Origin of the sequence: Tepidicaulis sp., assembly GCF_965222285.1 — a bacterium.
Lineage (GTDB): Bacteria > Pseudomonadota > Alphaproteobacteria > Parvibaculales > Parvibaculaceae > Tepidicaulis.
On record NZ_OZ244942.1, the window covers coordinates 2,803,583 to 2,859,127 of the forward strand.

The 55,545-nt window shown below is 59.1% G+C and carries 58 protein-coding genes and 2 pseudogenes (2 of these 60 only partly in view); 18 read left to right on the plus strand and 42 right to left on the minus strand.

Going from position 1 to position 55,545, the window contains the following annotated elements; genetic code table 11:
- The 6 genes from ACOQOT_RS13385 to ACOQOT_RS13410 form a co-directional block, all read right to left on the minus strand.
- Window positions 1-248, minus strand: partial view of a ParB/RepB/Spo0J family partition protein gene (locus tag ACOQOT_RS13385; protein WP_420559733.1) — the beginning only. 1,267 nt of this gene lie to the left of the window's left edge; 248 of the gene's 1,515 nt are visible here — the first part of the coding sequence; the start codon lies at window positions 246-248; its stop codon lies beyond the left edge, outside the window.
- Window positions 220-738 (minus strand): hypothetical protein, encoded by a 519-nt coding sequence (locus ACOQOT_RS13390; RefSeq protein WP_290891738.1) that lies wholly within the window; start codon window positions 736-738, stop codon window positions 220-222. Before ACOQOT_RS13390 ends, ACOQOT_RS13385 begins: the two co-directional genes overlap by 29 nt.
- Window positions 739-749: 11 nt before the next feature.
- Entirely contained in the window at window positions 750-947 is a 198-nt protein-coding gene (locus ACOQOT_RS13395; protein ID WP_290891737.1) for a hypothetical protein, read from the minus strand.
- Entirely contained in the window at window positions 944-1,879 is a 936-nt protein-coding gene (locus tag ACOQOT_RS13400; RefSeq protein ID WP_420559734.1) for an ArdC family protein, read from the minus strand. Before ACOQOT_RS13400 ends, ACOQOT_RS13395 begins: the two co-directional genes overlap by 4 nt.
- A gap of 236 nt (window positions 1,880-2,115) precedes the next feature.
- Window positions 2,116-2,358, minus strand: a complete 243-nt coding sequence (locus ACOQOT_RS13405) for a helix-turn-helix domain-containing protein (RefSeq protein ID WP_012110723.1) — start codon at window positions 2,356-2,358, stop codon at window positions 2,116-2,118.
- 147 nt (window positions 2,359-2,505) lie between these two features.
- Window positions 2,506-2,724, minus strand: a complete 219-nt coding sequence (locus ACOQOT_RS13410; RefSeq protein WP_290891735.1) for a helix-turn-helix domain-containing protein — start codon at window positions 2,722-2,724, stop codon at window positions 2,506-2,508.
- Between the two features lie 86 nt (window positions 2,725-2,810).
- Here ACOQOT_RS13410 and ACOQOT_RS13415 point away from each other — a divergent pair, with 86 nt between their 5' ends.
- Window positions 2,811-3,086, plus strand: coding sequence for a DNA -binding domain-containing protein (locus ACOQOT_RS13415; RefSeq protein WP_290891734.1), 276 nt, complete (start codon window positions 2,811-2,813; stop codon window positions 3,084-3,086).
- A gap of 6 nt (window positions 3,087-3,092) precedes the next feature.
- Here ACOQOT_RS13415 and ACOQOT_RS13420 read toward each other — a convergent pair whose 3' ends face one another.
- From ACOQOT_RS13420 to ACOQOT_RS13460, 9 genes are all read right to left on the minus strand, one after another.
- Window positions 3,093-3,878 (minus strand): DUF2285 domain-containing protein, encoded by a 786-nt coding sequence (locus ACOQOT_RS13420; RefSeq protein ID WP_293325860.1) that lies wholly within the window; start codon window positions 3,876-3,878, stop codon window positions 3,093-3,095.
- A 38-nt stretch (window positions 3,879-3,916) separates the two neighbouring features.
- Window positions 3,917-4,279, minus strand: a complete 363-nt coding sequence (locus ACOQOT_RS13425; RefSeq protein WP_012110719.1) for an ExbD/TolR family protein — start codon at window positions 4,277-4,279, stop codon at window positions 3,917-3,919.
- A gap of 4 nt (window positions 4,280-4,283) precedes the next feature.
- Window positions 4,284-4,481, minus strand: a complete 198-nt coding sequence (locus ACOQOT_RS13430) for an ExbD/TolR family protein (protein ID WP_420559735.1) — start codon at window positions 4,479-4,481, stop codon at window positions 4,284-4,286.
- A gap of 206 nt (window positions 4,482-4,687) precedes the next feature.
- The gene (locus ACOQOT_RS13435; protein WP_167091721.1) at window positions 4,688-5,887 is read right to left on the minus strand and encodes an acyl-CoA dehydrogenase family protein; all 1,200 of its coding nucleotides are present in this window, start codon (window positions 5,885-5,887) and stop codon (window positions 4,688-4,690) included.
- A gap of 234 nt (window positions 5,888-6,121) precedes the next feature.
- Window positions 6,122-7,207, minus strand: coding sequence for an acyl-CoA dehydrogenase family protein (locus ACOQOT_RS13440; protein ID WP_420559736.1), 1,086 nt, complete (start codon window positions 7,205-7,207; stop codon window positions 6,122-6,124).
- An 11-nt stretch (window positions 7,208-7,218) separates the two neighbouring features.
- Window positions 7,219-8,412: an acyl-CoA dehydrogenase family protein gene (locus tag ACOQOT_RS13445; RefSeq protein ID WP_293217662.1), complete on the minus strand. Its 1,194-nt coding sequence runs from the start codon at window positions 8,410-8,412 to the stop codon at window positions 7,219-7,221.
- Between the two features lie 38 nt (window positions 8,413-8,450).
- Entirely contained in the window at window positions 8,451-8,873 is a 423-nt protein-coding gene (locus tag ACOQOT_RS13450; RefSeq protein ID WP_293323277.1) for a Zn-ribbon domain-containing OB-fold protein, read from the minus strand.
- 2 nt (window positions 8,874-8,875) lie between these two features.
- The gene (locus ACOQOT_RS13455; RefSeq protein WP_244444463.1) at window positions 8,876-10,102 is read right to left on the minus strand and encodes a thiolase C-terminal domain-containing protein; all 1,227 of its coding nucleotides are present in this window, start codon (window positions 10,100-10,102) and stop codon (window positions 8,876-8,878) included.
- 30 nt (window positions 10,103-10,132) lie between these two features.
- Window positions 10,133-11,227, minus strand: a complete 1,095-nt coding sequence (locus tag ACOQOT_RS13460) for a zinc-dependent alcohol dehydrogenase (RefSeq protein WP_293323270.1) — start codon at window positions 11,225-11,227, stop codon at window positions 10,133-10,135.
- Window positions 11,228-11,375: 148 nt separating this feature from the next.
- On the opposite strand from ACOQOT_RS13460, the gene ACOQOT_RS13465 reads away from it, so the two are divergent.
- Genes ACOQOT_RS13465 through ACOQOT_RS13480 form a run of 4 tightly spaced genes read left to right on the plus strand, consistent with a single transcriptional unit; the run spans window position 11,376 to window position 15,793 of the window.
- The gene (locus tag ACOQOT_RS13465; RefSeq protein WP_293323267.1) at window positions 11,376-11,945 is read left to right on the plus strand and encodes a carboxymuconolactone decarboxylase family protein; all 570 of its coding nucleotides are present in this window, start codon (window positions 11,376-11,378) and stop codon (window positions 11,943-11,945) included.
- A 39-nt stretch (window positions 11,946-11,984) separates the two neighbouring features.
- Window positions 11,985-12,833, plus strand: coding sequence for a MaoC/PaaZ C-terminal domain-containing protein (locus tag ACOQOT_RS13470; RefSeq protein ID WP_293323264.1), 849 nt, complete (start codon window positions 11,985-11,987; stop codon window positions 12,831-12,833).
- Window positions 12,834-12,852: 19 nt separating this feature from the next.
- Complete coding sequence (locus tag ACOQOT_RS13475) at window positions 12,853-14,898, plus strand: NADPH-dependent 2,4-dienoyl-CoA reductase (RefSeq protein WP_293323283.1); 2,046 nt, start codon at window positions 12,853-12,855, stop codon at window positions 14,896-14,898.
- A gap of 55 nt (window positions 14,899-14,953) precedes the next feature.
- Window positions 14,954-15,793, plus strand: coding sequence for an IclR family transcriptional regulator (locus ACOQOT_RS13480; protein ID WP_420559737.1), 840 nt, complete (start codon window positions 14,954-14,956; stop codon window positions 15,791-15,793).
- Here ACOQOT_RS13480 and ACOQOT_RS13485 read toward each other — a convergent pair whose 3' ends face one another.
- The 3 genes from ACOQOT_RS13485 to ACOQOT_RS13495 are packed head-to-tail and all read right to left on the minus strand — an operon-like array spanning window position 15,794 to window position 19,546.
- On the minus strand, window positions 15,794-16,687 hold the full coding sequence (locus ACOQOT_RS13485) for an alpha/beta hydrolase (RefSeq protein ID WP_293217689.1): 894 nt from the start codon (window positions 16,685-16,687) through the stop codon (window positions 15,794-15,796). It lies immediately after the preceding gene.
- 14 nt (window positions 16,688-16,701) lie between these two features.
- Window positions 16,702-18,384, minus strand: a complete 1,683-nt coding sequence (locus ACOQOT_RS13490) for an N-acyl-D-amino-acid deacylase family protein (RefSeq protein ID WP_420559738.1) — start codon at window positions 18,382-18,384, stop codon at window positions 16,702-16,704.
- A 58-nt stretch (window positions 18,385-18,442) separates the two neighbouring features.
- Window positions 18,443-19,546: an amidohydrolase family protein gene (locus ACOQOT_RS13495; RefSeq protein WP_293217696.1), complete on the minus strand. Its 1,104-nt coding sequence runs from the start codon at window positions 19,544-19,546 to the stop codon at window positions 18,443-18,445.
- 157 nt (window positions 19,547-19,703) lie between these two features.
- Here ACOQOT_RS13495 and ACOQOT_RS13500 point away from each other — a divergent pair, with 157 nt between their 5' ends.
- From ACOQOT_RS13500 to ACOQOT_RS13510, 3 genes and pseudogenes are all read left to right on the plus strand, one after another.
- On the plus strand, window positions 19,704-20,516 hold the full coding sequence (locus ACOQOT_RS13500; protein WP_293217699.1) for an enoyl-CoA hydratase-related protein: 813 nt from the start codon (window positions 19,704-19,706) through the stop codon (window positions 20,514-20,516).
- Between the two features lie 39 nt (window positions 20,517-20,555).
- Window positions 20,556-21,644: an LLM class flavin-dependent oxidoreductase gene (locus tag ACOQOT_RS13505; protein ID WP_045448710.1), complete on the plus strand. Its 1,089-nt coding sequence runs from the start codon at window positions 20,556-20,558 to the stop codon at window positions 21,642-21,644.
- A gap of 49 nt (window positions 21,645-21,693) precedes the next feature.
- Window positions 21,694-21,896: pseudogene (locus ACOQOT_RS13510) on the plus strand (IS3 family transposase); the annotation flags it as partial.
- 241 nt (window positions 21,897-22,137) lie between these two features.
- On the opposite strand, the gene ACOQOT_RS13515 reads toward ACOQOT_RS13510, so the two are convergent.
- From ACOQOT_RS13515 to ACOQOT_RS13540, 6 genes are all read right to left on the minus strand, one after another.
- The gene (locus ACOQOT_RS13515; RefSeq protein ID WP_045448706.1) at window positions 22,138-22,464 is read right to left on the minus strand and encodes a 2Fe-2S iron-sulfur cluster-binding protein; all 327 of its coding nucleotides are present in this window, start codon (window positions 22,462-22,464) and stop codon (window positions 22,138-22,140) included.
- A gap of 86 nt (window positions 22,465-22,550) precedes the next feature.
- The gene (locus tag ACOQOT_RS13520; RefSeq protein ID WP_293217708.1) at window positions 22,551-23,804 is read right to left on the minus strand and encodes a cytochrome P450; all 1,254 of its coding nucleotides are present in this window, start codon (window positions 23,802-23,804) and stop codon (window positions 22,551-22,553) included.
- A 161-nt stretch (window positions 23,805-23,965) separates the two neighbouring features.
- The gene (locus ACOQOT_RS13525; protein ID WP_420559739.1) at window positions 23,966-25,600 is read right to left on the minus strand and encodes a flavin-containing monooxygenase; all 1,635 of its coding nucleotides are present in this window, start codon (window positions 25,598-25,600) and stop codon (window positions 23,966-23,968) included.
- 125 nt (window positions 25,601-25,725) lie between these two features.
- Window positions 25,726-26,172, minus strand: coding sequence for a PaaI family thioesterase (locus tag ACOQOT_RS13530; RefSeq protein ID WP_167090833.1), 447 nt, complete (start codon window positions 26,170-26,172; stop codon window positions 25,726-25,728).
- A gap of 52 nt (window positions 26,173-26,224) precedes the next feature.
- Window positions 26,225-27,358 (minus strand): NAD(P)H-dependent flavin oxidoreductase, encoded by a 1,134-nt coding sequence (locus ACOQOT_RS13535; protein WP_420559740.1) that lies wholly within the window; start codon window positions 27,356-27,358, stop codon window positions 26,225-26,227.
- A 115-nt stretch (window positions 27,359-27,473) separates the two neighbouring features.
- Window positions 27,474-28,304 carry a FadR/GntR family transcriptional regulator gene (locus tag ACOQOT_RS13540; protein ID WP_420559741.1) on the minus strand — a complete coding sequence of 277 codons (831 nt, stop codon included), beginning with the start codon at window positions 28,302-28,304 and terminating at the stop codon, window positions 27,474-27,476.
- 141 nt (window positions 28,305-28,445) lie between these two features.
- Between ACOQOT_RS13540 and ACOQOT_RS13545 the strand changes: the two genes are divergently transcribed.
- Both ACOQOT_RS13545 and ACOQOT_RS13550 read left to right on the plus strand, forming a co-directional pair.
- Window positions 28,446-29,321 (plus strand): alpha/beta fold hydrolase, encoded by an 876-nt coding sequence (locus ACOQOT_RS13545; protein WP_420559742.1) that lies wholly within the window; start codon window positions 28,446-28,448, stop codon window positions 29,319-29,321.
- A 95-nt stretch (window positions 29,322-29,416) separates the two neighbouring features.
- Entirely contained in the window at window positions 29,417-30,157 is a 741-nt protein-coding gene (locus ACOQOT_RS13550; RefSeq protein ID WP_293217725.1) for an enoyl-CoA hydratase/isomerase family protein, read from the plus strand.
- An 82-nt stretch (window positions 30,158-30,239) separates the two neighbouring features.
- On the opposite strand, the gene ACOQOT_RS13555 is transcribed toward ACOQOT_RS13550, so the two are convergent.
- Genes ACOQOT_RS13555 through ACOQOT_RS13585 form a run of 7 tightly spaced genes read right to left on the minus strand, consistent with a single transcriptional unit; the run spans window position 30,240 to window position 36,498 of the window.
- Entirely contained in the window at window positions 30,240-31,505 is a 1,266-nt protein-coding gene (locus tag ACOQOT_RS13555; RefSeq protein ID WP_420559743.1) for a cytochrome P450, read from the minus strand.
- On the minus strand, window positions 31,502-31,750 hold the full coding sequence (locus ACOQOT_RS13560; protein ID WP_293325497.1) for an LLM class flavin-dependent oxidoreductase: 249 nt from the start codon (window positions 31,748-31,750) through the stop codon (window positions 31,502-31,504). Before ACOQOT_RS13560 ends, ACOQOT_RS13555 begins: the two co-directional genes overlap by 4 nt.
- A gap of 28 nt (window positions 31,751-31,778) precedes the next feature.
- Entirely contained in the window at window positions 31,779-32,930 is a 1,152-nt protein-coding gene (locus tag ACOQOT_RS13565) for an aromatic ring-hydroxylating oxygenase subunit alpha (RefSeq protein ID WP_293325494.1), read from the minus strand.
- 37 nt (window positions 32,931-32,967) lie between these two features.
- Complete coding sequence (locus ACOQOT_RS13570; protein ID WP_348326485.1) at window positions 32,968-33,756, minus strand: enoyl-CoA hydratase/isomerase family protein; 789 nt, start codon at window positions 33,754-33,756, stop codon at window positions 32,968-32,970.
- Between the two features lie 10 nt (window positions 33,757-33,766).
- A complete protein-coding gene (locus ACOQOT_RS13575) occupies window positions 33,767-34,924 on the minus strand; it encodes an acyl-CoA dehydrogenase family protein (RefSeq protein ID WP_420559744.1) in 1,158 nt (385 codons plus the stop codon).
- Between the two features lie 8 nt (window positions 34,925-34,932).
- Window positions 34,933-35,724: an enoyl-CoA hydratase-related protein gene (locus ACOQOT_RS13580; RefSeq protein WP_012110682.1), complete on the minus strand. Its 792-nt coding sequence runs from the start codon at window positions 35,722-35,724 to the stop codon at window positions 34,933-34,935.
- 12 nt (window positions 35,725-35,736) lie between these two features.
- Window positions 35,737-36,498 carry an SDR family NAD(P)-dependent oxidoreductase gene (locus ACOQOT_RS13585; protein WP_339834733.1) on the minus strand — a complete coding sequence of 254 codons (762 nt, stop codon included), beginning with the start codon at window positions 36,496-36,498 and terminating at the stop codon, window positions 35,737-35,739.
- Window positions 36,499-36,667: 169 nt separating this feature from the next.
- Between ACOQOT_RS13585 and ACOQOT_RS13590 the strand changes: the two genes are divergently transcribed.
- From ACOQOT_RS13590 to ACOQOT_RS13610, 5 genes are all read left to right on the plus strand, one after another.
- The gene (locus tag ACOQOT_RS13590; RefSeq protein WP_339614440.1) at window positions 36,668-37,303 is read left to right on the plus strand and encodes a TetR/AcrR family transcriptional regulator; all 636 of its coding nucleotides are present in this window, start codon (window positions 36,668-36,670) and stop codon (window positions 37,301-37,303) included.
- Window positions 37,304-37,473: 170 nt separating this feature from the next.
- The gene (locus ACOQOT_RS13595; protein ID WP_420561954.1) at window positions 37,474-38,196 is read left to right on the plus strand and encodes an SDR family oxidoreductase; all 723 of its coding nucleotides are present in this window, start codon (window positions 37,474-37,476) and stop codon (window positions 38,194-38,196) included.
- A gap of 33 nt (window positions 38,197-38,229) precedes the next feature.
- Entirely contained in the window at window positions 38,230-39,870 is a 1,641-nt protein-coding gene (aliA, locus tag ACOQOT_RS13600) for a cyclohexanecarboxylate-CoA ligase (protein ID WP_293217755.1), read from the plus strand.
- A 209-nt stretch (window positions 39,871-40,079) separates the two neighbouring features.
- Window positions 40,080-41,345 carry a cytochrome P450 gene (locus ACOQOT_RS13605; protein ID WP_420559745.1) on the plus strand — a complete coding sequence of 422 codons (1,266 nt, stop codon included), beginning with the start codon at window positions 40,080-40,082 and terminating at the stop codon, window positions 41,343-41,345.
- Window positions 41,346-41,433: 88 nt separating this feature from the next.
- Complete coding sequence (locus ACOQOT_RS13610; protein ID WP_167090817.1) at window positions 41,434-41,901, plus strand: MaoC family dehydratase; 468 nt, start codon at window positions 41,434-41,436, stop codon at window positions 41,899-41,901.
- Between the two features lie 118 nt (window positions 41,902-42,019).
- Here the strand turns inward: ACOQOT_RS13610 and ACOQOT_RS13615 are convergent.
- The 6 genes and pseudogenes from ACOQOT_RS13615 to ACOQOT_RS13640 form a co-directional block, all read right to left on the minus strand.
- Window positions 42,020-42,133 (minus strand): annotated as a pseudogene (locus tag ACOQOT_RS13615) (4-hydroxythreonine-4-phosphate dehydrogenase PdxA); the annotation flags it as partial.
- Window positions 42,134-42,166: 33 nt separating this feature from the next.
- Window positions 42,167-42,442, minus strand: a complete 276-nt coding sequence (locus ACOQOT_RS13620; protein ID WP_293217761.1) for a hypothetical protein — start codon at window positions 42,440-42,442, stop codon at window positions 42,167-42,169.
- Between the two features lie 117 nt (window positions 42,443-42,559).
- Window positions 42,560-43,312, minus strand: a complete 753-nt coding sequence (locus ACOQOT_RS13625) for a glucose 1-dehydrogenase (RefSeq protein ID WP_339614559.1) — start codon at window positions 43,310-43,312, stop codon at window positions 42,560-42,562.
- A gap of 58 nt (window positions 43,313-43,370) precedes the next feature.
- Window positions 43,371-44,981, minus strand: coding sequence for an acyl-CoA synthetase (locus ACOQOT_RS13630; protein WP_348326490.1), 1,611 nt, complete (start codon window positions 44,979-44,981; stop codon window positions 43,371-43,373).
- A 154-nt stretch (window positions 44,982-45,135) separates the two neighbouring features.
- Window positions 45,136-45,525: a Zn-ribbon domain-containing OB-fold protein gene (locus ACOQOT_RS13635; RefSeq protein ID WP_293217777.1), complete on the minus strand. Its 390-nt coding sequence runs from the start codon at window positions 45,523-45,525 to the stop codon at window positions 45,136-45,138.
- Complete coding sequence (locus ACOQOT_RS13640) at window positions 45,522-46,697, minus strand: thiolase domain-containing protein (protein WP_348326492.1); 1,176 nt, start codon at window positions 46,695-46,697, stop codon at window positions 45,522-45,524. Before ACOQOT_RS13640 ends, ACOQOT_RS13635 begins: the two co-directional genes overlap by 4 nt.
- Before the next feature lie 1,013 nt (window positions 46,698-47,710).
- Between ACOQOT_RS13640 and ACOQOT_RS13645 the strand changes: the two genes are divergently transcribed.
- A complete protein-coding gene (locus tag ACOQOT_RS13645) occupies window positions 47,711-49,363 on the plus strand; it encodes a recombinase family protein (protein ID WP_420559746.1) in 1,653 nt (550 codons plus the stop codon).
- Between the two features lie 103 nt (window positions 49,364-49,466).
- Here ACOQOT_RS13645 and ACOQOT_RS13650 read toward each other — a convergent pair whose 3' ends face one another.
- From ACOQOT_RS13650 to ACOQOT_RS13670, 5 genes are all read right to left on the minus strand, one after another.
- Window positions 49,467-50,510, minus strand: coding sequence for a CBASS cGAMP-activated phospholipase (locus ACOQOT_RS13650; RefSeq protein WP_420559747.1), 1,044 nt, complete (start codon window positions 50,508-50,510; stop codon window positions 49,467-49,469).
- Window positions 50,500-50,997: a hypothetical protein gene (locus tag ACOQOT_RS13655; RefSeq protein WP_420559748.1), complete on the minus strand. Its 498-nt coding sequence runs from the start codon at window positions 50,995-50,997 to the stop codon at window positions 50,500-50,502. Before ACOQOT_RS13655 ends, ACOQOT_RS13650 begins: the two co-directional genes overlap by 11 nt.
- On the minus strand, window positions 50,990-52,276 hold the full coding sequence (locus ACOQOT_RS13660; protein WP_420559749.1) for a nucleotidyltransferase: 1,287 nt from the start codon (window positions 52,274-52,276) through the stop codon (window positions 50,990-50,992). The genes ACOQOT_RS13655 and ACOQOT_RS13660 overlap by 8 nt, the downstream gene beginning before the upstream one ends.
- Before the next feature lie 108 nt (window positions 52,277-52,384).
- Window positions 52,385-52,801, minus strand: a complete 417-nt coding sequence (locus tag ACOQOT_RS13665) for an HNH endonuclease (RefSeq protein ID WP_420559750.1) — start codon at window positions 52,799-52,801, stop codon at window positions 52,385-52,387.
- A gap of 15 nt (window positions 52,802-52,816) precedes the next feature.
- Window positions 52,817-53,059, minus strand: a complete 243-nt coding sequence (locus ACOQOT_RS13670; RefSeq protein WP_420559751.1) for a DUF2188 domain-containing protein — start codon at window positions 53,057-53,059, stop codon at window positions 52,817-52,819.
- Window positions 53,060-53,161: 102 nt separating this feature from the next.
- Here ACOQOT_RS13670 and ACOQOT_RS13675 point away from each other — a divergent pair, with 102 nt between their 5' ends.
- Together ACOQOT_RS13675 and ACOQOT_RS13680 are read left to right on the plus strand one after the other, a co-directional pair.
- Entirely contained in the window at window positions 53,162-54,040 is an 879-nt protein-coding gene (locus ACOQOT_RS13675) for a WYL domain-containing protein (RefSeq protein WP_420559752.1), read from the plus strand.
- Between the two features lie 31 nt (window positions 54,041-54,071).
- On the plus strand, window positions 54,072-55,545 hold the 5' portion of the coding sequence (locus ACOQOT_RS13680; protein ID WP_420559753.1) for a type I restriction-modification system subunit M. It continues 65 nt past the right edge of the window; 1,474 of the gene's 1,539 nt are visible here — the first part of the coding sequence; it begins with the start codon at window positions 54,072-54,074; its stop codon lies off the right edge, out of view.

Below are 55,545 nucleotides of genomic sequence, written 5' to 3' on the forward strand. Positions count from 1 at the left end.
GCGCAGGGCAAGGGCTCGACTTCGCCCTGCTCTTCCTTCACCGCCTTGGCCGAGAAATAGCGCCGCCGTCCGGCGACGATTTCATAGGCGTTGGGCTCCGCCTCGACGGGGCGCACGAGAAGCGGCTGCAGGATGCCGCGCGCCCGGATCGAGGGCAGGATGTCGTCGATATCGGGCGGGCGCTTGCCATGCCGCATATTGATCGCGGCGGGGCGCAGTTCATCGATCGGGATGTGACGCAGTTCCATTGGTGTCTCCTTTCGTGTTTTCGGGGGTGGGGCTCGGGCTCTCCGCCGCTTCAAGCGGCAGAGAGAAATTCGACCAGTCGGCGAGCGCGTAAGTGCCGCCCGCCGCATCGATATGAAGGCCGGGCGTGCCGGGCGCGGCGCCCTCGGTGTCGTGGTCATGGACATGGACGCGGGCGCGTCCGCCCTCGATCTCGACCTGTTGCACGACGCCGCCGGAAACCGTGACGGTCACGGCGACGGGCTCACCGCGCTCCGAGAAGCGCGGCGGCACAGGGAGCGAGGAGGCAAACTCCCGCCATGGATCGGCATCGTCGCCTTCGGCAACGGCATCGATGAAGGTCGGGCCGCAATCGTCGAGTGGCTTCCAGCCGTCGCTCTCATTGGCGGTGACGATGGCCCTCTCCAGTGCCTCCGCGAGCGTGTCGGCCTCGACCGCCACGATATTGGCGTAATAGGCGGCAAAGCCGCATTGCACCGTCCATTTCTTCATGGGTGTCTCCTTCAGAACAGACTCAGCTGGTTGCGGGCGTCCTCGTCGAAGAGGCCGATGTTCAAGGGCTTCTGGGCTTTGCGCGGGCGCAGCGGCGCGGCCATGAAGGCCGCCAGCCGGTCGCGCTCGCGGATCGGCGCGACGCCCGGCATGAGGCACTGCTCGCCTTCGGGCGTCTTTTCGGAGTCGAGAGGCGGGTGCTCGCTCATGCCGCCCTCCCCGCGCCCGTCTCTGTGCCCTCCGCGCGGAAGGCCAGCAGGAAATCCGCCGCCTTGGAGGCGAGGCTCGCGGCGCGGAAGATGGCACGCTCATCGTCGCGCAACAGGTCGAGCCATGAGGCGATATAGTCCGCATGGCGCACCGTCGGCACGATGCCGAGCGCGGCGCAGACAAAGGCGCTCGCCATTTCGGCGACGAGTTCCTCCGCCGCATAGGCGCGCGAGCCAAAACGCCCGGAAAGATCGCGCGCCAGCCGCGAGGGGTGGCCGGTCCAGTGGCCGAGTTCATGGAAACAGGTGCGGTAATAATTGACCGGCTCGTGAAAGGCCGTTTGCGGCGGCACCTCGATGCGGTCGAGGCTCGGCACATAAAGGGCCATCGCGCCGCCCACATGGAATGCCGCGCCGGTCGCGGCGATCAGCGCCTCGGCGGCGGGCACGGTCTCGCATTCCGGCAGTATGGCGGGCGGTGCAAGCAGCTCGCCCGGCAGGCCATCGCATTGCGCGACATTGAAAACGGTGAAGCGCTTGAGAAAGGGAACGCTCCGGGCCTCCTCACCCTCCGCCGCCGCGCGTTCCCGTTCCGCCTTGGGCGTGAAGCGGTCGGCATAAACGAGGGCCACGCCCTTCTCGCCCTTGCGGACATGGCCGCCAAGCGAAAGCGCTTGCCGGAAGGTGAGCCAGTTCTGGGCGGCGAAACCCCGTTCGATGACGGCGCTCCAGAGGATCAGAATATTGATCCCCGAATAGGCATTCCCCGTCGCCGCATTGCGCGGCAGACCGAGCCCCGCTTTCGCTTCGTCCCAGGGCTGCACCCAAGGCACCCGGCCCGCTTCCAGTTCCGCGACGATTTTTGCCGTCACATCGGCATAAAGCTGCGGCCCCGCCTGCTTCCCGGTCTGACGATTATGTTCTCCGCGCATCGGCCAGCTCCCGTCAAATCCCGCCGCGTCTCTCCCGGAAGCGGGATGGGCGGCGAAAAGCGACCGGAAGGCCCGCCGTCAGAGGCGGGACGCACCGAAGGCCGGAACGAAGTGGAGGACCCGGAGCGCAAGCGGAGGGTTGCGGCCTGCCGCGGCGGGCCTAGAAGGGAGCGCCGCCCATCCCGCGTGACGGGGAGACGCTTCAAATAAAGACGCCGCGCGAAAGCGCGGCGGCCTTAACCCTTGGGCTTGTAGAGTTCCTTGAGAACGTCACCGGGATCGTCGCCAAGCGCCTGCACGACGTCGACGAATTCGATGATGTCGAGACGGCGTTCGCCGCCTTCATATTTGGCGACAAAGGATTGGGTACGCTTGAGCCGCGCGGCGACATCCGCCTGCGTCAGGCCCTTCGCCTTGCGAAGCTTGATCAGCAACGCCAGCAGCTTGCGTTGACGCGGCGTGCGAAGGGTCTTGGACATTCGGCCGAACCGGCTTGAGACAAAACGGTTCGACCAAATAATCCCAGTTTCGGATTATCCCATTTTAGGATATTTTGATGCGGTGCGAACTTGACTGATGGGACGAGATCGCCCTTCGCCACATCCGAAAAACAAGGTGATCGAGTCTCAGCCCGATCTGTCCGGACGCAGGAGATCGAGATGACTGACACCCAACGCGGTCGCGAGTTCATAAAGCGTCACGACGGTTGGATTGCGGCGGCCTTGTTCGAGCCCGCTGATGTATTGCTGGCTGAAACCGGAAATCTCGGCGAACTGTTCTTGGGTCAGACCCTTTTTGAGCCTGATCCGCCTGACATTGTCGCCGACCGTCTTGCGCATATCCATGCGCCAAGGTCAGCGGATTACATACTTTAAGTTTATCAACTATAGTATGTTATTCGGATGGCACGGAACCATGAGCGGAGCGGGACATGCCTAAGCCGGAACTCAATCCAGAGATCGTCGAGGACGTCCCTTGGTCGGAGACAATCACCGACTATGACGAGCGTCATCTGATCGTTTATCTGCGGTTGCTCGACGCCGTCGCAGCCGGCGCGTCGGATGAGGCGATGTCGAGGATCGTTCTGGGTATCGACCCCGCGCGAGAGGCCGAGCGATCCCGCAACGCCCTGGCGAGCCACTTGCGCCGTGCCAGATGGATGTCGGATAATGGTTACCGTCATCTTCTCACTACCGGGGCGCACTGAGCTCCCTCATCGCAACAATTTTAGATAACCGCCATTCATCAGGTCGCGGCCGCGTCTAATGGCGCGGCGCACTTGGTCGCAGAGATGGTTCCGCGGATCGCGCCAGTCAGCCTCGACACGCTCCGCACCGAACAGCGCAACCGCGACCTCGCGCTGGGATGCTCCAGCGAGATAGCCGTCCAGCGCCTGCAGAACTCGGGAGAGGCGTCGAGCGCCAAGGTCCGGCGGATAAAATTTCGTTCGTAGCGTCTCGGTGCACACAAGGTCGTTCAGCCGCCTGAAGCCGCGCCATCTTGTCTCCGAATAGGGCGTCATGGGCAAGACGTTCGCAAGCACCTGCACCGGGCGCGTAAGGCATTCGCCAGTAACAGACAGTTGCAGGAACCGGCCCTGGTCGGCGCACAGAAGATGTTGAATGTCTTCTCCGGGGATGAGGACATTGCGGCATCGCAGGCGGCTTAAATTCAGAAACCGGCCCGACACGTGACCGACATTCTGGCTCGCAACGACCGGAAGAACACTCGGGCAGAACTCCGGCATCCAGAAAATATTCGCCTCGCGCGCGTCGCGATCGGGCGTTTCGAAAAGGAGCAAGCCCCATTCCCGTGCCTCGGACATTTGGTCGCCGGCGGACCAGGTCTCATCGGGCGGGCTGCCATCCGGCGGCCACGTCACGCCAAGATTTGCAGCCGCGCTCCTGTAGGCGCGATTGCGGCGCAAAAATTCCCACGCAAGCCCATGCGCCGACAAGGCCTGAAGCCACTCATATTGCTCTGTGTTTTGCCATTTCATGGGACCGGTTCGAAAAGGAGATAAGTCGCCGGAGCCTTCTATTCCGGTTCGGATATGGTCAATGGACCGCTCATCTGGTGAGGACGATCCATATCTGCGCGAGTGACATGGGGTTCGGGTCTTTGACCGTCGCGAAGGCATTGCGCGCCGGGGTCCGGGACGGGGACACCGTTCCAGAACACCGTGCCGTCGAAGTCGAGTTCGAGATCGACGACCTGCGGCTCCGTCTCGGGCGGCGGGGCTGACAGGTTCTGCGGCATGTCGAGCTTCACCGCATGGGTCTGGATCGGGATGGTGATGATCAGCATGATCAGCAGCACCAGCATGACGTCGATCAGGGGCGTCGTGTTGACCTCCATCATCACGTCGTCTTCCTTGCCGTCGCCGACATTCATGGCCATGGGTTCACTCCTGCTGCGCCGCGCCGGAGACGGGCTCGGTGATGAAGGCGACCTTCTGGATGCCGTCGCGCTGACAGGTGACAGTCACCCGGCCGATGAACTCGAAGCCCGTATTCCGGTCGCCCCGGACATGGACTTCCGGTTGCGGCTCCAGCACCGCCACTTCCTTGATCCGGTCCAAAAGTTCGCGATTGTCCGCCATCTTCTCTTTGTTCCAGAAGACGGCGCCTTCGCCGTCGACCGCCGCACGATGTTCTCCGGCCACGCCTGGGGGACGACAAGCACCTCACCATGATCGAAACCCAGTTCGGCAATATCGATCAACAGCTCAAGCGCTATTCGCGGGCGGCTTGAGCCTGAAGGGTTGGTGGACTGACATAAAAAAAGGGACGCATCCTAGATGGTCCGTCAAAGTCCCAGAACGGCCTTTGCGATGACATTGCGCTGGATTTCGTTCGAGCCGCCATAAATCGAAGCGGCGCGACCGAAATTATAGGCACTTGTCACGCTCACCGCATAGGCGGGCCCGACGGGCGCTTCATTGGCGATTCCCATCAAATGTTCCCTCTGGAACGGCATGGCGTAGAAGGCGGCTGCTTCGACGGCAAGCTCCGACAACGCCTGCTGAACTTCGGTCCCGACAATCTTCAAGGTCGAAGAAGAGGGGCCCGCAGGGCGGCCCGCCACCTCATCCGCGACGATCCGCAGATTGGTATATTCGAGCCCCGTAAGCTTTACCTCGATTTCGGAGAGCTTCGTCATGAATGCCAGATCGTCCGCCAGCGCCGTGCCATCGCCAAGCCTTTCCTGTCTGGCGATTTTTCTGAGGTGCGCGATCTTGCGCTTGGACTCGGGAACACCCGCAATGCCGGTGCGCTCATTGACGAGCAGGAACTTGGCGTAGGTCCAGCCCTTGTTTTCATCGCCGATGCGGTTCGTCACCGGCACCTTGACGTCAGTGAAAAAAACTTCGTTCAAGTGATGCAGGCCATCGATGGAAATGATGGGCTTCACCTCGATGCCGGGCGTCTTCATGTCGATCAGAAGGAACGAGATACCTTCCTGCGGTTTAGCGGTCTCATCCGTTCGCACGAGACAGAATATCCAATCGGCTTCGTGGGCGTACGACGTCCAGATTTTCTGGCCGTTGACGATGTAATGGTCGCCCTGACGCACGGCCCTGGTCCTCAGCGAGGCGAGGTCCGATCCGGATCCTGGCTCCGAATAGCCTTGGCACCACCAAACATCTCCCGACAATATACCCGGCAAATGCTGCTTCTTTTGTTCTTCGTTGCCGAAAGTGTAAATCACCGGCCCGACCATCGACAGACCGAAAGGCGACAGACGCGGCGCGTTAGCGGCGGCCATCTCCTCGTTGAAAATATGCTTCTGCATCGGCGTCCATCCAGTGCCGCCATACTGCCTGGGCCAATTGACCGCTACCCAGCCTTTCTCGTGGAGGTCCTTCTGCCAGCGCCTGAGCGCCCCGCGCTCGCCAGACGCGCCCACTGTCTCTCTCTCCGCGAGCTCCCTGGGGAGTTTTTCCGAAATGAACCGGCGGACTTCCGCGCGAAAGGCATCGTCCTCTTTCGTAAGCTCGATATCCATCTGCTGACCTTTCGCGGCGACGATCCGGGTGATTGTATTTTTATTATAATGAATTTCTCCGGGCGGGCAAAAGACCGAATTGTCCGCCTCTTTCAAAAAATTCCGTCGAAAGGTTGGCCGCGATAAATCCGCCTCTCTCCCCATTGCCGGGCCGATGCGAATATTACCGCGCCGTGAGTCGCGGCAACACACATCGACAACCGTATCCATGCTTCCCGATACCCGGGTCGGGGTCTAGGCAGCCCAGCCCTGCAAGTGCGCCGCTTCGAGACGAACCAGCTCCGGCCCGCCCAACAGCTGCCGATCGAAACCAATACGCTTGAACCAGTAATGCAGGCCAAGCAGATCGGTGAAGCCCATGCCGCCATGAACCTCGGTCGCGGTGCGCGCGACGAAGCGGCCCACTTCCGACAAATGGCTCTTGGCATGACATGCCATGAGGCGCGCGTCGCCCGGCACCTCGTCCAGCGCATGGGCCGCATACCACACCAGCGAACGCGATGGTTCGAGAGCGGCCGCCATCTCGGCGCAGAGGTGTTTCACGGCCTGAAACGACCCGATCACACGACCGAACTGCTTGCGCTCTCCCGCATAAGCAACTGCTTTCTCGATCATCATCTGACCCGCGCCGAGGGTGTCGGAAGCAAGCATGACCCTACCTGCATCTATCACCCGCGCAACCGCGTCGGCGCTGGATCGAGGCAAGGGCTCAGCCGAGACCTGGTCGAAAACAAGTTCGCCAACCGATCGGGTCTTGTCGATGGTGTCGAACGCCCGCCGCGACAAACCCTTCGCGCCGGGCAAAACGAGATGAAGTCCATGGTCGCTGTCGGCCACGATGTAGAGATCGGCCTCAGCCCAGTCGATTACGAAGAGGGCCTTGCCCGTGAGCGTTCCCTTCCCGGCTTTCACGCCGGCATCTTCGCGGACGCCGATGCTTTCCGTGACGGCCACGCCTGCGATAATCTCGCCTGCGGCGATCTTCGGCAGCCACTTTTCCTGCTGGGCCTCGCTGCCTGCAAGCATCAGCGCGAGCGGCGCCATGACGGCGGTCCCAAGGAAAGGCAGCGGCGCCACATACCGACCGAACATCTCGTAAACGATCGCCGCGTCGAGAAACCCAAGACCCATGCCGCCAAAATCTTCCGGAATCAGCATTCCAGGGATACCCAGTTCGCTGGCGCCCGCCCACAGGGACCGCTGAACAGTATGCGTGTTCCCGGCGGCAAGGCGCACCTTGTCAAGCGGCGAATTCTGTTCAAGAAAACGGCGGACGCTGTCCTGCAACAGGCGCTGCTCTTCCGACAATGCAAATTCCATCGGATAAATTCCTATTTTGCCAGCTTCGGTTCGCGCGGCATTCCAAGCCCACGTTCCGAAATAATGTTTTTCTGAATCTGCGCCGTGCCGCCGCCGATGATGAGCCCAAGCTGAAACATGTATCCCCACTGCCACGAGCCGTGGCTACGCAGATAGGGGCTGTCGTCGTAGAGAACGCCAAGCTCTCCCATGACGTCGATCGCGAGCGCCGATATTTGATGGGTAAGTTCGCAGGACTGAAGCTTCACGATCAGACGCGCCAAGCCGGGATCCTCACCCTTGCTGGCGCTGGTCAGCAGCCGGAGCCCATTGAACTTCATGGCAGCAAGTTCTGCCTGAAGCCTTACCAGGCGGTCCCGGAAAATTGGATTGTCGATGGCCCGCTGCCCGTCGACAGTCTCCTCGTGCATCAGATCGACAAGGGCCTGGAACCTGGTTTCCATAGCGGCCGGATCGCCCAGCATTCCGCGTTCGTGTTTCAGCGTTGCGTTGGCGACGAACCACCCCTGCCCGCGCTGGCCGACGATCTGCGTCTTCGGCACGCGCACATCGGTGAAGAAGACTTCGTTGAATTCGGCATGGCCCGTCATGGTGGTGAGCGGACGGACTTCGATGCCGGGCGTCTTCATCGAGAAAATCAGATAGGAAATGCCTTCATGCTTCGGCTTGTCGGGCTCGGTGCGCACCAGGCAGAAGATCATGTCTGCCTCATGCGCGGTGCTGGTCCAGATCTTCTGGCCGTTGATGACGAAATCGTCGCCATCGACAGTCGCCCTTGTCTGAAGGCTGGCGAGGTCCGAACCGGAACCAGGCTCGGAATATCCCTGGCACCAGACCACCTCGCCGCGAAGCGTCGGCTTCACCCATTTTTTCTTCTGCTCCTCGGTGCCAAGCTCGAGAAGCGTCGGCACCAGCATGGAGATACCCTGGTTCTGCAACGCCGAAGGAACACGAGCAGCGGAAAATTCCTCCGCGATGATGCGCGATTCGAGAATATCCGGCTTTGCACCATAGCCTCCGTAGTCTTTCGGAATCGTCCGCGCGGCATAGCCGTGCTGGATCAGCAGTTGCTGCCAGGAACAGGCTTCGGGAGACGGGCGCCCGGCAGCACCGAGACCCTTAGGCGCCTGACTCTTGTATTTCGTCAGGAACGCCCTGACCTCTTCCCGGAAGGCCTCGTATTTGGGGCCATATGCCAGATCCATTTTCGATCTCCGATGCGTAGATGCGATTGGCTTTGCTTTTATTTCGGCGCAGGTTTGAAACACGGAAGCATGAATCCGTCGCCGATATCCCTGAAGACAAGGACCACAGGCATGTCCAGTTCAACTGCCTCCGGGTCGCAGTCGAGCAAGCGCGTCGCCATGCGGACGCCTTCTTCCAATTCCGCGACCGCAGCTATGTAGGGCACGTCGCGTGCGAAAGCCGGATGAAAGGGCTGGTAGGTCACCGTCCAGGAAAAAATGCGCCCGCGCCCGCTGCTCGGCATCCACTCGTAATCCGGCGAACCGCATTTTGCGCACATGTAGCGCGGAAGGAACCGCCAGGTATCACAATGGCTGCACTGCTGAAACCGCAGGACGCTGTCCTGGCAAAGCTTCCAGAACTCCGCGTCGACCGGATCGACGGTCGCGGGCTGAGGATATTTCGGTTGCTCAATTTCCATTTTTACCTCCTCAAAATCGCGAGGCTGCCATCGCCGAGATCGCCCCATCCGGTCACGAGTCCGATTTCGGCATCCGGAATTTGCCGCTTGCCCGCATCGCCGCGCAATTGGCGGGTCGCCTCAAGCACATGATTGAGGCCCCACACATGCGCCTCGCTCAAAAGCCCGCCATGCGTATTGAGCGGGAACTTGCCGCCGAGCTCGATCTGTCCATCCTTGACGAAATCGAGTGCGCCACCCGGCTCGAAATAACCCAGGGCTTCGAGCTGGAGCAGCACGACATAGGTGAAACAGTCGTAGACCTGCAGAAAGTCCATGTCCTTCGGTGTCACGCCGGCCATGGCGAAAGCGCGTGGCGCGGCGTAGCTCAAACCGATCTTGAAAGGATCCGGCCGTGACGGAATATCGTCGGCAGGATAAGGATGGCCCTCGGCCGCGCCGGAGATATAGACCGGCCTGTGAGGCAAGTCCTTCGCCCGCTCGGCGCTCGTCACCACGACGGCGCAGGCCCCATCCGTCTCGAGACAGCAATCGAATAAACGGAACGGCGAGGACACCATGCGCGACCGCATGTAATCGTCCATCGTCATCGGTTGACCGCAGGTCAGGGCGCGGTCGTTGAGTTGGGCATGCTTGCGGCACGCCATCGCAATCCAACCCGTCGCCTCGGGGCCAACATTGTAAAGTTTCGAGTGCCGCGTCGCGAGCCAAGCATACATCTGCACCGGCAACAGAACGCCATAGGGGAGATAGTAACCCCGGATGGTCGAGGTCAGCGTGTTCATGTTCATTGGCCGGCTTGGCGGCACCCCCGCTTTTGGACGCAGCGCCGAGTAGCCATTCCAGCCGAGCGTGACCAGCACGTTGTCGCAGATACCGGAGGCCACGGCCATGGCGGCATTCTGCAACGCCGTAGTCGGGCTCGCGCCTCCCATGTTGACCGTCGATGCATATCGCAGCACATCGACGCCAAGGTTGGCGGCCAGTTCCTCCGAGGTTGTATAGACGGGCGGCGGCACCATGCCGTCGATGTCCCCAGGCTTCAGCCCCGCATCCGCGATGGCCCGCCTGGCGGCGTCTAGCATCATGGCCACGGCCGTCTGGTCCGACCCTTTTACATAGCCGGTCTCGCCGATCCCGACGATCGCAGCCTTGTCGCTGAAATTCTTCACGAAACTGCCCTCATCATCATTGCCCAGGCACGCAGCCTTTTCGTTGATCCGCCGCACACCTTCCGTAGAAAATATTCTGTAGACAGATCAAGTCGCCGGAATGAGACAGGAATGGACGGATTCCCGCCCCTCGATCTGGCGCGCCAGCGTCTTGATCGCCAGTTCAGCTTCCTCAAGCTCGAAATTATGAGTGTGCATGAGCTCAAGAGGATATTTGCGGCGCTCGATCATCTCGATCGCCTTCTTGTATCCCGACGACGTAACGCCGATCGCGCCCTTGATGGTGATTTCCTTCATGACGATAAGGTCGGACACAAAATCGGAGACAGGCTTGAATCCCTTGACGCCGGCAAGGACGACCGTTCCGCCCATACGGACACAATCCAGGGCTTCACGGACCGGCTGAGTCGCGTAGGACGTAACCTCAACTATGACGTCCGCGCCCTTTCCGTTTGTCAACGCCCGCACGCGATCGACAACATTTTCGTTCTGCACGTCGATGATGTGATCGGCGCCCAGAGCAAGCGCCATCTGGAGCTTTTTTGAATCGGCCGCAAGCCCCGTGACTATGATCTTTCCCGCGCCGGCTTCACGTGCGGCAACGACGCTCGCAAGCCCGCGCTGTCCGGGTCCAAAAATCAAAACGGTATCGCCAACCTGCGTCTGCGGAATCTCGACCGCCCAGCGGAAGCCCGCACCCAGCGGATTGAACATGACCGCCAGTTCCGCCGGAAGGTTCTTGTCCATCTTGTGAAGGATCGTGTTGGGCGCGAGGTACATATATTGCGAATAGGCGCCCCAGAGGCCCGGTGACTCCGTGAGCGGAATATATGAGTAGATCTGGCGGCGGTCGCAGAGGTGATAATGCCCGCCGACACAGGTGTCGCAGCAATGGCACGACAACATCGTCTCGATGGCGACCCGATCACCAACATCGACGCCCCAGCGCCTGGCGGCCTTGTCGCCAATTGCCTCGATAATCCCGAGAGGTTCGTGGCCCGGAATCACCGGCATCGGAGTCTGCAAGACCCCTTCGTATTGTTCGTAGTCGCTGCCGCAAATGCCGCAGGCTTCGATGCGAAGGATGGCGCTGTCGTCGGCGATCTGGGGGATCGGCAAATCTCGGGCTTCGAGTTTGCGCGGAGCCGTCTGCACCATCGCCATCGATTTTTTCGGCAACATTTTCAACTCCCTGCTTGGTGTCGGCACCGACGACGCGTCGATAACACATATATATTTTTTTATCCTTGTATGTGTTATAAAGATTCAAACGTAGAATGCGAAGCCCTAAACTTCCGCTTCGCAAAATTTCGGGGAGGACAAAATAATAATGACCGATGAAACGCCCAGGGTTCCCCTGCTGTCGATAGCGGAAGCGGCGACCGCAGCCGCGAAAGCCGGCATATCCGAACAAATGGCGCCACTCAGCGTATTCAGGGTCTTGCTCCGCCATCCCGATGTAGCGCGCGAGCTTGCCTCGACGCTGAACACCCTGCTTTTCCAGGGCAACAAGCTCGATGCAAGACTGCGCGAACTCATCATCATGCGTATCGGCTGGAAGACGAAATCGCTCTATGAATGGACACAGCATTGGCGGGTCGCCCGCATGCTGGACATTCCGGAGGCGGATCTGGTCGCCACGCGGGACTGGAAAAACGCTTCCTGCCTGTCCGACGCCGACCGTGCCATTCTCGCCGCGACCGACGAGACGCTCGACGGCGGCATGATTTCGGACGCCACCTGGACTGCCTGTGCGGCACACCTGAAAACGGTAGAAGAACGGATCGAACTGGTTGTTGCCATCGGAAACTGGACGCTTTTCTCGCAACTACTCAAAAGCCTGAAGATTCCGCTTGAGGATGGCGTCGTCGCCTGGCCACCGGACGGCAAGAAACCTTGAGCGGACGAGAAATGACAATTGCGGAACAGGATTACGATAATGAGCGGGAAAAAGGCGATTTCGAAGGATCTGGTCGGCATGACGTTTCCGGCCGTCGATGTGGAATGGTCCGACAAGGACACGATGCTCTATGCACTCGGCGTCGGCGCTCGACCCGCCGATGGGCTTGATTTCATTTATGAAGGCAGAGGACCGAAAGTTCTGCCGACCTACGCCGTCATCCCCGGCGGGCGAGGGCTCGCAGGGCTGATGAGCGGCGTCGAGATGAAGTTGGAAATGCTGCTGCATGGCGAGCAATCCGTCGAGTTGCTGCGTCCCCTGCCCTCATCGGCCAAGGTCAAGATAACGGCGCGCGTTTCCGAGGTTTGGGACAAAGGCAAGGCGGCCGTTATCGGAGTTGAGAGTACAGGTTCCGACGAGAAGGGCCCCCTCTTCAAAACTCACGCGACGCTATTTGTACGCGGCGCCGGTGGATTCGGCGGAGAGCGCGGCCCTGCGAGCGTCGACTCGACGCCGCCAGAGCGGACGCCTGACGCAGTGGTCGAGGATATGACGCGTCCCGAGCAAGGGGCAATCTACCGCCTCTCGGGCGACCGCAATCCGATCCACATCGATCCGGACTTCGCCAAACTGGGCGGCTTTGAAAAGCCCTTCGTTCACGGGCTTTGCACATATGGCTTTGTCGGTCGCGCGGTCCTGCGCGAGCTTTGCGGCAACGATCCCGCCCGTTTCAAATCTCTCAGCGGACGCTTTGCCGCTCAGGTCTATTTCGGCGACACCATTATAACGAAGATGTGGAAAACGGGCGACGGAGTCGCGATCGTGCAGGCCGAGACGCAAAACGGCAATGTCGTACTGTCTCAGGCCAAAGCAGAATTCAAGCCCTGACGGACGGAAATTGGTCGAAGTGAAAAAAACGCCAGATACATTTGTTCATCTGCTTGCCCCGCTCGATCTCGGGTTTACTGCGCTCAGAAACCGCGTGTTGATGGGATCGATGCACACCGGCCTCGAGGAGATGCAGGACGGTTTCGAGCGACAGGCCAAATTCTTCGCACGACGCGCAAAGGGCGGCGTCGGAATTCTTGTTACCGGCGGCATCTCGCCGAACAGGGCGGGAAGGCTTGCAGAGCGCGCGTCGGTCATGACCGAGGACCTCGTTGAGAGTCATCGTGTGATCACACGCGCTGTCCACGATGAGGGCGGAAAGATCGTTCTCCAGCTCCTGCATGCGGGGCGCTACGGTCGGCATGCCGAACTGGTGGCTCCCTCCGCAGTCAGGTCCCGCATCAATCCGCTTACGCCCCGCGCCCTGGGCGAAGATGAAATCCTCCAGACCATCGAGGATTTTGGCACCGCTGCGGCACTCGCACGCGAAGCCGGATATGACGGCGTTGAAGTCATGGGTTCGGAGGGCTATTTTCTCAATCAGTTCACCGCAGCGCGTACAAATCAGCGTACAGATGGCTGGGGCGGTTCGGCGGAGAACCGGCGTCGCTTACCGGTTGAGGTCGTCGGGCGTGTCCGCAAGCGTTGCGGACCGGACTTCATTATCGCTTACCGGATATCCGTTCTCGATCTTGTCGAGGGGGGCAATTCCTGGCCGGACGTCGCCGCCCTCGCAAAAGATGTCGAGGCAAGCGGAGCAAACATCCTCAATACCGGCATAGGCTGGCATGAATCGCGTGTGCCGACGATCGCTCATATGGTGCCGCGCGGAGCTTTCACCTGGGCGATCAAGCGGCTCAAGGCGGAAGTCGCGATACCCGTGGTCGCGTCCAACCGGATCAATACGCCGGAGCAAGCGGAGCAACTGATTGCAGACGGACAAGCCGACATGGTTTCGCTCGCGCGTCCACTATTGGCCGATCCCGATTTTGTTGCGAAAGCGGCATCGGGCGCATCGTCGAAAATCAATACTTGCATCGGTTGCAATCAGGCCTGCCTCGACAACGCCTTCACCGGACGGCTGACGACCTGCATGGTCAACCCTGCGGCATGCCGGGAAGTCGAATTCAAGATTGTACCAGCGACCCGAGGAAAATGCATTGCGGTCCTTGGCGGCGGCCCGGCGGGTCTTGCCTGCGCGGTAACGGCGGCCGAACGTGGCCACAAGGTTGCGCTATTCGAAGCCGACATCGATATCGGCGGTCAATTCAATCTGGCACGGCGGATTCCCGGCAAGGAGGATTATGCCGAGACTATCCGCTATTTCAGGAACCGGCTCGACGAACTGGGCGTCGAGGTCCGTTGCGGCCGACCGGCTTCACTCGCCGACCTGGAGAGCGGGGGATTTGACGAAATCGTCGTCGCAACCGGCGTTCGCCCGCGCCATCTCGACGTTCCAGGTGCGGATCACCCATCGGTTATGACCTATGTAGAGGCAATCACGGACACCGCACGCGTCGGTGCCGAGGTTGCCATTGTCGGTGCCGGCGGCATAGGCTTCGACGTGGCGACGCTCCTGTCTCATCCGCACGGCCCGCACGATCCGTCGCATCCCGATGTCGAGGGATTTTCCTCCGAGTGGGGAATCGACTTGAGCTATACGCAGCCAGGCGCTTTGCTGCCGGCCAATCATCAATGGTCTTCATCGCGCAAGATTCATCTTCTCCAGCGCAAGCCGCGTGCCAGCTTCGGTGCCAGCCTGAGCAAGACCAGGGGATGGGCGAATTTTCTGGAGGTGATGTTCCGCGGCGTTACGATGACCGGCGATGTAACCTATCGGAAGATCGACGATGCCGGGCTCCACATCGAGGCAGGCGGCAAGCCGCAGACGTTGAAAGTCGACACGATTGTCGTCTGCGCCGGACAGGAATCGGCGGACGATGCGTTGTCATTGGCGCGGTCCCTGGGCAAACCCGTTCACGCAATCGGCGGTGTCGACAAGCCTCAACAACTCGATGCTGTGAGGGCGATCGAAGATGGCATGCGCCTCGCGCTCTCTCTCTGAGGAAGCAAACGAAAAACGAGGCGCGGAAGAGACCATATAAATCAGAGTTGTCGCCATGAACGCTAATGTCCTCAAATCCGAACAGCCCTCGGCTGCAACGGTAAAATCCGCGACCCGTGTTCTGGAGATTTTCGAGTATTTCGACGAAGTAAGACGCCCGGTGACGATTCAAGACGTAGCGCAGGCGCTGAGTTATCCTCATTCCAGCACCGCCGCCCTTCTGAAAAGCCTCGTGAGCCTCGGCTATCTGGAGCACGACGACCGGGGCAAAACTTTTTTTCCAAGCATCCGGATATCTCTGCTGGGAAACTGGGTGGAAGCCGAGGCGTTACCGATCCGGAATGTCCAGCGCCTTATGAGACGGCTTTCGGCCGATACGGGATGCACGATCATCCTCGCCGCGCGTCTAGGTGCTTATGCTCAATATGTGAAGGTGATTCAAGGTACGTCGCCCATCCGCTTCCATGTCAAGCCAAGCACCAAGCGAATGCTCGCTTTTTCGACGATTGGCCGCGTTCTGCTGAGCGAACTTCCGTTGCCCGAAGCGAGACGTCTGATTCATGATGCCCTTGCCGCCATGCCGGAGCGGCGGGAATCGATGCAGGAGATCGAAAACGAACTGCAAAGAATCAGAAAACGCGGCCTTGCGCTTTACAGCGATCTCGTGACGCCGGGAGCGACCATGCTGTCGATGCCCATTCCGATTGGCCCGTCCGGACGCTCGGTCGCGATCGGGATAGCCGCTCCCAACGAGTATTTTCGCAATCGTAAACAACCGTTCACGGCGTTACTGAAAAACGCTATCGCCGAGCACATCTCACAAAACGGGCAAGGCTTTAAGGAGACTGTAGACGACGAGGACCAACTTGAAATCGACGACGATACAGCGCCATAATCATCCGAGCTTTGTATCCAGGAAGCTGGCCATCTCGTCGATCGCCGCGCGGCCTTCGCTCAAGACCGGCGCAAACCAGTGCCAGACATGAATCATCTCCGGCCAGACATGGAGATCGACGGATACGCCGGCCTCTTTCAATCTATCGGCCAATAAGTGGCTATCCGAGAGCAAAACCTCCGAACTGCCTACCTGAATCAGGAATGGCGGCAATCCATTGAGATCGGCGTATACGGGCGATGCCAGAGGCGCCCTGCGCGGGGTTGAAGTTCCCAGATAGGCCGCCGTCCACAGCTCAAGATCGGCATGGCGCACCATCGGGTCCACATTCGCTTTCGCGCCATAAGAGGCACCTTTATTTTCAAGATTGGCCCACGGCGAAATACAAACGGCCGCAGCCGGAAGTCTGAGACCGGCATCGCGCGCCGCCAGAAGCACGGCGACCGTCAGGCCGCCGCCGGCTGAATCCCCCGCCACAGCGAGCTTCGCCGGGTCGACGCCCGTCTCGGTCAACCAGCGATAAGCAGCAAGCGCATCATCGACCGCCGCCGGAAATGGATGCTCTGGAGACCGCCTGTAGTCGATCAGCAGAACCCGGCCATTCAGGGCAAGAGCTGTGTGCGCCGCAAGATGGCGATGCGAGTCGAGAGAACCAAGCGCATAGCCTCCTCCATGCAGATAGAGCAAAACCCGCTTGCCGGCACCGGCAGCCGGCGCCAGCCATTCGCCGGGAACCCCGCCGGCGGAAACCGGCGTGACCGTCACGCCTTCGGGAAGACCGAACGCCTTGCCAGCCTCGTCATACGAGGTACGAAAATCCTCAAGAGAACGAGCCTCCCCTGTCACAAGGCCCGCAAGCAGCTGACGAACGACAGCAAGTTCCTCAAGACTCATTCTTCACGCCCTCCTCAGGCTGCTGCGCCATGGCGCAGCAGACGGCCCGGCAAACGACCTTCGGCGCCCAACACGTCGACGCCATTGCGCCGGATCAATGTCCCGTTGACGACGACGGCCGAAATGCCCGAGGCATCGGAAATCAGCCGGTCTTCGCCAGCAGGCAGGTCATAGACCCTGCGAAGGGAGCTTGCGCCAACCGTTTCGGCGTCGAAGATCAGGACATCGGCGGGCATTCCCACAGCGAGGCGACCGCGATCCTTGATGCCGAACACCTCGGCGGGCCGCGATGTCAGCATCCGGACCGCCTCCTCCAGCGTCAAAACGCGCTTTTCACGGACCCATCTTCCGAGAAGATGCGTGGAAAAACATGCATCGCAGAGTTGGCTCGCATGCGCGCCTGCGTCCGAGAGGCCGAGCACCGTGCAGGAATCGCGCAGCAACGCTGCCACTTCGTCTTCGTCGGCGTTTGCGACAGGCAGGCGGAACCGTGTCTGCAGATCGCTTTGAATCGAGAGATCCAACGCAAGATCGATCGAGTTGCATCCGAGTTCCGCTGCGACGTCACGCACCAGCCGTTCCGCGAATTCCGGCCGATCCGGACAATAAGCGATGACCGCCTTGTCCCATGCATTGAGGATCGGACCACGCATCGCATCCCGGAATCCCGCCCGGAAAGAGTTGTCGGCGTAAAGCTTCAGTTTTTCCGCGCGGTCGGCTTTGTTCACCGGCGCGAAGACCGGCATGCTCTGGAACAGAAACGGCTGATCGAATCGAAATTCAAAATTGAGCGGCCTGCAGGTGACCTGCGGAAACACCGCGTAACCAGCCGACTGAAGTTCGTTTGAGCGCGCCAACTGCTCGGCTGCGGAGCCGACATTCAGCACCCCGCCACCGCCCAGCAACGCCGTCCAACTGACATGGCGACCGGAAACGCGGTTCAATTCCGCGAATTCATCAAATGACAGTTCCTTGCCGACAGTCGCCTGTATCACGCCTTCGCCCGCCTCGCCCAGCGCCGACGCAATCTCCCGTATCTCGCTGAACGCCGCCAGTCGGCTTGGAACCGGCCTGCCCTCGTAGCCTACATGCGTCGGCGATTTCGATGTCGCATAACCGAGTGCGCCCGCTTCGAGGCCCTCGCGCATCAGGCTTTTCATATGCCCGACCTCCTCCGGCCGCGCCGCCCTTTCGGTGGATTCAGGCCCGAGGGCATAGAGGCGAAGCGGCGTATGCCCCAGAAGAACGGCCACGTTGATCAACGTACCCTTCTTTTCCACGACGTCGAGATATTCGGGAAACGTCTCGAACCCCCATTCGTCGCCGAGACCGGCCTCCAGCGCCTTGACGCTCATGCCCTCGACATTTTCGAGTGTCCGCAAAATAAGACCGCGGTGCTCCTTGCGCGTCGGCGCAATGCCGAACCCGCAATTGCCTACCACGACCGTCGTCACACCGTGCCACGGCGAGATCGACAGCTTCCTGTCCCACAGAAGCTGGGCATCGTAATGCGTATGTATATCGACGACGCCGGGGGCAACGACCTGCCCCCGGGCGTCGATAGTCGTCCTCGCCCCGGCGGGGGCCTGCCCCATAGCCACAACTTTGCCGTCGCGAATACCGATGTCTCCGGCATAGCCCGGAGAGCCGGTGCCGTCGACAATGAATCCACCCACGATCTTCAGATCGTAGTCCATGAAAACGTCCTCCCCGTGAATCGAAAAAGCCCGCGCCTTGACATCAGTATACGGATCGTCAAACGGCGAGCTTGTAGAGTTCAGCGACGTTGTCGTGGCATATCCAGTTGCGTTCCTGCTCGCTCAGATTTTTCGTGTGCTCTTCCAGCATTGCCTGTGACCAGGGCCAGGTCGAATCCGAATGCGGGAAATCGTTCGCCCACATCAGGCGGCGAACATTGCACATATCCTTCATCCTGAAGGCAACCCAGTCATCCTGGAACGTCACATAGATGTTGTCGTTGAAATAGTCGCTCGGCATCCGCTTGAGCGGCGGCGCCTTCATCCAGTAGCGATGACGCTTGTAGGCATGGTCCATGCGATACATGTAGTGCGGAACCCAGCCCGCATCGGCCTCGACGCAGACAACTTTTAGGTCGGGGAAGCGATCGAAGACACCGCCGAATATGAAGGTGCCCATCACGTCCTGGCAGCCACGGATAATCGACAGGAAGCCGTTGATACGCGGACCCCGGACCTGCCCTGAAAGACTGTCCGATTTGCCGGTCAGGATGTGGAACGAGAGCGGCATGTCGCACTCGACAGCGGTCGCCCAGACCTTGTCGTATACAGTTGAATCATAATCCTCGACGGCGGGGTTTCCGGGCATCATCACACCCTTGAAGCCCATCTCCTTCGCATGCCTGATTTCCGCAACGCCATCTTCCGGCGATCGCATGGAAACCTGCGCAAGACCGTAAAGACGGTCGGGTGCCTCGGCGCAGTATTCCTGCAACCAACGATTATAAGCCTCGAAGCAGGCTTTCTTGTAGTCGAAGTCGGGATGGTTGCAGATCACCATTCCGACCGTCGGATAGATGAATTCGGCCGCAACGCCGTCCTTCTCCTGGTCCGCAACGCGGAACTTGGCGTCCCAGCCGCTCTTCCACAGGTCTTCGAAGGCGACGCCGTCTGTCGTGATCTCCGCCGGATCCTTGCCGGCGGCGGCCACCAGCCCCATCGGAACTGGAGACCCCATACCCTCGACGATGAAAGCGTCGCCAATCTTGTCGATCCGCTGAATGCGCGGCGCGCGATCGCGGAATTTGGGATCAATGTAATCAACATAGCAATGCGGCGGTTCGGTGATGTGCGAATCCGCGGATATGGGTTTCTTGATCATTGTCTCTCTCCCAGCGTCGCATTTGGTTTCAAGGTCGCGACTCTTTTAATTTGACAATTTCTGATCATAAATCTTCGCTGGCGGCACAACCCGAGTCCAGATAAATTACATTCATGCAATCAAAAACACATATCTGTTATTCAAGGGAGACGCGAACATGACGATGGAACCGGCCCTGCTCGAAAAAAGGGGTCATATCGCGCTGATCACGCTCAACCGCCCGGAAGCACGTAACTCGTTCAGTCCGGAAATGTTGGTCCGGCTTGCCGGTCATTGGAAAGAAGTGCGCGATGACGCGAATATCCGCGTCGCCATCGTCACCGGCGCCGGAGACAAGGCGTTTTGTTCAGGCGCGGATCTCGGGCAGCTCATCCCGCTCATAAGTGGCGCACGCAAACCGCAAAACGAATGGGACCAGAAAATTCTGGATGATCCGAATATCCTGGCCAACGGCTTGTTGCGCACATTCGATGTGACAAAGCCGGTCATCGCCGCGATCAACGGCTTTGCCGTCGCAGGCGGGATGGAGCTGGCACAAGGAACCGACATGCGTATCGCCGCGGATACGGCAAAGCTCGGCGTGCAGGAGGTCAAATGGGCGATTTTTCCGGGCGGCGGCTCAACGGTGCGTCTTCCGCGCCAGATACCTTATGCAAGGGCGATGGAACTGCTGCTCACCGGCGACCTGATCAGCGCGCAGGAGGCCTACGATCTGGGATTCCTGAATCGTGTCGTCCCCCAGAAGCAGGTGCTCGACGCAGCATTCGAACTCGCGGAGAAGATCGCCGCGAATGGGCCGATCGCCGTTCAGGCGATTCGCAAATCCGCCCGCGAATGTCTGGGACGCCCCGAGAGCGAGGCGATGGGTATGGAGTCGCGCTTCGCAGCCCCCGTGTTCAAGACCGAGGATGCCCGCGAGGGGCCCAAGGCATTCATGGAGAAGCGCAAGCCAAACTATAAGGGCCGTTGAAGCAAGAAACCGAAATCATTACCACGGGGAGACGTTCCGATGCAGTTCGGCATTCAGATGGTTTTTCAGAATTTCGACAGAGCCAACTCTGGTGTAACCGACGGCCAGGTCTATGACGAGGAGATCCGTCTCGGGCTTTTGGCGGAAGAACTCGGCTTTGACGCATTGTGGCCCGTCGAGCATCATTTCGAGGACTATTCGTTTTGTCCCGACAACACCCAGTTCCTGAGTTACATGGCGGCGCGCACCAAACGCATCAAGTTGGGCACCGGCGCTGTCATCCTTCCCTGGAATGTGCCCGTTCGGATCGCGGAAAAGGTCGTCCTGCTGGATCACCTTTGCCAAGGCCGAACGCTCTTCGGGATGGGGCGCGGTCTGGCGCGCAAGGAATATGACGGCATGGGCGTGAACATGGACGAAGCCCGCCAACGCTTCGATGAAGCAAGCCCGATGATTATAGACGCTCTCGAGACCGGCTTCATCGAAGGAAGCGGCCCCTTCTATCCGCAGAAGCGGATAGAAATCCGTCCCAATCCGCGCGGCTCCTTCAAGGGGCGCATCTATCAGGTCGCCATGTCGCCGGAATCCGTTCTTCAGTGCGCGAAGGCTGGCGCGCGGATGGTGATCTTTGCTCAAAAGCCGTGGGAAGCTCAGGCCGAGGCCGTCAAGGAATACAAGGCTGCGTACAAGGCGCAGCATGGCGAAGACGCACCGCCGATCATGATATGCGACTTCACCTATTGCGACACCGATCCTGCTCGCGCGAAGGAGTTGGGACAGAAATATGTGACCAACTATCTGCTTTCGGTACTCGATCACTATGAACTGGCCGGCGAGCATTTTAAGAACGCCAAGGGCTACGAGTCCTACGCCCAGGCCGTCGACGCCATTCGCGCGCTCGGCAAGGATGGAATGGCCAAGACCTACCTCGATGTCACGGCCTGGGGGACGCCCAAGGAAATCGTCGAGAAGTTCGAATATCGCAAATCGCTTCTGGGCGAATTCGACATCAATCCCTGCTTCCTTTTCGGTGGCATGAGCTACGAGGAAGCAGCCGAAAGCATGCGTTCGTTTGCCAGACACGTCATACCGGCCCTGAGAAAGAGCAGCAAACGCAAGGTGGCTTGACGCGTCCGCTTCTGGAAGCCTCGTGGCGGTCTGATCTGAAAACCAGGCGACGACCCGGCTTGTCGTCGATGCCTTGGTAACGGCGATCTGGCGGCGTGGAAAGCCGGATGCGCCGATGCATCTCTCCGATCACAGGGATGCATGCTCGATGAGCCGGTCTGGAAATTGCCGGGACAGTGCAGCGATGGCGAGCGCCTCTCCTCGCTCAAGATCGAACGCATGGCCCGCAAGATCGAACCCTCACGAAATAAACGAACTTCGCAGGCCGGAAAAGATGACGACAGCGCTGTTATGCTGACACCCGGGAAGAGCGGCGCCGTCGAAGGCAAATGATTTCGGTTGATTCAGCGTCCCAACGCTGCCGACTTTCGGGATCAGCACGAAGACGAGGTTTGGGTCGGAGGAGATCTATCTCGACCCAAGGGGCAGTCGACGCCCGTCTTTCAAGGGGAGGATCGGGGGAGGAACCTCGAAATCCGCACGCCGACTGCGACTAGTGCTGACCGTCGGGTATTCTCAACATGAGACCGTCGAGATCGTCGGTCATTGTGATCTGGCAAGCAAGGCGGCTGTTTTCCGTCGAACCTTCGGCAAATTGTAGCAAGTTGGCTTCCATGCCGCCCGGCTCGGCCATGCCGGCCCGGGACATCCACGCGGCATCGACATGCACATGGCAGGTCGCGCAGGCGCATTCGCCCCCGCAATCGCCGTCGATGCCCGGCACACCGTTGTTGACCGCGGCGTCCCTCGCAGTCGTGCCACTCTTGACCGCGATAGGATATTCAGCGCCGTCCGGCTCGATGAAAATGACTGTGGGCATATTTTTCTCTTTTCGATCATGCTGGATGAAACGGCGAGTGGAGCGTTCGTTTTCGCGATGAATCGGGGGCGCCGCTCCGTCGCGAACTAATGCCCGCGCAGCTTCACCGGCAGACGGGTGAACCCGCGGATGAAGTTGGACAGCGTTCTCTCGGGCGCGCCGACGACCTCCACCTTGCTGAAACGCTTCAGGATTTCTTCCCAGATGATGCGCAACTGCAACTCCGCCACGCGGTTCCCCATGCAGCGATGGACGCCGAAACCGAAGGAAAGATGGTGACGGGAATTCGGGCGGTCGATAATGAACTCGTTCGGGCGGTCAATTACCTCGTCGTCCCGGTTTCCCGAGAGGTACCACATAACGACTTTGTCGCCCTTTCTGATCTTCTTGCCACCGATTTCGGCGTCCATGAGTGCCGTCCGACGCATATGCGTCAGCGGCGTCTGCCAGCGGATGATCTCGGGGATCATTTTCGGGATGAGGCCTGGATCGGCCATGAGCTTGCGGTATTCGGCCGGGTTCTGATTAAGGGCGAGCACCCCGCCGCTGATGGAATTGCGCGTGGTGTCGTTACCGCCGACGATCAGGAGAATCAGGTTGCCCAGAAATTCGAGATACGGCATGTCCCGCGTCGCGGGCGAATGCACCATCATCGAGATCAGATCGGGCTTCGGCGGCTCGTTGGCCCGCTTGTCCCAAAGGCCCTTGAAGTATTGCGCACATTCGAGGAGCTCCTCGCGGCGCTGCTCAAACGAAGAAACCACGCCCGTCTCCGGCGTCGCGGTCGCAACATCCGACCAGCGAGTGAGCTTGCGCCGCTCCTCCCAGGGGAAGTCGAACAGTGTCGCCAGCGTCATCGTCGTAAGCTCGATGGAAACCCGGTCAACCCAGTCGATCTCCTCGCCGACGGGAAGCGAATCGAGAATAAGCCCCGCGCGCTCGCGGATGATGGGCTCCAGCAGAACAAGGTTGGACGGGGCGACAGCCGGACTGACTGCCTTGCGCTGAGCGTCATGCTTGGGCGGATCCATCGCAATGAACATCTCAAGTTCAAGCGACGCTTCGCCGCTTTGCATGTCCTGCAGGGTGATACCACCAAGTTTAGCCTCCGAGGAGAACGTCTGGTGGTTCACTTCGACCTGCATGATGTCGTTGAATTTCGTTACCGACCAGTAAGGGCCATAGGCGCTCTCGGGGCAATAATGGACGGGGTCTTCCCGCCGCAGCCGTGTGAAGTAGCTCCCGATCGTGTCGCTTTGAAAGAGCTTTGGATCGCTGACATCCATCTGAGAAAGCGGGACCGTCGAAGCCGGATCTCTAGTCAATGTGTCGGTCGTCATCTCTCCGTCCTCCCGATCGACAGCTACGCGGCATCCCCCCGTCATGGCGCATGCAATCTTTCGTACAATTCATTATAATAAATCATATGGACGATTCAGCGTCAAACGCTTTTGTCCCGCAGGCGCCCCCAAAAACCGGCAGCGAGGCTGCCGCAGATACATCAATCCAGGACGAATCCCTCATAATCCTTGGCCGCAGCGGTATTGCACCGGTCCATATACATGGGCACGCCGGGGAAATTCAGAAGCTGCCGCGGTTTCCCGGGAACGTTGGCACCCATGTACCAGGAATCGGCCCGGGGAAAGAGCGTCATGTCGGCGATGGCGTTCAGGAACTGCGTCCATTCTTCCTCCGCCTGAGCGGTCGCCTCGATCCGCCGCTTGTTATTCTCGCGCATATGTTTGAGGCAACCGACGACCCACTCACCCTGCAATTCGGCACATGTCGGGCCGTTGCAGAATCCGGAAGGACTCTGCGGACCGTAAAGAAAAAGCATGTTCGGGAATCCCGACGTCGCGAAACCGAGATAAGTACGCGCGCCTTCGGTCCATCTTTCCTTGAGCGTCACACCGCCCGTCCCGCGTATATCGATCTGTGTCAACCCGCCGGTCACGGCGTCGAATCCCGTCGCCAGAACAAGCATATCGAGTTCAACCAGACCATCCGCCGTGCGCACACCTTCGGGAACTATTTCCGCGATGGGCGTCTCGCGCACATCGATCAGGCTGACGTTGTCCTGATTGAACACTTCGTAATACCACTGCTCCAGCGAAGGCCGCTTGACGCCGAAGGGATGTGGCGGCTCCATCGGCGCGAGTTTGTCGGCCAATGCCGGATCCTTGATCCGGGCGCGGGTCTTGTCGCGCCAGAAATCGTACATGGTACGATTTGCTTCCTCATTCGTCAGGATGTCGGAAAATCCACCAATCCAGTAGTGGAAGCCGCCTTTCTGCCAAAGCCTTTCATAAAGCGCGCAGCGCTCTTCCGGCGGCACTTCCAGCGCGGACCTTTCGTCCCTCAGGATGTCGAATCCGCCAAACGTCTCCCGCCGTACACGGAATATCTCCGGATAATCGGCCTTCATCCGCTGCTGCGTCTCGACATCGAGCTTGCGCTGCTGCATCGGCAGAGCGAGGATCGGCGTGCGCTGGAACACCGTCAGATGTGCCGCATCCTTGCTGGCTTCCTGTACCACCTGAACGCCGCTCGCTCCGGTTCCCACGACGCCAACCCGCTTGCCCGTGAAACTGGCGCCTTCCTGGGGCCACAATCCCGTGTGAGATGATTCTCCCGCGAAGCTTTCAAGACCCTTGTAGTTCGGAATAAAGGGTTTCGACGCAAAACCTGTGCAAAGGATAAAGAACCGGGCGCGCACGACGGCGCCATCGGTCGTGCGGATGACCCATTGATCGCGCGCTTCGTCGAATTCTGCCGCGCTGACGCACGTGCCAAATCTTATGTCACGGCTGAGATCGAGTTTTTTGTCGACGTAGTGGAAGTAGCGGCGCAGCTCGTCCCAAGCCGGAAACCTCTCGGTCCAGTTCCAGTCGCGCCATAATTCCTCGATCGAAAATTCATAAATCGGGACATGAGAATCGACCCGCGCGCCAGGATAGCAGTTCCAGTACCAGATGCCCCCCATGTCGGCACCGGCCTCAAACAGGCGCACTTTGAAACCTTCTTGCCGCAAGCGGTGAAGCTGATAAATACCATTGAATCCCGCTCCGACAATGAGGGCATCGAATATCTCGGCATCGTCATTTTTTTGCGTCTGGCCGGATTGTAGCGAACTCATGGAAACAGCTTCCCTTCATATCCCAGCCACGAAACGGTGGGTGTCGTTCCGGAATTTACCTCATCGAAACCATATTCGGTCGCCGAGCAATCTTCCTCGCAGCGCCGGGAGGGGGGCTGCGTTGCCTAAGCGGGCTTTGGATCGCGAATGAGAACGGTGCCTTGGGCCGCACAACAGGCGCGGCCCTCGTTCGTCACATCTATACGAACCACCGCAGTCGATTTTGTCATCGCGATCAATTCGGCCACTGCTACCACCTTGCCCGACGATACCGGCGCCAGCAGATTGAGCTTGAATTCCGTCGTGGCCGCCCACTGTCCTTTCCGCATATGCGGATAGCAAACGCAGCCGAGAACATGGTCGCACATCGCAGCCAGCACCCCACCATGCATGTTTCCGATCGGCGTCAACAGCCGGTCGGAAACTTCCATCTCGGCAGTGAGCTTGCCCGGCTCGATATGCGTGATGCGGACCCCCAGAAATTCGGGCAACCCTTTCATTGAATTGCTGGCGTTTATGAAGCCCTCTGCGATCTCCTGGTTGAACTCCGGCAGTTTTGCAACAATTGTCATTTCGTTTTCTCCGAACCTTCAATAAATGATCCCCAGGGCGCGCAGCCGAGGCTTACAGATAGGCGTTTGCGCTGCTCAACGAGCTCTCGGCGCTTTTCACGAGATCGGCCATGACTTCTGCAGCCGGCTTTACCTTGTGAATGAGGCCCATGCCCTGCCCTGCGAAACCGGGAGCGATGTCTTTCCGCTTTACCGCCGCCGCCGCCGCCAGAACCGGCATCGCTACCATAGGCTGGAACGGCATGGGCAACGGCTCCAGACCCGCCTCGACAAAAGCCTCGGACCACTTGTTGCGAATGATCCGGGCCGGCTTTCCGGTGACCGTTCGAGAAACAAGTGTGTCACCGTCACCCGACTCGACAATCGCTTCCTTCTGGAAGTCCTCGATGCCCGCCTCGTCGGTCGCGAGAAACGCCGTACCGATCCAGGCACCTTCGGCGCCGAGCATCATTGCAGCCGCGATCCCGCGCCCGTCGGAAATGCCGCCCGCGCCGAGCACGGGAATGCGACCCGCAACCGCATCGACAACCTGCGGGATGAGCGCCATCGTTCCGACGGGCGAGTTATGCCCGCCCCCGTCATGACCTTGCGCAACGATCAGATCGATGCCGGAATTGACCACCTGCAGGGCATGCTTTACGGCGCCGACGACTGCCATCACCTTGGTGCCGTTGGCGTGGAGCCGATCAAGCCAGGGTCCCGGATTGCCGAGACCCGCCGCATAGACAGGAACCCGTTCCTCAACAACGACTTCCATTTGCGCTTCGAAGAATTCTTTCGAAAACAACGACGCGCTCGATTTGGACGACCGGTGAGCTTCCTCGGATTCCCGCGCCCTGGATTTCAGCGGCGGTATGTTTTCCTTCTTCAGAAAATCTTGCGCGAATTTTTGGTACTCAGGCAGCAGATCCATCGGAGACGGACCCGCCTTGCCTTTGTAGGCTTCCCTGCGCACTGAGGCTGGCAGCAGGGTGTCTACACCAAATGGTTTGTCCGTCAACGATCGCGTTTCCCGAATCCATTCCCGCAGCTGATCGGGAGAACAAGCAGCCGCGCCAAGCACACCGAGGCCACCCGCATTCGATACCGCCGCCGCAAGCCGTGGAACGCTCGCGCCGCCCATACCGGCCAGCAAAATCGGGTATTTGATTTCCAGAATATCACATACTCGGCTATGCAGAGTCATAGCTAACCTCCCATGGGCGACTTCATCGGCCGCGTTATTTATGATCATAAATTAGCGACGCCCAAGGACCGACGCAAGTGCCGCAAAAAACGACATCGAAATCGCTAGCACTCGCCTAGCGTTTCCGTCGGGGAACCCGCGGCACGCTCAGGTCGTCCACATCCTGCCAACGCACGATCTTGGACATGATGTCGGGATGACGAGATTCCAGATACTTGTCGGATCGGCTTATGAACCGGGACATTTCGGTGAAGGCGAGGTCCGGATTGCGATCTTCAATCGCCTTGAGAAGCCGTCCGTACGCCTTGATCTGATAATCACGCTCACCTTCCGTGTAAGTTATGCCGACTTCCGACGCATTCGTAATGTTGTGAAGCGAACTGATCAGAAATCCGATCAAGGGATTGCCAGACGCCCATGCAAGCACGTCGTGGAAACGCCTGTTCTCCTCCGCATAGGAGTCGCAAGATACGGACAGCGTCTTCAAAGTGGCTAATGAGGTATTCAGCTTGTCGATATCCTCATCGGACGCACGCTCCGCCGCAAGCGCCGCCATGGTCGGGCCGACCGCTTGCCTCACTTCAATCAGCGAACGGAATGTGGTGCCGAGAAACTGCAGCAGCAACGCCATTGTACTGGCAAAATCTTTCGGTCGAGGCTCCTGAACAACCGGCCCGCCGCCGGGGCCGGGCCGCAGAAAAATGATGCCCTGCAGTTCCAGAAACCTGAGCGCCTCCCGCAAAGTCGCGCGGGCCACGCCATACCGTAAGAGCATCTCCTGTTCCGGTGGCAAGCGATCTCCGACCTCGGCACCTTGCTGCTCAATGTCCTCGACAATCTGCCTCGCAACTGTGAGGGCACGCTTGCCGGACCCTTTCGGAAATCGGCCAACTCGCGAAACGGACACGCTCGCTTTCATTCGGATACCTGCATTCTTCGTTTTCAAGACCAATCGCCCCCCCATCAGGGAACGGTTGGGCGAACCCGACTACAATACCATCGTCCGTGTTTGCAACATCCCATCAATTTATCATAATGAATTCCGGCTCTTAATACACATACGAAGAACATTGGAAAAAGGCGTTTGATGTCAGAAAACCGGACCTTGTTCACCCTTGTCCAAAATCTCAAAATTGCGGCGGACGCATTCGGCCCCGACCATGGGCGTCCGGTCATGCTCGCCCATGGCGGCGGACAGACACGCCATGCTTGGCAAGCCTGCGGTAAAAGGTTGGGACAAAACGGATACTACACCCTCGCCGTCGATTTGCGCGGGCACGGCGAAAGCGACTGGTCTCCGGACGGAGACTACAGAATGGAGCGTTTCGCGGAGGATCTCCTCGACATCGCGGACGGCTTCTCCGTGCCTCCGGTCCTGGTTGGCGCATCTCTGGGCGGCATCGCGGGCATGATCGCGCAGGGAGAATACGCAAAGGCCGGACGGCGCGGATTTGCGGCGCTGGTCCTCGTCGACATCACCCCTCAGATGGACATGGAGGGTGTTCAAAAAATCCTCGGATTCATGTCATCGAATGTGGAAGAGGGCTTCGCCTCGCTTGAGGAAGCAGCCGATACGATCTCGCGCTACATGCCCAGCCGGACTCGTCCCAAAAATCTGAGCGGACTGGCGAAGAACCTTCGCCTCAGGGAAAATGGTCGCTACTACTGGCATTGGGATCCGCGTTTCGTCACCGGCGCGCAAAAGCCGCAAGGCAGCCGCGAACCCGAACGCCTCCAAATGGCGGCACGTTCCCTGAAAATACCGACGCTCCTTGTCCGCGGCCGCGACAGCGACCTCGTGACGGTCGAAGCGGCGCGGCAATTCGCCGAGATCGTTCCTCATTCCGAGTTTATCGATGTCGCAAATGCGGGCCATATGGTAGCGGGCGACAAGAACGACATATTTACAAGCGCCGTTCTGGATTTTCTGACGCGAATGGCACCTGCCGCGAGCGCATCGTAGCCCCAGCCCGGACGTATTCATTCACGCCTGTACGTCTTCGACAGATGAAGACAAGCCAGACAAATTAAGATCGAGAAGAGGAAGGGAGAAAGCCGATGTCGAATCTGGTTCTTCGCAAGGACAGCGGGCGTATTTGTACGCTGACGCTCAACCGTCCGGAAACCTTGAACGCGCTCAATGTCCCGCTGTTCGAGGAATTGCGCAGGCATGTGGATGCGCTTCGTGGACAGGTTCACGAGGTGGCATGCGTCATCATCACGGGCGCGGGCAAGGCTTTTTCAGCCGGCCACGATCTGAAGGACATCCAGAAGGGCGAGCGCCCGCCGGAGCCGCATTTCCAGGCGAAGACCATTCAGGCGCTGGCCGAACTGCCGCAACCGGTCGTCGCCTGCATCCGCGGGCATTGCTATACTGGCGGATTGGAGCTTGCGCTCGCGGCAGACATCATCATCGCCGCGCGCTCCGCCAGGTTCGGCGACACGCATAGCAAGTGGGGACTGAGCCCGCTCTGGGGCATGACGCAAAGACTACCGCGTCGCGTCGGGCTGTCGAAGGCCAAGCAGATGATGTTTACCTCCGATATTTTCGCGGCGGAGGCGGCGGAGCGTATGGGGCTGGTCGACATTTGTGTCGACGATGTCGAACTGGAACAGGCGACAAACGACCTTGCTCAGCGTATCGCCGCCAATTCAACCTACAGCAATCAGGTCAACAAAAGTCTGCTGGGCGCGACCGACGGCATGACCGCCCAGGCGGGGCTGGCCTACGAACTCGCGCATAGCCCCGGTGCCTGCTACGACGCGCGCGAACGGGTCGCCTCATTCGGAAAAAAATGACGGCGGGCCACGCGCCGCGCTGCCTTCGACCTCCTTCGATCTTATGTGGCGGGTGGAAGTTTTCCACCCGCCTCCTCCAGGTTCAGCCCGGGATTCTTACCGGCAAGGCCTCATAGCCCTTGATGAAGTTGGAAAAGACCCGCTTTGGTTCGCCGACCACTTCGATCGGCTTGTCGGGCCAGCGCTTCAGGATTTCTTCCCAGGCAATGCGGAGTTGCATTTCCGCCAAGCGGTTGCCGACGCAGCGATGAATGCCGAAGCCGAAGGAGAGATGCTGACGCGGCCTTGCACGATCGATGATGAAACGGTTCGGCTCGTCGATGGCCTCCTCGTCCCGGTTGCCCGAGACGTACCACATGACAACCCTGTCACCCTTCTTGATCCGCTTGCCGGCCAACTCGGTATCCTGTAGCGCGGTGCGGCGCATGTGGGTGAGCGGCGTCTGCCAGCGGATGATTTCCGGTATCATGGTTTCAACGAGCGCCGGATTTTCGCGCAGCTTCCTGTACTGATCCGGGTTCTCGTGGAACGCGAGCAAGCCGCCGGTGAGCGAATTGCGGGTCGTGTCGTTACCGCCGACGATCAGCAGAATGACATTTCCCAAATACTCCGCCGGACTCATGTTCCTGGTGGACTCACCCTGGGCCAGCATGGTGATGAGATCGCCGCCCGGTTCAGTTGCGTTCACGCGCTGATTCCACAACTCGGTAAAATAGGCGGCGCATTCGAGAAGCTCTGCCTCGCGAGCCGCCTCGCCTTCCGGTGTCTTGAAGGCTTCCTCCGAGGTTGCGACGTCGGACCAGCGGGTGAGTTTCCGGCGCTCTTCCCAAGGGAAGTCGAACAGGGTGGCGAGCATCTGCGTCGTCAGCTCAATCGACACGCGATCGACCCAGTTGAACGTCTCGTTCACCGGAAGCGAATCGAGAATCTTGCCGGCGCGCTCGCGGATCGTGCCTTCGAGTTTGGCCAAATTGGCCGGAGCGACGATCGGGCTCACCACCTTCCGCTGCGCGTCGTGCTTCGGAGGGTCCATTGCGATGAACATCGGAAGCTTCAGACCCGCATTATTGTCGCGAATCGTAATTCCCCCCTGCTCGACGTCGGACGAATAGACGCCATGATTGGTCTCGACATGCATGATGTCCTTGTATTTTGTCACGGACCAGAAAGGTCCATAAGCGCTTTCCGCACAATAATGCACGGGATCCTCGCGACGCAGCCTTTCGAAATACGGCCACATCCGATTGGACCTGAAGAGCTCCGGATCGCTGACATTGAGTTTGTCGAGCGGAATGGCATATGGATCGTCCAAGGACTGGACGCGTTCGGCTACGTTCATGCCGCTCATGATCTTATCCTCGTTTGTGGACGAATATTCACCGGCGCAACCACCATTGAGCCAACCCCGACCCTCTTGGTGCGGCCAGCCATATAGGTGAGGAACTGCGCCACGTTCGGGCACATGGCCGCCCATATGGAATCGAAGCCAAGCGGCTCGGCCATGCCGGCCATCGCAATTTCATGGGCGTAGACCTCCTGGTCGGTATAACCGCCAGCGAGGTTCTGAAAGAACGTGCTCATGCCGACATGCATGGGAATCTCCTTTTTGTTCAATTCCGCTTCACGCGGTGTCGATCCCCAGCGTCTTTTTTATCGACCGGTGGAAGTATGCAAGAGCCGGCTCGTTGGCGCCGAAAGTCACAAAATCTTGTGCACCCGAGTGAAAATCACGCTGGATATTTTCCGCCAGCGGAAAATCTTCCTGCTGCACGGTCGCCATCAGCAAGTCCATGTTCTTGGCCCAGTACTTCCTGGCCTTGTCGGTCACGGCGGGTTCGGGCGTATAGAGAGAGACGTGCATTTTTGATTCATCCACGCTGTCGCCCGGATAAACCCTCCACGTCTCCAGATGATCGCCCTGCATGATGAAGACCGTATTCGGAAAGAGCACGTATACAAGCGCGGAGTGGCGGACCAGATCCCACTCGCTTTCCGGCCTCTGGCGCAACGCGTCGATCGTCTTGCGGGCGCCAATCATGCGCAGATTTCGTGCCATGCCGTCGAACGTGCCGAGGTTCGAGTGCAGGATCGGCGCGATCGTATTCTTGTGAAGTGTGCTCAGATGGTAGGTTTCGAGAAACGTGTCGATCACGAGCTTCCAGTTGAGGCGGGCCCGGAGCACGCGTGTCTCGTAGTGGCTGTAACTCGCAAGGCCGAACGCGACGAGATCGTCCGCCATCCCCGCAAGGTGGCCGTCGATGTCGATCAACCCGCCGGGCGTCGGCATGACCCAGATCATGCCGTATTTCTCCACCACCGGCAGAGGCCGCAAGCCGTTGCTCGTCTTGTCGACGCTCTCGAAGCCCTGCTCGAACGGTATCGACCTCAGCCTGCCGCTCCGGTCGTAGGTCCATGCGTGATAGGGACAACTGAACACGGTCTTGCCGCTGCCGCAGCCCGACGCAACGCGCGCGCCACGGTGGCGGCAGACATTGATGAAGGCATTGACCTGCCCCGCTTCATTCCGCACCACCAGGATCGGAACGCCCGAAAAATCGTCGGTTACATAGTCGCCGGGATTGGGCAATTCGCAGCTCAATCCGATCAGGAGTGGCTCATGCCGGAACAGCATCTCCCGTTCTCGGCCAGCCTGATCCGGACTGGTGTAGTCACTGACATGATGACGATACACGGCATCGCCCATCGCGGTCTCACCCGCGTCGAGATAGCCGAAGATCTTCCGCAACTGCTCGACCTGGGCTTCGTGTTTCATGATCGCACTTCTCCCGAACAGGTCCCTTGATTATCCGTCAGCGGAATAATGGCTCCCGGCGCTCCCGGAACGCCGCCAGACCTTCCGAAACATTTTCGCCCATCAGCGCGTCCACGACTGCGCTCCGTTCCATATCCAGACCTTCCTGAAGCGATCCGTCGAGTCCGTTTCTGCAAAGCTGTTTCATGGCGGCAAGACCGCCCGGATTCTTTTTGGCGAGGTCGGCACAATAGGCTTCCGCCATGCCGGCAAGCGCGCTGTCGTCAGCGATATGATTCACAAGCCCCCAGGCCAGCGCCTCGTCTGCCTTGAGCCAGCGGCCGCTGAACATCAGATCAAGGGCACGCCGCGAACCGACGATGCGCGCGAGACGCTGCGTGCCGCCCCAACCCGGCACGAGCCCGTAGCGGGCATGCTGGCATCCCATCTGCGCCGACTGCCCCGCAAAAACCACGTCACATGCCATCATCAATTCCAGCCCGCCCGCAAGACACAGACCGTTCACCGCGGCGACAATCGGCAGAGGCGAGACCTCAAGACGGCGCAGGACGCGATGACCGCCCGTGATAAACGCTTCCAGCCGACCCCGCTCCCTGCGAGCGTCGAGGACCTCGTCAAGATCGGCACCGGTGCAGAAGTGCTTGCCACGCGCAAGCAACAGAACGGCACGAACCTTCCTGTCTCCCTCGAACATTGCGAGAGCCTCGTCGAGACCGGCCATGACAACCGACGAGAGGCAATTGAACTTGTCAGGCCTGTTGAGCGCCACGATTCCGACGCCGTCTCGCATCTCGGTCTGGACCGGGGCTTCCGGGGCGCTCGTCATATCGCCTCCCTCACGCATAAGGCACGGCCACCCGGCCGACTTTCTCGCGCGAAATGATCATCTTCTGGATTTGCTCGGTGCCGTCGCCGATCTGAAGCCCCATCACGTCGCGCAATCTCTGCTGATGAGGCAGATCAGTGCTGTAACCGCCATGTCCGTGCGTGAGCAGGCAATGGTGGATGACCTGGAAAGCCGTCTTGGGTGCCCACCATTTGCACATCGCGGCTTCGGCGGTATGCGGCAAATCATTGTCGCGGAGCCAAAGCGTCTTGTAGCAAAGCAGACGCGCCGCCTCGAGCAGCGTCTGGGCTTCGGCCAGCGGTTCCGTGACACCCTGATATTTGGCCAGCGGATTGCCGAAGGCAACGCGCTCCGTCACATACTTCCAGGTCTCTTCCAGCGATGCGAAGGCGGGAGCCAGACATTGCAGGCCGATCAGCGCGCGGGAATAATCGAACCCCTGCATGACCTTCCGGAAACCTTCGCCCTCCGGGCCGACCATGTAGCGCGACGACACCTTAACATTGTCGAAGAATACCGAACCGCGGCCGACCGCTTTCGAACCTACATCATCGAAGCTCGAACAGGTGATACCCGGCGCGTCGAGCGGCACCAGAAAAGCCGACACACCGCCAGCGCCCGGATTGCTTTCATCCGTGCGCGCGAGCACAAGAATGTAATCAGCCTGCTCGGCCATCGAGATCGAGGTTTTCTCGCCCGACAGGACGTAGCCGTCGCCATCGGCGCGCGCTTTCGTCTGCAGATGCGCTGCGTCGGAGCCGCCTCGCGGCTCCGTCAGACCGAGCGCGACGATCGCCTCGCCCGAGCAAATCTTCGGAACGATTTCATCGGCGACTTCAGGCCTTGCATGCGCGGCGACGATCGATCCCATCAGCGAAGCCAGGAGCTGGACATAACCGACACTAATGTCGCCGCGTGATATTTCCTCGATAATAATGCCGGTCGTAACGCTATCGAGTCCCGGCGCCCCGAATTTTTCGGGCAAATCGGCGCCGACGAGGCCAAGCTCACCCATATCCCGGACGAGCTGTCGATCGATCGCTCCGGCGGCTTCGCGCACCTTGTAGGCGGGCGCGAGCCGCTCGCGCGCAAATCGTGCGGCGGTATCTCGAATGGCTCCCTGGTCGGACGTAAAGGCAAAGTCCAAGATACCACCTACTTCATATGCTTGCGGAATTCCGGCTTACGCTTTTCATTGAGCGCGTTGACGCCCTCTTTCGACTCCGCCGAGTTGTAGTAGAGGCGGAGCGCCTGCATGCCAAGACCGCCAATGCCGCGAATATTATCGCTGTCGGCGTTGAACGATTTCTTGGCAATCGCAATCGCCGTCGGGCTACGCTCGACAAGCTCGGCGCACCAGGCATCCACTTCCTCATCCAGCTTGTCGTCGGGAACGACCGCATTGGCGAGACCCATCGCCAGCGCCTCGCGCGCCGGATAACGCCGGCACATGTACCAGATTTCGCGCGCCTTCTTCTCCCCGACCACGCGGGCGAGATAGGCGGTGCCGAAGCCGGGATCGACGGAGCCCATCTTGGGACCCACCTGGCCGAAGATTGCGCTCTCGCCCGCAATCGTCATGTCGCACAACGTCGCCAGCACATTGCCGCCGCCGATGGCGTAGCCCCGCACCTTCGCGATCACCGGCTTGGGCACGTCGCGAATGACCGTGTGCAGTTCCTCGACCGGCATGCCGATGGTTCCGCGCGTCTCGCCGTCGCCATAGGAACCGTCATGATCCGATTGATCGCCGCCGGTGCAAAACGCCTTGTTGCCCGCGCCAGTCAGCACGATCGCACCGATCTCCTCGCTCCAGCCCGCCTTCAGAAAAGCGTCGATCAGTTCGACGCAGGTGCGGGGGCGGAACGCGTTATAGACCTTCGGACGATTGATGGTGATGGTCGCAACGCCATTTTTCTCATCATACAGAATGTCTTCGTAGTCCATGAAAATCCCCCGTCAACCGTGCATTGAGAGACCGCCCGAGACGCTGATCGTCTGGCCGGTAATGAAACTTGCATCGTCGCTCAGAAAGAATGCGACCATGCCCGGATAATCGTCCGGTTGCGCCAGGCGGCGCATCGGGATCGCCTTGGTGAGCGCTTCGGTCAGACGTCCGCCGCCCGACGCATCCACGGAGGCGAGCAGCGGCGTGTCCGTCGGCCCCGGACAGATCGTATTGAAGGTGACGCCCTTCCGGGCGAACTCGCGCGCCATCGTCTTCATGAAGGCGATGACGCCGCCCTTGGCCGCGGAATAGACGGCCTCGCCAGACGAACCCACACGGCCCGCATCCGACGAAATGCTGACGACCCGACCGGCACCCTGCTCGGCAAGCCGACGCGCAACGACATGAGTGAGATTGAGCGGCCCGTAAAGATTGATGTCGATCACCTTTTTCCAGAAATCAGGCTCTGTCTGGATAAAAGGCTTCGCCTCGTCCCAACCGGCATTGTTCACCAGTCCATAAACCTGACCGGCCGCCTTTTCGAACGCATCGACTGCCCGCGCCACTGCCGCATAGTCGGTGATGTCGACCTTATAGGCCCAAGCCTCTCCACCCTTCTGGCGAATTTCGGCGGCGGCGGCCTCGGCACCCTTCTCGTTCATGTCGAAAATGGCGACCCTGGCACTCTCTTCGCCAAGCCTGAGCCCAATCGCCTTTCCGATACCGCTTGCGCCGCCGGTAACGATGACCGGCTTCTGATCGAGTCCTCGCATGTTAGTCGCCTCCCTCGCTGCACCGCTTCAGACACATTTTTAACTTTGCCATAGCAATGGCGGCACACTTTTTCTAATACTAGTTCGATTTTCGAGGGAGGTGCAACATGTTTCGAACGTACATTAGATTTACGGTCGGCACCGCCAAACAGGCGGCGAGGGGGCGTTTGTGACGAGCGAGCAAAGCAAATCCGACATCAGCCGCGCGAGAATACTGGACGCCGCCGCCAAGATGTTTCGGCAAAAAGGCTACGCGGCGACGACCCTGATCGAAATCGCGAGAGCCGCCGGCATGCAGGCGGGCAGCCTCTATTACCATTTCGGTTCGAAGGACGAACTCCTCGAGGAAGTTCTCGACATAGGCATGAGGCGGGTTCACGAAGCCGTCGAGGAGAGCCAGGAACGTCTGCCTGCGGATTCATCGCACCGCGACCGAATTCGCGTCGCCGTCGAGGCGCATCTCACCACACTTCTGAAGCATGACGATTACACATCCGCCAATATCCGCATTTTCGGACAGGTCCCCGAAGAGGTGCAACAGCATCACATCAGGCAGCGCGACGCCTATGCCGAACTCTGGCGGCGCATTCTCACCAAGGCGCAGAAATCGGGCGCATTGCGCAGCGACGTCGATCTCGGCCTCGTACGCATGCTGCTGATGGGCGCCCTTAACTGGTCGGTCGAATGGTACCAGCCCGGCAGGACGTCCATTCAGACGATAGCCGACCATATGTGCCTGATGCTGTTCAGCGGAATCGGGATCGAAGAACCCATACGAAGCGGGGAAAACCAAACGGTCGCGTGACCGAAAACATTCGAGGAAGACGCACATGGAAGTCCACAAGACTCACTTCGGATTTTCCGATGAAGAACTGAAAGCACTGCCCACGGTTTATCGCGCCGATCTTTTTTTCGGGGAAAACGGTCGTCGTTTCCGGCGGCGGAAGCGGTTTCGGCAAGGCGATCGCCTGTCTTCTGGCGCGACTGGGCGCGAACGTCGCCATATGCGGGCGCAACGAAGAAAAACTTGCCGCGACGGTTCCTCTTCTGGAAAGCATCGGCGCGCAGGTCTTCAGTCGGCCCCTGACCATACGCGTTTCGGATCAGGTCGACGGTTTTATTGAAGCGGTCTGGGATAAATTCGGCGCACTCGACCTTCTCGTGAACAATGCCGGCGGCCAGTTTCCGCAAATGGCCCTCGACTTCAAGGTCAAGGGATGGAACGCCGTCATCGACACCAATCTCAACGGCACCTGGTACATGATGCAAAGCGCCGCGCGGCAGTGGGTCGATAGAAAGACCCCCGGCTCGATCGTGAACATTATCGCCGACATATGGCGCGGAATGCCAGGCATCGCGCACACATGCGCAGCACGCGCCGGCGTTGCCTACCTGTCAAAATCGGTGGCCGTCGAATGGGCACCGCATCGCATCCGTGTCAACTGCGTCGCACCGGGCGTCTGCGAAACGAGCGGCTTCGTGCAATATCCGCCCGAAGGTCTCAAGACCTATCCTGGCGCAAATCCGATGTTGCGTGTCGGCGATGCCCATGACATCGCTGAGGCTGTCGTCTATCTCGCCTCGCCGGGCGCCAAGTTCATTACCGGCGAGGTATTGACGGTCGATGGCGGCGAGCAGCTCTGGGGTGACCCGTGGCCCCCTGGACGACCGGATTATTTCGAGCCAAAGAACACCTGAAGTTCAAGCCCGCCTGCGAGGGGAGGGTTACCGATGTTCGATCCAGTTCTGACCAGGAAGCGTGTCGAGGCGATGAACGCCGGCGGCTTCTGGCCCGGCAAGACGGCCGCCGGCTACCTCGACGGTTGCATCGCCGAAATGCCGGACAAGACGGCCGTCGTCGACTTCAACTCCATGACGAATGAGGCCACCCGCCTCAGCTACCGCGATTTCGGCAAGATTGTCGAACGTATCGCGGTCGGCCTCGCGGAACTCGGCGTGGAGAAAGGCGATGTTGTTTCCTGCCAATTGCCGAACTGGTGGCAATTCACCGCGCTGCATCTGGCTTGCGTACGGATCGGCGCCGTGACCAATCCATTGATGCCGATTTTTCGCGAGCGCGAATTGTCCTTCATGCTTGGCCTTGCGGAAAGCAAGGTACTCGTCATCCCGCGCGCCTTTCGCAGCTTCGATTACCCTGCCATGGTGGCCAACATCCGGGCCGACCTGCCGCAGCTGAAGTATGTGCTCGTCATCGGCGGCGACGGCGAAACCAGCTTTGAGAAAGTCCTTCTTGATACGCCGTGGGAGCAGCGGCGCGACGCCGGCCGTCTCTTCGCGGCGCGGCGACCCGATCCCGACGACGTAACGCAATTGATGTATACGTCCGGCACGACCGGCGAACCGAAAGGCGTCATGCATACGTCGAATACGCTGCTCTCCAATATCCTCATCTGCGCCGAGCGCCTCGGGCTCGGCGCGGACGACGTGATGTTCATGGCGTCGCCGATGGCACACCAGACAGGCTTCATGTACGGGCTGTTGATGCCCGTTCTGGCCGGAGCGACCGCCATTCTGCAGGATGTATGGGAACCGAAGCGCGCCTCCGCGTCGATCTCCCGCGAAGGAATCACCTTCACCATGGCGTCCACGCCGTTCCTGTCCGATCTGACCGAAACGGTGGCGGCGGACGGGGGCGACGTATCCCGTTTGCGCATCTTCCTGGTGGCAGGCGCACCCATCCCCCGCGCGCTAGTCGAGCGGGCGCGGCAAATCCTCGGAACAAATATCGTGTCGGCCTGGGGCATGACCGAGAACGGCCTGGTGACAACGACATGCCTCGACGATCCGGAGGACAAGGCGATCAATACTGACGGACGCGCGCTGCCAGGCATGGAAGTCCGGGTGGTCGACAGCGGGAACAGCCCCCTGCCCGCCGGCGAGGAGGGCATGCTCAAGGCTCGCGCCTGTTCGACTTTTGTTGGCTATCTCAAAAGACCGGAGTGGTACAATCACGACGCGGAAGGCTGGTTCGATACAGGCGACCTCGCGCGGGTCGACGGCCAAGGCTATATCCGGCTGACCGGACGCTCCAAGGACATCATCATCCGCGGCGGCGAGAATATCCCCGTGGTCGAGATCGAAGGCCTTCTCTTCCGTCATCCCGACATTCAGGATGTAGCGATTATCGGCGTACCGGATGAACGGCTGGGCGAACGGGCATGTGCATTCATCGTGCCGAAGCCCGGCCGCGAGGTTGGCTTGCGCGAGGTGGTCGCCTTCCTCGAAGAGCACAGGGTCGCGCGGCAATACCTGCCGGAACGGGCGGAAATCGTCGGCGAACTGCCTCGAACACCGAGCGGCAAGGTGCAGAAGTTCAAGTTGCGCGAGATCGCCGTCGCCCTGTCGGCATGACATTCCGCAGGCAGCCGGTGGCGGAAGGCCGGCAACAGGCGTGTGACGGACTGTTCGGAAAGTTGGCGACACCGCGTCGCCGCCCAATGAATGCAACCTGACAATCCACGGGAATATGCTTATAATGATTTAATGGGAGAGAGTCGGCTAACCGGCACCCCCTATGTCACGCATTCGCAGGCTTCTGGAAACGCAATGGAGACGCCGTCATGAATGAATCCCTGGGTGCCGATCGAGACAAGCCGATTGCGGACGCCTACGCGATCCCGCTTGAGAAGATCGATGTCAGCAATCCGGAGCTCTTCAGGGCGAATGCGATCTGGCCGTATTTCGAGCGGTTGCGCCGCGAAGATCCGGTCCATTACTGCAAGGAAAGCGAATACGGCTCGTTCTGGTCGGTGACAAAATACAAAGACATCATGCATGTCGACACCAACCACGGCATCTATTCGTCTGAAGCGACCCTGGGCGGCGTCGCCCTCCGCAATCAGGAAGAAGGTTTCTTCCTGCCCATGTTCATCATGATGGACCCGCCGAAGCACGACGCGCAGCGCAAGGTTGTGAGCCCGATCGTCGCACCCGGCAATCTGGCGAAACTCGAAAGCACGATCCGCGAGCGCGCCGGCAAAATTCTCGATTCCCTGCCCATCAATGAAACCTTTGACTGGGTGGATCGCGTGTCGATCGAACTGACAACGCAGATGCTCGCCACTCTTTTCGATTTCCCCTGGGAAGAACGCCGGAAGCTCACCCGCTGGTCGGATGTCGCCACCGCAGGCACCGCCTTCGGCGATGAGGAGGCAGAGAAGGCTCGCAGGAATGAATTGCGCGATTGCGCCGCCTACTTCACCGAGTTGTGGAATCAGCGTGTCAACGCGACCGAGCCGGGAAACGATCTCATCACCATGCTGGCTCAGGGCGAAGCGACGAAAAACATGGGGCCAATGGAGTATCTGGGAAATATTCTCCTCCTGATCGTCGGCGGCAACGACACGACCCGCAACTCGATCACCGGTGGCCTTCTGGCCCTGAACGAGAACCCGGTTCAATACAAGAAGCTGCGGGACAACCCATCGCTCGTCGAATCCATGGTCCCCGAAATCATCCGTTGGCAGACACCCTTGTCGCATATGCGCCGCACCGCGCTTCAGGATACGGAGCTTGGCGGCAAGCAGATCAAGAAAGGCGACAAAGTCGTCATGTGGTACGTCTCGGGCAACCGGGACGAGGAGGCAATCGAAAACGCCAACAGCTTCATCATTGACCGCAAGCATCCACGACAGCATCTATCCTTCGGCTTCGGTATCCATCGCTGCGTCGGCAACCGGCTGGCGGAAATGCAGCTCCGCGTCGTCTGGGAAGAAATCCTGAAACGCTGGCCCGACAAGCCGATCGAAGTGGTCGGCGAACCGACGCGGGTTTTTTCAAATCTGATCAAGGGTTACTCGAGCATGCCGGTCAGAATTCCAGGCTGATGCAAAACACCGGGACGCATTTCCGGGCATCAGTCACAGGATGTCGCGGGCGGGGCCGTGTCGCCGCCGCTACCTGCAAGGAGAGGGCATGCGAAAAATAGGACTCGGCATGTGCTGGAACGACCTCACCGCCGGTGAGGAATTCCGCACCATCGGCCGGACGATCACCGAAACCGACCTGGTCAATTTCATCAACACGACAGGCATGGTGGAAGTGCTCTTCACCGATATCGAATATCTCAAGGCCCATGGCCCCATGAACGGCCGTGTGGTGCCCGGCGCGCTGGTCTATTGCATGGCCGAAGGTTTGCTCGTCCAGTCGATGATGCAGGAGACGGGCCTCGCCTTCCTGCACATGGAGTTCAACGTCAAGGGACCTACCTTTGTCGGCGACACAATTCATGTGGAATGCAAAGTGCTTCAGGCGCGACCGACATCCAGGGGGCGCGGTCTGGTGCGCACCCGCAACCGGATCGTGACCCAACGGAACGAAACGGTGATCGAATATACGCCGTTGCGAATGATGGCCGGCCGGTTCGACGCCTCCCGAACATAAAATACGGCATACGGCCGTCAGCGTTCCTCGGGAAATCCTCGGCCGCGGCAAGAGAGGCCGCCGTGCGCATGGCGCTCAGCATCATCGCCGGATCGGTGGTGCCCTTGCCCGCAATGTCATAGGCCGTTCCATGCGCGACCGTCACATGCAGGTAGGACAGCTCGATGATGATGGCGCAATTGCCGGAAAAGCCCCATGTCTTGACCGCGATGTGTCCCTGATCGTGATACATGGCGAGGACGATGTCGTATCGGCCGCCACGAAATCAGGGCTGATGATTTCGCAAACGCGCCGGAGCGGAATATGGTCGGTCAGATGCGCGACGCGGAGCGGCCCGGTCAGTAGAACAAGATAGCTTTCGCCGGGCGAGAAACACCCAGTTGCGCTCGAAGATGTGTTTCATCTCGAGATCGAACAACTCGGGATCGGTGAATATGGCGCGATCGAGCATGAAGCGCCCGGTCGACATGTCCTCGAAAAGCCAAGAATCGAGCCTGTGGCGAATGCGATCGAGTGGGTTGCTCACACCGGATGCACGCATTGCGCTTCCTTCCTCGCCGTTTGGCCAGCCACGAGACTGACACACGATTATTTTCCTGCCCAGCGACAAACCGGCTTCGACCCTCAACAAATCCGGAGTCCATCGCATCGCAAGGTGTCACATGGTCGTGTAGCCTCCGTCGACGACAACCTCGGAGCCGGTCATGTAGGACGACTCGTCGGATGCCAGAAACAGGACCGCATAGGAAACCTCGACGGGTTCGGCCGGCCGGCCGATGAGCGTGGCGCTCAGGACCTGTTTGGCGACATCCGCATCGCCGAGGAGATCCTTTGTCATATTCGTGCGAATGATTCCGGGGTGCACGGAATTCACGCGAATCTTGAAAGGCGCATAATCCACAGCCGTCGATTTCGTCAGCAAGCGAACGGCGCCCTTCGATGCCTGATACGCCGCCGTGGCGGGCGCACCGATCAGTCCGTAGATCGAGGAAATATTGACGATCGAACCGCCGCCAGCCGCCTTCATCGCGGGTAATATATATTTCGTGCCATAGAATACGCTTTTTACATTGACGTCGAAAACACGTGCGAAGTCTTCATTCGAGGTGTCTTGCACAGCAGAAAAAACGAGAATACCGGCATTGTTCACGAGGATGTCGACGCGTCCGAAAGTGGACTTCGCCTGCTGTGAAATCCGCTCCCAATCCGGGACGCTCGACACATCGTGCCTGAAAAATCGCGCCTGCCCACCGTTATCGTTAATCTCCTCGACCACGGCTTTGCCGCCCTTCTCGTCCATGTCGGTAACGATCAGCGTTGCGCCTTCGCGCGCAAGCAGCAAGGCGTGGGAACGCCCCATGCCATTGGCGCCGCCCGTCACAAGGGCGATTTTTCCGTCTACCCGTCCCATCCAGTCCTCCCGTTGCGAGTGCGGCGGCCGCATCCGGCGCCGTCACTCAAACCGCCGTCTACGCAACCCCGAGCTCGCGTTTCGCGAAATCGGTAACGCTCTTGTAGTCGGCCTTGCCGTTCGGCGCGCGAAGAGGCACGGCGCCCACCAGGATGCGCTTGGGCGTTTTGTAGCCGGCGAGGTGCGAGCGGACGTGCTTGCGCAAATCCTCTTCGTCAAACTTCGCGCCGTTCGCCAGCGTGACGATGCCGGTGACCGCCTGACCCCATTTCTGATCGGGCACGCCGACAACAAGTGCGTCCTCCACGGATGGGTGAGTCTTCAGAACTTCCTCGACCTCCTCCGGGTAGACCTTCTCGCCCGCGGTGTTAATGCAAACGCTGCCGCGTCCCAGCAATGTCAGGCTGCCGTCCTTTTCCACAACGCACCAATCGCCGGGAATGGAATAGCGTTCGCCGCCAATGGTCTTGAATGTCTTGGCCGTCTTTTGCGGATCCTTGTAGTAGCCAACGGGAATCGGTCCCCCTAGGGCGATGATGCCCGGCTTGCCGCTGCCTGGTTCGACCGGCTGATCGTTTTCATCGAACACGCGGCACCGGCCGCCGATCTGGAACTTGGCGGTCTTGACCTCGCCGGCGCCCGTCATGATCGAACTGCCGAAACCGAGTCCCTCCGAGGCACCGAAAGAATCCATCAGAATGACATTCGGCAAATGCCTGAGCAGACCACGCTTCACTTCCGCGCTCCACATAACGCCGGAAGAAATGATCGAGACGACGCTGGCCAGGTTGTATTTGCCAGGCGCCTCGTCGAGCGCCGCCAGCATCGGCCGGGCGAAAGCGTCGCCGACAATCGCCAGCGAATTGACACCACGGCGCGAAACCGCCGTCCAGAGTTCATGCGCGTCGAGGGTCGGGCTCTCCAGCGTGACGATGCAGCCGCCGCTCATCATATTGCCTATAGCCGTAATGAAGCCGGTGCCGTGCATCAGCGGGCAGGCAGGCATCGATACGGGCCCTGGACCGGAAGCCGCGATAAACTCAACCAACTCGGGAAGTGTCTCGGGGATCGGCCCCAGCGCCCGAAGCGTCGTCAGCTGAGCTTCGCGCATGTCGTTGTGCCGCCACATCACGCCCTTGGGCATGCCCGTCGTGCCGCCCGTATAGATGAACAGCAAATCGTCCGGAGACCGCTCGATGCCGAGCGGCGCGCCATCTCCGCCAGTGACGATCTTTTCGTAATTTTCCGCGAAGGGCGCGGCGGATCCGTCTTCGTTCACTTCAATGAAAGTGGCGACTTTTGTAAGCCGGTCTTTCAGTTCGACGATGATGTCCCGGAACTCGGAACCGTAAACGACCGTTTGCGCGTCGGAGTCATTGAAGATGTAGAAAACTTCGTCCGCCTTGTAGCGGTAGTTGATGTTGACATGGACAAGACGGCTCTTGAAACAGGCCGCCATGGTCTCGACATATTCGGGCCGGTTTCGCATATAGAACGCGACCTTGTCGCCGGGCCTGGCACCGCGTGCGATCAGCGCCCGCCCGAGATTGTTGGACCTCCGTGTCGTTTCCGCCCATGTGATCACCCGATCGCCATGAATGAGAGCGGGCGCTTCCTGCGGTAAAACCGCCGAGATACTGTCGAGAATGTCACCGAAATTCCAAGCCATATGATCCTCCCTGAAAAATCCGGTCTTCGGGGGTCGGCTTTTTTTGCGATCACGCCGTTCCGTCCTTAACCGTCCGTTGCCTCAACCGACCCGTCGCCGGACGTTCCGGCAAGCCGTCAAGCACGCCGGAATGCCGTTCATCGAAAATCCCGCATCATACGGGTGTGAACACCGGCAGCGCGTATCCCTCGCCGGCCTCGGTAAATTTGACCCTGACTTTCTGTCCGATGCGAATCTTGTCGATTTCGCAATCGACGATATTCGTGAGCATCGAAACCCCTTCATCAAGCTCAACATAGGCAATGACATAAGGAGGCTTGGCTTGCCGCGTGACCGAATAGCTGTAGATAACGCCATTGCCCGAAGCCTCGACGAACGCTGTGTCCTCCGAGAAGCAATGCGGGCAAATCGTCCGCGGATAGTAATGCGCCTTGCCGCAGGCGTTGCAAACCCGGATCAGGAGTTGTCCCTTGGCGGCACCTTCCCAATAGGGCTTGCTCTCGGAATTGACCACAAGATCGATCTTTTTTTGGTCGGTGTTCATGCGTCTTCATTTCCCAGAATAACGGTTGCGCTGCCCATCCGCGATCCCAGAAGCCCGCCGGTTCCATGCGCCAGCGCAATATCGCAATTGCGAACCTGAACCTTTGGGTGAGCCTCACCGCGAACCTGACGAACCGCTTCAAGAACCTTGGTCATGCCGCCGCGATTGCCCGGGTGATTGTTGCACAATCCTCCGCCATCCGTGTTGAAGGGCAGTTTGCCGACGCCGGAAATCAGATTGCCGTCCGAAACAAACTTTCCGCCGTCGCCTTTTTTGCAAAAACCCAGATCTTCGAGCGTTTCCAGCACTGTAATAGTGAAGGAATCATAGATGGAGGCGTATTTGATGTCGGCGGGCGTGACACCGGCTTCGGCGAACGCTTTGGGCCCGCTCCAACGCGCGCCGGAATAGGTCAGATCGACCTGGCCCGCCGCGAGATGCTTGGGCGCCTCACCGGCGCCGAGAACCTTGACGCGGCTACGCTTCAGCGACTTCGCCACTGCCGGGCTCGCCATTACAATGCCGCCACCACCGTCGGTGATAACGCAACAGTCAAGCCTGTGTAACGGATCGGCAATCATCGGCGAATTGATGACATCCTCCACGGTCACAACATCGCGGAGCCTGGCATGTTCATTGTGCTGGGCGTGATGGGATGCGGCGACCTTGATCCATGCGAGTTGCTCGCTGGTGGTGCCGTATTCATACATATGCCGCATCGCACACATGGCGTACATATTCGTGACGTTGGGGCCATAAGGCATTTCGAACGGAAAGTCCGGCGCCTGCTGGTTGTAGTAACGGACGGGCTTACCTTCTTTCGCGTCGGCAACCGGCCTGCCTGCCAGCGTGATCAGCGCCACATTGCAATGCCCCGCAGCGATGGCCTGCGCTGCGTGATTGACATGGACGATGTAGGAAGACCCGCCGGTCTCCGTGCTGTCCATATGACGCACATTGTTGAGGCCCATATATTCGACCATGTTGATCGGGCCCAACCCCGGTGCGTCGCCGGCGCAGAAATATGCGTCAACATCGTCCTTTGAAAGACCAGCGTCCGCCAGCGCGCCCTTCGCGATCTCGGCGTGAAGTTGCGGCAGCGTCTTGTCCAGCGCCGCGCGGCACGGATGCTCGTAGATGCCGACTATGTAGGATTTTCCGTTGATACCCATCCCTATCCCTTATCATGATTTTCATATTGCTTAGCGCATTCAAGGGGGATACGTCCACCCCGTCCACGAAAGGCAGAAGCGCCGGTTATGGCCGATCGGAAGAAAAGATCGAGCGAGGGGGGAACGGATTGGGGACGGTGAGGATTGAAAACGTGGGTGGCGTCAGGACCATCACGCTTGCACGCGTCGAGAAGTGGCCTGCCCCCCCGAAATGCCACCAATCAAAGGCTAAACCCACCCCAAATTCGGTTTGGCCAACTGAAATGGTCCCGCAGATGCCCGTGCGGCATATCTGCCGTCATTCACCCGTGTCGGGGCACTGGATTCCTGATTATCTCCGCGCTCTCGGACCTGCTCAAGAAACCAGCAACTTCTGCTGACGCTTCCCCGCACACGCAGAGAACACGCAATCCTCTAAACGACAGCCGACGAAGGTAAATCTCCCAAATCCATCGCTGGACGAACAAGACGCATTTTCTCAAGCACCAAGACGCTCACCGATGTTGACGCGTATTGCGGAGTTAGCACTATTGCGCCCACAACATCCTTTAGTGCGCTCTATCGGTGCACATGGAATGCACATGCGATCGCATTCCATCGCGGACCGGGCATGCGAAATCGCCCATCGAATTTTCTCCACGCCCATTTCATCTTTTTCCGCGCCGACAAAGCCACAACTACGACGAAGCAGGCCCAACTACTTCTAAGTCTTTGATGTGGCTTTGCTTCTTGTTGATCCCCTGCTGGCAATCGCCAGATCTTGATGGTTGCATCCGACACTGGATGCCATGTCAGATGGATGGCAAGATGGCAAAGCGTAATCGAGACGGGCGTCGGCCCGCCGACGGCAATGCGGCAAACTCGGACGTCGACCCTGATCTTGAGAGAATCCGTCTTGCGCTCGTCCCTCTGGTGAAATTGCTTGCTCGGCAAGCAGCACGGGAGTGGTTGCGATCAGCGGCGAGCAGAATTACGCCCAAGGAAGAGAAGGAGCAATCAGGACAGGAGTGAGCATGATGTCCCGTGTCGCCCTCTACGCCCGCTACAGCAGCGACAATCAGCGCGATGCGTCGATTGAAGATCAGTTGCGGCTCTGCCGGCTTCATGCCGAGCGCCAAGGCTGGAAGGTCGTCGATAGCTACTCCGATCGCGCGATCTCCGGCGCTTCACTTCTTCGTCCGGGAATTCAGGAGTTGATCTCCGACGCGCAACGTCAGCATTTCGATACCGTGCTGACGGAATCCCTCGACCGGCTTTCTCGCGACCAGGAGGATATCGCTGGCCTCTACAAGCGCATGCGCTTCGCCGACGTGCGGATCGTCACTCTTTCGGAGGGCGAGGTCAGCGAGTTGCATATTGGACTCAAGGGAACGATGGGTGCGCTCTATCTCAAGGACCTTGCCGACAAAACACGTCGAGGTCTGCGCGGTCGCGTCGAAAACGGAAAATCAGGCGGCGGCCTCTGCTACGGCTACGACGTCGTCCAGCGCTTGTCCGAAAGCGGAGAGCCGGTCCGCGGCGACCGAACAATCAACGAGTCCGAGGCCGCTATCGTCCGGCGTATCTTCCGCGACTATGTCGCCGGCAGCTCATCACGAACGATCGCCCAGGTGCTGAACCGAGAGGGCGTGCCCGGTCCCTTCGGCAAGGCGTGGGGGCCGAGCACCATCCACGGCAATCCAAAACGCGGCACCGGTATTCTCAATAACGAACTCTATGTCGGCCGGCTGGTGTGGAACCGCCAGCGCTACATCAAGGACCCGGACACCGGCAGACGCGTCTCACGCGCCAACCTTGGTTCCGACTGGGTTGTCCAGGACGTGCCAGACCTCCGGATCGTCGAGCAAGCTCTCTGGGATCAAGCCAAAGTGCGTCAGAAAATGATGGCGCTCGGGCCACAAGAGCCGAGCACCAACCCGCTCGTCGACCGACGCCGGCCCAAGTATCTTCTCTCCGGGCTTGTCAGGTGTGGCCGCTGCGGCGGTGGCTACTCACTGATCTCGAAGAACCTGCTCGGCTGCGCCGCGGCACGGACCAAGGGGACTTGCGACAACCGGCTGAACATTCGTGTCGAGACGTTGGAGGCATCGGTCCTAAGTGGCCTGCGCACGCACCTGATGGAACCGAAGCTGTTCGAGACGTTCTGCGAGGAGTTTACGCGGGAGGTCAATCGGCAGCTCATCGAGCGCCGGACGACACTGGTCGCTCAACGCAAAGAAGTCGAGCGCATCGAACGGGATATCGATCGCGCCATCCAAGCGATCTTCGACGGTGTGCCGGGTGCACAGCTCAAGGACAAGATAGGCGCGCTCGAGACGCGCAAGGCGGAGTTGACGGCAATCCTCGCCGAGGCCAAGGAGCCTCCCGCTCTCCTTCACCCCAACATGGCGCAGCTGTACCGCAAACGCGTAGCCGCGCTTCACGATGCCTTGCGGGATGAGACGACCAAAGGCGAAGCACGTGATGCCATTCGCGCCCTCGTCGACCGGGTGACGCTTGTGCCCGAGAACGGCGAACTGGTGATCATCCTCAGAGGCGACCTCGCCGCCATGCTTTCCTTTGCAGCCAACAAAAAACCCGGCTCCATTTCTGGAACCGGGCTGCTTGCATCGCAAGTATCGTTGGTTGCGGGGGCAGGATTTGAACCTGCGACCTTCAGGTTATGAGACTAAATAGGCATTCTATAAGTTATTGAATATAATAATGTAATCGTAGTTCACGCTGTGTATGTGTAGGAAAGTGTGCAACTTTTAGGCTGATTTCGGACTTTTAAAGCCCCACCAAATGCTGCGTGTAATACCTCTCGCGCGGCAACACAGGTTGAGAGAAGAAATTTGCTAGGGCTTCGGCGTTCATTTCGAAGTCTTTTAGTGCTCGATCAGGCAATAGCGCGAATGCTGCGTCGTAGTCGTCCATCTCGATTTTCGCAGCTTCATCTCCTGGCTCAATCCTCAAGCAGCGTTCAGGCCCCAAAAGCAACTTCACCTGTGCGGTCGCGTTATCGGTGGTGAGAAACATGGCGGCCTTGATGATCTCGCGCCAACCCCACAGCCCCTTAAATACCGACGCGCTTTTGAGTTCGAACGGAGCATTGCCGGTACCGATACTCAGCACCTCGATCTGATCGAACGAAAGTTCATAGGCGGTGACGGCATCAACTAAAGCAACCATTACAGGGTTGTTTGCCCACACGCCCCCATCGATGAATATCTTTCCGCTTTCCGTGTGTTCGAGACCCTTCAGGTAGGTCGGCGCCGCGGATGTAGCCCTAGCTGCCTTCCACATGGGAGTTAGATGGTCACTACGGAAATCAGCGTGATGATCTGTTTTGATCACCGCAATTTCTGTTTTGGGCATCATGAAGGAGGGGACAACAAGTCGCGCACCAGAATGCCCTACCAACCTGTCCTTAAACCGGTCCTTGAGCGCGCGCTCCAGCTCCTCATGATCAAGCTTTGTTCCGCTGATCCAAGCCCCGAAACGTCGCGCTTTACCGAGAAAGCGCTTTGGTATTGGTGGGAAGATGTGACGTCCATCATCGCTGTAGAATGACACGATCTCCTCGGCAGACATTCCATCACCAAGACCGAGCGCAATGATGCCGCCGGTGGAGGTGCCCGCGATCATGTCAAAGTAATTTGCGATACCCTCGCCTTTGCCAAAGGCGCGCTCACACAGTCGCAATAGCTCGGCTGTGTAGATGCCTCGGATACCTCCACCATCAAGAGCGAGAATCTTGAACGGCCGATCGGCTGGCCAAGCTTGCCGCACACGACGAGTTTGCAGGCTGTTCGCGCGGCGATCAGTGAACATCAGCCAAGCACTCCCTGATGGCCTTTGCCTCCGCCGCTCTCATTTGCGCGACGCTCTCAAGCCCGACGCTGGGACCCAGCCATGTGCCAGTCAAATGCCAGAACTCGTAGTACGTGATCCACTCTGACGTCCAACGGATAGTTGTCTCGGCGATAAGGTCAGCTTCCGTCCATTCATTTGCCTCAGGATCGAACAAGCACAATCCAGACAACTCCGGCTTCTCCTCATAAAACAGCAGATGAGGAATTTCTTCGAACGAACCGCCCTTCCGTGGCTGGAGCTTCGGCTCATCAAGCATCACATACGGAAGACTCATATGCCCTGGCCACCAAAAAACATTCACGCGATATGCCTTCGCCTTTGGCTTCAGTGGTCCGCCCCATACGAGAAGCCCGCTCCCCTTACGCTCGCCAACAAAATCCGGCCAAAGCTCCTTCATGGCCCGCAACTGAGCATGCGGCGAGCGCCGCATCACTTTCTTACTCATCATCCTCCTTCTTGATCACAAAAGGATGGAAGTTGTGGCGCGGGACCTCGTCGAACTTCCTCGTCGAGACCACCACAGCCGGGGCGCGCACGCCCCCGGTCCGAGGTTCCATTACAATCTCGGATTTGCCGTCACGGCGGTCATACCGTTCCGCGAGAAGCTTCCGCTGTTCCTGGCCAATCCGTTCGCCAAACAGATCGTCAATGCCTTCTGCGATGTCGGAAAGCGAGGCCGAACACATTTCATTGAGACGTTCACACAGCATCTCCAGTGCGGCAGCACAGGCTTCCATGTTCCTCTGGCCGATGTGCCCTTCTCCGGGCCAGCGATCGTTGATCAGGTCGGCGCGGTAGAACGGGTTGAATTCCGCCGGGACCGTACTCGCAGCAAGGTGCTGGCGCATAATGCGTGCAGTTGTATGGGCAAGGACGTAAAGCTGAGCCGCAAGACCGTCCGGAATGTACCCGATATCGGCGGCCCGCTTGGCGAGATAGATCGACGGCGGTCGGCGCGCGCCCGAGTTCTCGTAGTGAAGATTGATAAACCGCTTGAGCAGCTTGAGCGCCACAGCCTCCTGAGCGTCAATCGCATTGGGGATGACCGGCGGCAGAGCTTCTTGTTCAGCGTTCGCGACAACGAGCCTCTCTTCCTCGTCAAGAATCTGAAGACGGTCCACAGAGGCCGTCGCACGGTGCCGACGCAATGCTTCCGTGAACTCTTGCTGTCCCTGCCCCACTGCTCCGCGAAACCACGCCGTAAATCCCCAAGGGTTGGAGGGCACGCGATAAGCCTCTCCCCTGTCCGGCGAGTGGAAAATTTCTCCTGCCCGTTCAATGGCCAGATTCTGACGCCGGTCCAGAATCGTTACGTCCATATGCATGAAGGGAAACCGCATCTGCACGCACCGTGTGCAACGCACGATCTCGACGACGCCGGGAAAGCCCTGCAAAGCTTCTTCGAGAATGTCGAGCGGCCGCTTTTCGTCCCAATCCGCCGGAACATCAATTTCCACCACCGCATCGACGTCGAAGCGATCATCATCCGTGCCCGATACGATGGTCGTGCTCGTCGCGATGGAGCCCTGAGCATAGATCATGCTGCGCCCGTCAATCAGATACGCAGCAAGCGGGCTCGCCGAGCGTTCAAGATGAGCCTTGAGCTTGCGGTACCTGTTTTCAGCAACGCGGCGATCTCGCGAACTCAACTCAATAAGGGTCGCTACATCGAGAAGTATCTCATCGAGAGTGGCGAGGCTGTGAAACGGATTATCTTTTGACATTTTCAAAATCTCCTAAGGAAAAATTTTCAACCACTCGTAGAGAGCTCCATCGCCACCTTGCTGAATGTCACCAACCGAGTGCCACAACCTGGCATGGGGCGGGGACCGCTAGTCAGGCTCAATCATCTTGCCGATTGCGGCTCCAATCACCGCTCCAAGGGCGATACCAAGCGGTCCCAAGGGTGCCAGCAAAATGCGCCCGCCAAGCGCTCCACCTACGCCCCCGATCCAGGCGTTCTCTTCTTTCTTCGCAGGCGATAACGGTGCGCATCGAAAACCGTTCTTCCTGCGGGAGCCTCGTGTTGAAGTAACTCCCTTTGCGCGGTTACATGAGATGCAAGCGGGATACAGATTGTTCAGGCGGTCCGATCCGCCGCTTGCTCTGGGTACGGAGTGCTCAACCTCCCAAGCACCTCTCGCCCCAACAACACCGTAGTTCTTGCGCGCCAGCTTTTTCCGGCAGATGTGGCAGCACCCATCGGTTCTCGCGAAAATCAAATCCTGCCGGTTTGCATCAAAGCTCACAGCGCATTCCCTCTCTTAGTGCTTCTTATCTTTCGGCGGATTCGGATCGTTGCCCGGCGCGACCGTGTCCGAATCCCGCCACTTCCCATCGCGCCCCTGGATGCGAACTTCGCCGCCACCAAGATTTTGAACCGTGTCCTTCGCCGCCCGTTCGGCCTCGCCCTGGGTCTTGTGGACGCTGCTGGCACGGTCCGCGCCAGCCGCCTTAACAGCCCAACCATCGGGGTGCTTCACCACATAACGATCATTTTTCGACATTCTCTAAGCCTTTGATATTGACTAATAATCCTCACTTAAGTTAATATACTATACGCATCTAGTTATGATGTCAATATAGTTTCTATTCGTATTGGAGAGCGCATGACACCTAAAGGCACGGAACTACGATGGGGCGTAGAGCGACGCCTTGAGTTCATCGAGTTCAGGCTGTTTTGGGAGGGCGGCATCAATAGAGCGGATATCACCGGCTTTTTCGGTGTCTCCGTTCCTCAGGCATCGAAGGATCTGAGCCAGTACCAGGAACTAGCCCCCCATAACCTTCGCTATGACCGTAGCGAGAAACGCTATTTCGCGGCCCCAACTTTCAAGCCGGTTTACCTCAAGCCCGATGCGGACAGATATCTGACGGAGCTTGCCCGTTCGGCGGAACCTGCCGCGCATGGGGAACAAAGCTGGCTCCTGGCACCACCAAGTATCGACACCTTGCCGCTGCCTCACCGCCGAGTTGAAACGTCGGTACTGCGTCCTCTCCTCGAAGCCATAAGGGAAGAGAGAGCCGTCGAGATTTTCTATCAGTCGATGAACAACCAGCGGCCCGACCCCATTTGGCGAGCAATCTCACCGCATGCTTTTGGAAGTGACGGATTGCGCTGGCATGTGCGCGCGTATTGCCACCTCGAACGGAAGTTCAAAGATTATATTCTTTCTCGCTGTATCGAGGTCCGCGCTTCTGATGAAAAAGGAGCTCGAAAGGAAGATGACAAAGGGTGGAATGAGTTCTTCGACGTAATTCTTGAACCAAACCCAGCGTTGAGCGAGAATCAACGCAAAGTGATCGCCCTTGATTACGATATGGAGAACGGCCGAACCGCTATCCCAGTACGGCGGGCGTTGCTCTACTACTTCCAAAAACGGCTAAGACTTGACGTCGCGGAAGCACTGGATGACCCGAAAGAGGCACCAGTCGTCGTAATGAATCGTGCTGAGTTCAAGGAAGCTCTTGAGCAGGCCTCACGGTGAGCAACAAACATACAATTGAGCGGGGACACGAATGCTAACCGGAGAAATCAGAAGCCAGATCGACGGCATTTGGAATGACTTCTGGGCGGGCGGCGTTGCCAACCCACTCTCCGTCATGGAGCAAATGACCTATCTCCTCTTTATCAAGAGGCTGGATGAGCTGCATACGCTGGAAGAAAAGAAAAGCCAGCGCCTAGGCACTCCGATGGAGCGGCGTATTTTCCCCGAAGGCAAAGATGAAAAAGGTCGCCCTTACGACGATCTGCGCTGGTCCCGGTTCAAGAATTTTGAATCCGGCGAGATGATGAAAGTGGTGGATGAGCATGTCTTCCCTTTCCTCCGTGTTCTGAACGGCTCCCAATCCGCCTATGGCAAGCTGATGCGTGATGCACGGCTCGGCTTTTCAAACCCGGCCTTGTTGGCAAAGGTTGTCGATAAGCTTGACCGTATCCCGATGGAAGATCGGGACACCAAAGGCGATGTTTACGAGTACATGCTCTCGCGCATTGCGAGCGCTGGGCAGAACGGTCAGTTCCGCACGCCTCGTCATATAATCCGGTTGATGGTGGAACTGACGGAGCCTAAGCCCACCGACATTATTTGCGATCCTGCCGCTGGCACCTGCGGCTTTCTGGTCGCCGCCGGTGAATATCTGCGCGAACACCACCCGGAGATTCTGCGCGACCCAGCCCTACGCAAGCACTTCCACGACAATCTGTTCCATGGCTTCGATTTCGACACCACCATGCTACGCATTGGCGCAATGAACATGACGCTGCATGGCGCGGAAAACCCGAACGTTACCTACCGTGATAGCCTGGCCGAGGAACATGGCGAGGATGCGGGCGCCTATTCACTCGTACTGGCCAACCCGCCCTTTGCCGGATCGCTGGACTATGAGGCAACGGCAAAGGACCTGCAAAAGATCGTCAAAACGAAAAAGACCGAGCTTTTGTTTATCGCCCTCTTTCTGCGGCTCCTGAAAACTGGCGGGCGCGCGGCGGTAATCGTCCCGGACGGCGTGCTGTTTGGCTCTTCCAAGGCGCATAAGGAAATCCGGCGCACGTTGATCGAAGATCACAAGCTTGATGCCGTTATCAAGTTACCCTCAGGTGTTTTCCGCCCCTATGCGGGTGTCTCCACCGCCATTCTAATCTTCACCAAGACCGGTGTCGGCGGCACCGATCACGTCTGGTTCTACAATGTAGAAGCCGACGGCCTCTCGCTTGACGATAAACGCACGCCCCTGCTTCCGGCCGAAAAGCTTGGGCCGGTGCCCGCTAAGCCGTTAACCGCGGAAGAGAAAGAGAAAAACAACCTGCCCGACGTGCTCGCCCGTTGGAAGAAGCGCGGCGGGACAGAACTGAAAAATCCGCGTACAGCACAAAGCTTCTGCGTGTCCAAAGCGGATATTGCTGCGGCAGACTTCGATCTGTCTCTCAACCGCTACAAAGAAGTGGAACACGACGAGGTCGAATACGACCCGCCCGCCAAAATCATCGCCG

Coding starts and splice junctions, on each gene's coding strand:
- ACOQOT_RS13390 (WP_290891738.1), bottom strand. CDS start 738: ATGAAGAAATGGACGGTGCAATGCGGCTTTGCCGCCTATTACGCCAAT.
- ACOQOT_RS13395 (WP_290891737.1), bottom strand. CDS start 947: ATGAGCGAGCACCCGCCTCTCGACTCCGAAAAGACGCCCGAAGGCGAG.
- ACOQOT_RS13400 (WP_420559734.1), bottom strand. CDS start 1,879: ATGCGCGGAGAACATAATCGTCAGACCGGGAAGCAGGCGGGGCCGCAG.
- ACOQOT_RS13405 (WP_012110723.1), bottom strand. CDS start 2,358: ATGTCCAAGACCCTTCGCACGCCGCGTCAACGCAAGCTGCTGGCGTTG.
- ACOQOT_RS13410 (WP_290891735.1), bottom strand. CDS start 2,724: ATGGATATGCGCAAGACGGTCGGCGACAATGTCAGGCGGATCAGGCTC.
- ACOQOT_RS13415 (WP_290891734.1), top strand. CDS start 2,811: ATGCCTAAGCCGGAACTCAATCCAGAGATCGTCGAGGACGTCCCTTGG.
- ACOQOT_RS13420 (WP_293325860.1), bottom strand. CDS start 3,878: ATGAAATGGCAAAACACAGAGCAATATGAGTGGCTTCAGGCCTTGTCG.
- ACOQOT_RS13425 (WP_012110719.1), bottom strand. CDS start 4,279: ATGGCCATGAATGTCGGCGACGGCAAGGAAGACGACGTGATGATGGAG.
- ACOQOT_RS13430 (WP_420559735.1), bottom strand. CDS start 4,481: ATGGCGGACAATCGCGAACTTTTGGACCGGATCAAGGAAGTGGCGGTG.
- ACOQOT_RS13435 (WP_167091721.1), bottom strand. CDS start 5,887: ATGGATATCGAGCTTACGAAAGAGGACGATGCCTTTCGCGCGGAAGTC.
- ACOQOT_RS13440 (WP_420559736.1), bottom strand. CDS start 7,207: ATGGAATTTGCATTGTCGGAAGAGCAGCGCCTGTTGCAGGACAGCGTC.
- ACOQOT_RS13445 (WP_293217662.1), bottom strand. CDS start 8,412: ATGGATCTGGCATATGGCCCCAAATACGAGGCCTTCCGGGAAGAGGTC.
- ACOQOT_RS13450 (WP_293323277.1), bottom strand. CDS start 8,873: ATGGAAATTGAGCAACCGAAATATCCTCAGCCCGCGACCGTCGATCCG.
- ACOQOT_RS13460 (WP_293323270.1), bottom strand. CDS start 11,227: ATGTTGCCGAAAAAATCGATGGCGATGGTGCAGACGGCTCCGCGCAAA.
- ACOQOT_RS13465 (WP_293323267.1), top strand. CDS start 11,376: ATGACCGATGAAACGCCCAGGGTTCCCCTGCTGTCGATAGCGGAAGCG.
- ACOQOT_RS13470 (WP_293323264.1), top strand. CDS start 11,985: ATGAGCGGGAAAAAGGCGATTTCGAAGGATCTGGTCGGCATGACGTTT.
- ACOQOT_RS13480 (WP_420559737.1), top strand. CDS start 14,954: ATGAACGCTAATGTCCTCAAATCCGAACAGCCCTCGGCTGCAACGGTA.
- ACOQOT_RS13485 (WP_293217689.1), bottom strand. CDS start 16,687: ATGAGTCTTGAGGAACTTGCTGTCGTTCGTCAGCTGCTTGCGGGCCTT.
- ACOQOT_RS13490 (WP_420559738.1), bottom strand. CDS start 18,384: ATGGACTACGATCTGAAGATCGTGGGTGGATTCATTGTCGACGGCACC.
- ACOQOT_RS13495 (WP_293217696.1), bottom strand. CDS start 19,546: ATGATCAAGAAACCCATATCCGCGGATTCGCACATCACCGAACCGCCG.
- ACOQOT_RS13500 (WP_293217699.1), top strand. CDS start 19,704: ATGACGATGGAACCGGCCCTGCTCGAAAAAAGGGGTCATATCGCGCTG.
- ACOQOT_RS13505 (WP_045448710.1), top strand. CDS start 20,556: ATGCAGTTCGGCATTCAGATGGTTTTTCAGAATTTCGACAGAGCCAAC.
- ACOQOT_RS13515 (WP_045448706.1), bottom strand. CDS start 22,464: ATGCCCACAGTCATTTTCATCGAGCCGGACGGCGCTGAATATCCTATC.
- ACOQOT_RS13520 (WP_293217708.1), bottom strand. CDS start 23,804: ATGACGACCGACACATTGACTAGAGATCCGGCTTCGACGGTCCCGCTT.
- ACOQOT_RS13525 (WP_420559739.1), bottom strand. CDS start 25,600: ATGAGTTCGCTACAATCCGGCCAGACGCAAAAAAATGACGATGCCGAG.
- ACOQOT_RS13530 (WP_167090833.1), bottom strand. CDS start 26,172: ATGACAATTGTTGCAAAACTGCCGGAGTTCAACCAGGAGATCGCAGAG.
- ACOQOT_RS13535 (WP_420559740.1), bottom strand. CDS start 27,358: ATGACTCTGCATAGCCGAGTATGTGATATTCTGGAAATCAAATACCCG.
- ACOQOT_RS13545 (WP_420559742.1), top strand. CDS start 28,446: ATGTCAGAAAACCGGACCTTGTTCACCCTTGTCCAAAATCTCAAAATT.
- ACOQOT_RS13550 (WP_293217725.1), top strand. CDS start 29,417: ATGTCGAATCTGGTTCTTCGCAAGGACAGCGGGCGTATTTGTACGCTG.
- ACOQOT_RS13555 (WP_420559743.1), bottom strand. CDS start 31,505: ATGAGCGGCATGAACGTAGCCGAACGCGTCCAGTCCTTGGACGATCCA.
- ACOQOT_RS13560 (WP_293325497.1), bottom strand. CDS start 31,750: ATGCATGTCGGCATGAGCACGTTCTTTCAGAACCTCGCTGGCGGTTAT.
- ACOQOT_RS13565 (WP_293325494.1), bottom strand. CDS start 32,930: ATGAAACACGAAGCCCAGGTCGAGCAGTTGCGGAAGATCTTCGGCTAT.
- ACOQOT_RS13570 (WP_348326485.1), bottom strand. CDS start 33,756: ATGACGAGCGCCCCGGAAGCCCCGGTCCAGACCGAGATGCGAGACGGC.
- ACOQOT_RS13580 (WP_012110682.1), bottom strand. CDS start 35,724: ATGGACTACGAAGACATTCTGTATGATGAGAAAAATGGCGTTGCGACC.
- ACOQOT_RS13585 (WP_339834733.1), bottom strand. CDS start 36,498: ATGCGAGGACTCGATCAGAAGCCGGTCATCGTTACCGGCGGCGCAAGC.
- aliA (WP_293217755.1), top strand. CDS start 38,230: ATGTTCGATCCAGTTCTGACCAGGAAGCGTGTCGAGGCGATGAACGCC.
- ACOQOT_RS13605 (WP_420559745.1), top strand. CDS start 40,080: ATGAATGAATCCCTGGGTGCCGATCGAGACAAGCCGATTGCGGACGCC.
- ACOQOT_RS13610 (WP_167090817.1), top strand. CDS start 41,434: ATGCGAAAAATAGGACTCGGCATGTGCTGGAACGACCTCACCGCCGGT.
- ACOQOT_RS13620 (WP_293217761.1), bottom strand. CDS start 42,442: ATGCGTGCATCCGGTGTGAGCAACCCACTCGATCGCATTCGCCACAGG.
- ACOQOT_RS13625 (WP_339614559.1), bottom strand. CDS start 43,312: ATGGGACGGGTAGACGGAAAAATCGCCCTTGTGACGGGCGGCGCCAAT.
- ACOQOT_RS13630 (WP_348326490.1), bottom strand. CDS start 44,981: ATGGCTTGGAATTTCGGTGACATTCTCGACAGTATCTCGGCGGTTTTA.
- ACOQOT_RS13635 (WP_293217777.1), bottom strand. CDS start 45,525: ATGAACACCGACCAAAAAAAGATCGATCTTGTGGTCAATTCCGAGAGC.
- ACOQOT_RS13640 (WP_348326492.1), bottom strand. CDS start 46,697: ATGGGTATCAACGGAAAATCCTACATAGTCGGCATCTACGAGCATCCG.
- ACOQOT_RS13645 (WP_420559746.1), top strand. CDS start 47,711: ATGATGTCCCGTGTCGCCCTCTACGCCCGCTACAGCAGCGACAATCAG.
- ACOQOT_RS13650 (WP_420559747.1), bottom strand. CDS start 50,510: ATGTTCACTGATCGCCGCGCGAACAGCCTGCAAACTCGTCGTGTGCGG.
- ACOQOT_RS13655 (WP_420559748.1), bottom strand. CDS start 50,997: ATGAGTAAGAAAGTGATGCGGCGCTCGCCGCATGCTCAGTTGCGGGCC.
- ACOQOT_RS13660 (WP_420559749.1), bottom strand. CDS start 52,276: ATGTCAAAAGATAATCCGTTTCACAGCCTCGCCACTCTCGATGAGATA.
- ACOQOT_RS13670 (WP_420559751.1), bottom strand. CDS start 53,059: ATGTCGAAAAATGATCGTTATGTGGTGAAGCACCCCGATGGTTGGGCT.
- ACOQOT_RS13675 (WP_420559752.1), top strand. CDS start 53,162: ATGACACCTAAAGGCACGGAACTACGATGGGGCGTAGAGCGACGCCTT.